Origin of the sequence: Pseudomonas sp. BN607 (assembly GCF_029871175.1) — a bacterium.
In the GTDB taxonomy this organism is placed as follows: domain Bacteria; phylum Pseudomonadota; class Gammaproteobacteria; order Pseudomonadales; family Pseudomonadaceae; genus Aquipseudomonas.
In genome coordinates this window covers 1-57,671 of sequence record NZ_SSOE01000030.1, presented here as the reverse complement: position 1 = coordinate 57,671, position 57,671 = coordinate 1, and the positions used below count along the sequence as shown (strand labels likewise).

General features: G+C 58.4%; 47 protein-coding genes and 1 pseudogene (1 of these 48 running past the window's edge). 25 read left to right on the top strand and 23 right to left on the bottom strand.

Annotation, left to right across the window (positions count from 1 at the left end):
- On the top strand, window positions 1–643 hold the 3' portion of the coding sequence (locus E8E68_RS07905) for a porin (protein WP_280340516.1). The gene continues 497 nt to the left of window position 1, outside the view; only the last 643 of its 1,140 coding nucleotides appear in the window; its start codon lies off the left edge, out of view; its stop codon occupies window positions 641–643.
- Here the strand turns inward: E8E68_RS07905 and E8E68_RS07900 are convergent.
- Window positions 640–1,575 (bottom strand): LysR family transcriptional regulator, encoded by a 936-nt coding sequence (locus tag E8E68_RS07900; RefSeq protein WP_280340682.1) that lies wholly within the window; start codon window positions 1,573–1,575, stop codon window positions 640–642. The genes E8E68_RS07905 and E8E68_RS07900 overlap by 4 nt on opposite strands.
- On the opposite strand from E8E68_RS07900, the gene E8E68_RS07895 reads away from it, so the two are divergent.
- The 3 genes and pseudogenes from E8E68_RS07895 to E8E68_RS26870 form a co-directional block, all read left to right on the top strand.
- Window positions 1,483–2,262 carry a hypothetical protein gene (locus tag E8E68_RS07895; protein ID WP_280340683.1) on the top strand — a complete coding sequence of 260 codons (780 nt, stop codon included), beginning with the start codon at window positions 1,483–1,485 and terminating at the stop codon, window positions 2,260–2,262. The two genes, E8E68_RS07900 and E8E68_RS07895, sit on opposite strands and share 93 nt — an antisense overlap.
- A gap of 209 nt (window positions 2,263–2,471) precedes the next feature.
- The gene (locus tag E8E68_RS07890; protein ID WP_179052429.1) at window positions 2,472–3,806 is read left to right on the top strand and encodes an MFS transporter; all 1,335 of its coding nucleotides are present in this window, start codon (window positions 2,472–2,474) and stop codon (window positions 3,804–3,806) included.
- Window positions 3,807–4,045: 239 nt separating this feature from the next.
- Window positions 4,046–4,879, top strand: a pseudogene (locus E8E68_RS26870) (tetrahydrofolate dehydrogenase/cyclohydrolase catalytic domain-containing protein); the annotation flags it as partial.
- A gap of 232 nt (window positions 4,880–5,111) precedes the next feature.
- Here the strand turns inward: E8E68_RS26870 and E8E68_RS07875 are convergent.
- The 17 genes from E8E68_RS07875 to E8E68_RS07795 form a co-directional block, all read right to left on the bottom strand.
- Window positions 5,112–6,161 carry an aromatic ring-hydroxylating dioxygenase subunit alpha gene (locus E8E68_RS07875; protein WP_280340514.1) on the bottom strand — a complete coding sequence of 350 codons (1,050 nt, stop codon included), beginning with the start codon at window positions 6,159–6,161 and terminating at the stop codon, window positions 5,112–5,114.
- Window positions 6,162–6,206: 45 nt separating this feature from the next.
- Window positions 6,207–7,406 carry a formaldehyde dehydrogenase, glutathione-independent gene (gene fdhA / locus E8E68_RS07870; RefSeq protein WP_108078990.1) on the bottom strand — a complete coding sequence of 400 codons (1,200 nt, stop codon included), beginning with the start codon at window positions 7,404–7,406 and terminating at the stop codon, window positions 6,207–6,209.
- A gap of 151 nt (window positions 7,407–7,557) precedes the next feature.
- A complete protein-coding gene (locus E8E68_RS07865) occupies window positions 7,558–8,361 on the bottom strand; it encodes an N-acyl homoserine lactonase family protein (RefSeq protein WP_280340512.1) in 804 nt (267 codons plus the stop codon).
- 73 nt (window positions 8,362–8,434) lie between these two features.
- Entirely contained in the window at window positions 8,435–8,830 is a 396-nt protein-coding gene (locus tag E8E68_RS07860; protein ID WP_159266392.1) for a carboxymuconolactone decarboxylase family protein, read from the bottom strand.
- Window positions 8,823–9,734: an NAD(P)-dependent oxidoreductase gene (locus tag E8E68_RS07855; RefSeq protein ID WP_280340510.1), complete on the bottom strand. Its 912-nt coding sequence runs from the start codon at window positions 9,732–9,734 to the stop codon at window positions 8,823–8,825. Before E8E68_RS07855 ends, E8E68_RS07860 begins: the two co-directional genes overlap by 8 nt.
- A gap of 81 nt (window positions 9,735–9,815) precedes the next feature.
- On the bottom strand, window positions 9,816–10,472 hold the full coding sequence (locus E8E68_RS07850) for a hypothetical protein (protein ID WP_280340508.1): 657 nt from the start codon (window positions 10,470–10,472) through the stop codon (window positions 9,816–9,818).
- A 9-nt stretch (window positions 10,473–10,481) separates the two neighbouring features.
- On the bottom strand, window positions 10,482–11,438 hold the full coding sequence (locus E8E68_RS07845; protein ID WP_108078985.1) for a VOC family protein: 957 nt from the start codon (window positions 11,436–11,438) through the stop codon (window positions 10,482–10,484).
- A gap of 59 nt (window positions 11,439–11,497) precedes the next feature.
- Window positions 11,498–12,553, bottom strand: a complete 1,056-nt coding sequence (locus E8E68_RS07840) for a maleylacetate reductase (RefSeq protein WP_280340506.1) — start codon at window positions 12,551–12,553, stop codon at window positions 11,498–11,500.
- A gap of 116 nt (window positions 12,554–12,669) precedes the next feature.
- Window positions 12,670–13,485: an alpha/beta hydrolase gene (locus E8E68_RS07835; protein WP_179052437.1), complete on the bottom strand. Its 816-nt coding sequence runs from the start codon at window positions 13,483–13,485 to the stop codon at window positions 12,670–12,672.
- A 255-nt stretch (window positions 13,486–13,740) separates the two neighbouring features.
- Window positions 13,741–14,688, bottom strand: coding sequence for an NAD-dependent epimerase/dehydratase family protein (locus E8E68_RS07830; protein ID WP_280311589.1), 948 nt, complete (start codon window positions 14,686–14,688; stop codon window positions 13,741–13,743).
- Between the two features lie 21 nt (window positions 14,689–14,709).
- Window positions 14,710–15,537 (bottom strand): CmcJ/NvfI family oxidoreductase, encoded by an 828-nt coding sequence (locus E8E68_RS07825; protein ID WP_159266386.1) that lies wholly within the window; start codon window positions 15,535–15,537, stop codon window positions 14,710–14,712.
- Between the two features lie 82 nt (window positions 15,538–15,619).
- Entirely contained in the window at window positions 15,620–16,714 is a 1,095-nt protein-coding gene (locus E8E68_RS07820; RefSeq protein WP_280311588.1) for an aromatic ring-hydroxylating dioxygenase subunit alpha, read from the bottom strand.
- Between the two features lie 10 nt (window positions 16,715–16,724).
- Window positions 16,725–17,579: an SDR family NAD(P)-dependent oxidoreductase gene (locus tag E8E68_RS07815; RefSeq protein WP_159266384.1), complete on the bottom strand. Its 855-nt coding sequence runs from the start codon at window positions 17,577–17,579 to the stop codon at window positions 16,725–16,727.
- 28 nt (window positions 17,580–17,607) lie between these two features.
- On the bottom strand, window positions 17,608–18,861 hold the full coding sequence (locus E8E68_RS07810) for an NAD(P)/FAD-dependent oxidoreductase (RefSeq protein WP_280340504.1): 1,254 nt from the start codon (window positions 18,859–18,861) through the stop codon (window positions 17,608–17,610).
- A 45-nt stretch (window positions 18,862–18,906) separates the two neighbouring features.
- Complete coding sequence (locus E8E68_RS07805) at window positions 18,907–19,872, bottom strand: PDR/VanB family oxidoreductase (RefSeq protein WP_280340503.1); 966 nt, start codon at window positions 19,870–19,872, stop codon at window positions 18,907–18,909.
- Window positions 19,873–20,053: 181 nt separating this feature from the next.
- Window positions 20,054–21,238, bottom strand: a complete 1,185-nt coding sequence (locus E8E68_RS07800) for a cytochrome P450 (protein ID WP_179052443.1) — start codon at window positions 21,236–21,238, stop codon at window positions 20,054–20,056.
- 141 nt (window positions 21,239–21,379) lie between these two features.
- Window positions 21,380–24,133 carry a LuxR C-terminal-related transcriptional regulator gene (locus tag E8E68_RS07795; RefSeq protein ID WP_280340501.1) on the bottom strand — a complete coding sequence of 918 codons (2,754 nt, stop codon included), beginning with the start codon at window positions 24,131–24,133 and terminating at the stop codon, window positions 21,380–21,382.
- Between the two features lie 444 nt (window positions 24,134–24,577).
- On the opposite strand from E8E68_RS07795, the gene E8E68_RS07790 reads away from it, so the two are divergent.
- The 6 genes from E8E68_RS07790 (at window position 24,578) to E8E68_RS07765 (ending at window position 33,259) form a co-directional block, all read left to right on the top strand.
- The gene (locus E8E68_RS07790) at window positions 24,578–25,738 is read left to right on the top strand and encodes a serine hydrolase domain-containing protein (RefSeq protein WP_159266379.1); all 1,161 of its coding nucleotides are present in this window, start codon (window positions 24,578–24,580) and stop codon (window positions 25,736–25,738) included.
- 53 nt (window positions 25,739–25,791) lie between these two features.
- The gene (locus E8E68_RS07785; protein ID WP_179052445.1) at window positions 25,792–27,144 is read left to right on the top strand and encodes a DUF1329 domain-containing protein; all 1,353 of its coding nucleotides are present in this window, start codon (window positions 25,792–25,794) and stop codon (window positions 27,142–27,144) included.
- Window positions 27,145–27,264: 120 nt separating this feature from the next.
- The gene (locus tag E8E68_RS07780; RefSeq protein ID WP_280340499.1) at window positions 27,265–28,893 is read left to right on the top strand and encodes a DUF1302 family protein; all 1,629 of its coding nucleotides are present in this window, start codon (window positions 27,265–27,267) and stop codon (window positions 28,891–28,893) included.
- 121 nt (window positions 28,894–29,014) lie between these two features.
- On the top strand, window positions 29,015–30,082 hold the full coding sequence (locus tag E8E68_RS07775; RefSeq protein ID WP_179052446.1) for a YCF48-related protein: 1,068 nt from the start codon (window positions 29,015–29,017) through the stop codon (window positions 30,080–30,082).
- 5 nt (window positions 30,083–30,087) lie between these two features.
- Window positions 30,088–32,490 (top strand): MMPL family transporter, encoded by a 2,403-nt coding sequence (locus tag E8E68_RS07770; RefSeq protein ID WP_179052447.1) that lies wholly within the window; start codon window positions 30,088–30,090, stop codon window positions 32,488–32,490.
- Between the two features lie 10 nt (window positions 32,491–32,500).
- The gene (locus E8E68_RS07765) at window positions 32,501–33,259 is read left to right on the top strand and encodes an SDR family NAD(P)-dependent oxidoreductase (protein WP_280340498.1); all 759 of its coding nucleotides are present in this window, start codon (window positions 32,501–32,503) and stop codon (window positions 33,257–33,259) included.
- A gap of 622 nt (window positions 33,260–33,881) precedes the next feature.
- Here the strand turns inward: E8E68_RS07765 and E8E68_RS07760 are convergent.
- The 3 genes from E8E68_RS07760 to E8E68_RS07750 form a co-directional block, all read right to left on the bottom strand.
- The gene (locus E8E68_RS07760) at window positions 33,882–34,781 is read right to left on the bottom strand and encodes a dioxygenase (RefSeq protein WP_280340497.1); all 900 of its coding nucleotides are present in this window, start codon (window positions 34,779–34,781) and stop codon (window positions 33,882–33,884) included.
- A 143-nt stretch (window positions 34,782–34,924) separates the two neighbouring features.
- Window positions 34,925–36,268, bottom strand: coding sequence for an aminomethyl transferase family protein (locus E8E68_RS07755; RefSeq protein ID WP_280340496.1), 1,344 nt, complete (start codon window positions 36,266–36,268; stop codon window positions 34,925–34,927).
- A gap of 152 nt (window positions 36,269–36,420) precedes the next feature.
- A complete protein-coding gene (locus E8E68_RS07750) occupies window positions 36,421–37,179 on the bottom strand; it encodes an SDR family oxidoreductase (RefSeq protein WP_280340495.1) in 759 nt (252 codons plus the stop codon).
- A gap of 689 nt (window positions 37,180–37,868) precedes the next feature.
- On the opposite strand from E8E68_RS07750, the gene E8E68_RS07745 reads away from it, so the two are divergent.
- Entirely contained in the window at window positions 37,869–39,035 is a 1,167-nt protein-coding gene (locus E8E68_RS07745) for a hypothetical protein (RefSeq protein WP_280340493.1), read from the top strand.
- Window positions 39,036–39,545: 510 nt separating this feature from the next.
- Here E8E68_RS07745 and E8E68_RS07740 read toward each other — a convergent pair.
- The gene (locus E8E68_RS07740; RefSeq protein ID WP_280340491.1) at window positions 39,546–40,817 is read right to left on the bottom strand and encodes an integrase arm-type DNA-binding domain-containing protein; all 1,272 of its coding nucleotides are present in this window, start codon (window positions 40,815–40,817) and stop codon (window positions 39,546–39,548) included.
- A gap of 151 nt (window positions 40,818–40,968) precedes the next feature.
- Complete coding sequence (locus tag E8E68_RS07735) at window positions 40,969–41,883, bottom strand: LysR family transcriptional regulator (protein ID WP_110744356.1); 915 nt, start codon at window positions 41,881–41,883, stop codon at window positions 40,969–40,971.
- Between the two features lie 206 nt (window positions 41,884–42,089).
- Here E8E68_RS07735 and E8E68_RS07730 point away from each other — a divergent pair, with 206 nt between their 5' ends.
- The 14 genes from E8E68_RS07730 (at window position 42,090) to ureG (ending at window position 57,411) form a co-directional block, all read left to right on the top strand.
- Window positions 42,090–43,112: a zinc-dependent alcohol dehydrogenase family protein gene (locus tag E8E68_RS07730; RefSeq protein ID WP_280340489.1), complete on the top strand. Its 1,023-nt coding sequence runs from the start codon at window positions 42,090–42,092 to the stop codon at window positions 43,110–43,112.
- Between the two features lie 515 nt (window positions 43,113–43,627).
- Window positions 43,628–45,013 carry a hypothetical protein gene (locus tag E8E68_RS07725; RefSeq protein ID WP_280340487.1) on the top strand — a complete coding sequence of 462 codons (1,386 nt, stop codon included), beginning with the start codon at window positions 43,628–43,630 and terminating at the stop codon, window positions 45,011–45,013.
- The gene (locus E8E68_RS07720; RefSeq protein WP_280340486.1) at window positions 45,010–46,362 is read left to right on the top strand and encodes a GntR family transcriptional regulator; all 1,353 of its coding nucleotides are present in this window, start codon (window positions 45,010–45,012) and stop codon (window positions 46,360–46,362) included. The genes E8E68_RS07725 and E8E68_RS07720 overlap by 4 nt, the downstream gene beginning before the upstream one ends.
- A 153-nt stretch (window positions 46,363–46,515) precedes the next feature.
- A complete protein-coding gene (locus tag E8E68_RS07715; protein WP_280340484.1) occupies window positions 46,516–48,165 on the top strand; it encodes a VRR-NUC domain-containing protein in 1,650 nt (549 codons plus the stop codon).
- Complete coding sequence (locus E8E68_RS07710; RefSeq protein ID WP_280340482.1) at window positions 48,162–50,429, top strand: ATP-dependent DNA helicase; 2,268 nt, start codon at window positions 48,162–48,164, stop codon at window positions 50,427–50,429. The genes E8E68_RS07715 and E8E68_RS07710 overlap by 4 nt, the downstream gene beginning before the upstream one ends.
- A gap of 227 nt (window positions 50,430–50,656) precedes the next feature.
- The gene (locus E8E68_RS07705) at window positions 50,657–51,571 is read left to right on the top strand and encodes a tyrosine-type recombinase/integrase (RefSeq protein ID WP_280340480.1); all 915 of its coding nucleotides are present in this window, start codon (window positions 50,657–50,659) and stop codon (window positions 51,569–51,571) included.
- A 270-nt stretch (window positions 51,572–51,841) separates the two neighbouring features.
- Window positions 51,842–52,675 carry an urease accessory protein UreD gene (locus tag E8E68_RS07700; protein WP_266033249.1) on the top strand — a complete coding sequence of 278 codons (834 nt, stop codon included), beginning with the start codon at window positions 51,842–51,844 and terminating at the stop codon, window positions 52,673–52,675.
- Window positions 52,676–52,684: 9 nt separating this feature from the next.
- The gene (locus tag E8E68_RS07695; protein WP_003253929.1) at window positions 52,685–52,987 is read left to right on the top strand and encodes an urease subunit gamma; all 303 of its coding nucleotides are present in this window, start codon (window positions 52,685–52,687) and stop codon (window positions 52,985–52,987) included.
- A gap of 19 nt (window positions 52,988–53,006) precedes the next feature.
- Window positions 53,007–53,324, top strand: coding sequence for an urease subunit beta (locus E8E68_RS07690; protein WP_110744348.1), 318 nt, complete (start codon window positions 53,007–53,009; stop codon window positions 53,322–53,324).
- Window positions 53,321–55,024 carry an urease subunit alpha gene (gene ureC / locus E8E68_RS07685; protein ID WP_110744347.1) on the top strand — a complete coding sequence of 568 codons (1,704 nt, stop codon included), beginning with the start codon at window positions 53,321–53,323 and terminating at the stop codon, window positions 55,022–55,024. The genes E8E68_RS07690 and ureC overlap by 4 nt, the downstream gene beginning before the upstream one ends.
- A gap of 10 nt (window positions 55,025–55,034) precedes the next feature.
- Complete coding sequence (ureE, locus tag E8E68_RS07680) at window positions 55,035–55,538, top strand: urease accessory protein UreE (protein WP_110744346.1); 504 nt, start codon at window positions 55,035–55,037, stop codon at window positions 55,536–55,538.
- An 18-nt stretch (window positions 55,539–55,556) separates the two neighbouring features.
- Entirely contained in the window at window positions 55,557–56,102 is a 546-nt protein-coding gene (locus E8E68_RS07675; RefSeq protein WP_110744345.1) for a HupE/UreJ family protein, read from the top strand.
- Window positions 56,102–56,776 carry an urease accessory UreF family protein gene (locus E8E68_RS07670; RefSeq protein WP_266033254.1) on the top strand — a complete coding sequence of 225 codons (675 nt, stop codon included), beginning with the start codon at window positions 56,102–56,104 and terminating at the stop codon, window positions 56,774–56,776. The genes E8E68_RS07675 and E8E68_RS07670 overlap by 1 nt, the downstream gene beginning before the upstream one ends.
- A gap of 11 nt (window positions 56,777–56,787) precedes the next feature.
- Window positions 56,788–57,411, top strand: coding sequence for an urease accessory protein UreG (gene ureG / locus E8E68_RS07665; protein ID WP_266033257.1), 624 nt, complete (start codon window positions 56,788–56,790; stop codon window positions 57,409–57,411).
- Window positions 57,412–57,671 lie beyond the last annotated feature (260 nt).

Here is a 57,671-nt window from a genome sequence, read left to right as displayed (position 1 = left end):
CCTCACCGCTCCGCCTGCGGGCAAAGGCGCCTACTACCTGGACCTGCGGCCAAAGCACACCCTGGCCTACACGACGCCCAAGTTTGCCGGGTTAAGCCTTGGTAGTGCGGTGAGCTTTGGTTTCGACGATGCCGCCAGCAGCGGCCGCACGGTGCGCGGCAAGGGCGTGAGCGTGCAGTACGCCGATGCCAGTTGGATATTGCTGGCGTCGTACAACGACTACCTGAGCGATCCCAGGAACGACAACGGCAACCAGCGCCAGACCCACAACTACCTCAAGGCGGCCTCGCTGTTTCACGACTTCGGGCCGCTGGCCACAAGCCTCAGCTGGCAGCGCCAGGATGTCGACTATCCCGGCACCCCCAGCATGACAGCGTGGTCGGTAGGCGTGTCGGCGCCTGTCGGCAAGGCCGATGTGGCTCGCTTGTCACTGGTCAAGCGCGAAATAGATGCCGGCGACAAGGATGCGTTCGGCGTCATGCTTGGCTATGACCATTTCCTGCGCCCCAACTGGGCTGTCTATGGCCGTTTGGCGTTCATCCGCAACCGGCCCGACGCGTCAGTCACTTATGCGGGTATTCGCGTTAATGAGCCGGGTGACGACCCTCAGAACGTGTCGATCGGCATGTATTACCACTTCTAGTCCACGCGCTCAGGCTGGGCCTGTATCGCCAATTTGTTCTTGAGGTTCAGAAACAGATCCTTGGCTGGTGAGGTCAGGGCGTACCGGTCAACACAAACCAGGTAAATGGGGTAGTCCGGAACGATCTCATCAAGGTTGACGCAAATCAGGCCCTGCATCGCTCCCATCGTGCTACTCGAAGTGGCGACCTTGCTCAATGTCATGAAGGCATCGGCGCTTTTGATCAAATTCATTGCCAAGAGTATGGCTGTACATTCGGTCACCTTCAGCGGCGCGTGGATGTCGTTGAACTCGAACATCTGGAAAAACTGCGAGGAACGGTCGTCAACTTCATCCAGGCTGATCCAGTGAGAGTGTTGCAGCTGGCGCAGCGACCGCGCATGGCGCAAGGGATTGCTGGAACTGCACACCACCGCGCCCTCTATGCGTTGGACCGCTTCCCAGTCGAGGTTCAAGCGTTGAGTGTTCTGTTGCGAGGTCAAAGCGAAGTCGAGGTTGCCGTCGCGCAGCCGTTGCAGAATCACGCTGGGTCGTTGCTCGATCACCTTGAGCCGTACCCGCGGATTCTTGATACGAAAGTCGTTAAGGCATTGCTCGAAGCCCGGCAGCATAGCCGTCAGCGAAGTCACGCCAATGGCCACCTCGCCCACGGCGACATCATGGATGTTGTCGACCTCGACCTGCAGTCGTCGCATGCTCTCGATCATCATTTGCGCATGGCGGATCACCCGGCGCCCTTCCTCGGTCAGTGACATCCCTTTATAGGAGCGCTGCAGCAAGGTCAGGCCCAATTCATGCTCCAGTTCCTTGATCGAGCGACTCAGAGCAGGTTGGGTCACGTGCAAAACCTGGGAGGCTTCGTTGATGCTACCGCATTGACTGATGGCTACCAGTGCTTTGATTTGATGCAGTTTCAAGGGGGGAGCTCTCATGGAGGATTCAGGTTTTACCCGAAGCAAGATATTGGCCAGAGTGCATCGACGGCGGCCACCAGTAAGTTTCTACTGGTCCTGAGTGAAAGTTCTAGGCGATCAAACGTCTTGCTTGAGTCCTCTCAATTCTGCTTAAGGATTTTTGGTGTCATGCAACGAAATGCCACTGCTTGCAATGCAGTTAACGATGCAGTGCGCCAGGAAGCTCTGCAGCGCGCAACTTATCGACCGCTGACGCCTACGCACTGGTCGGGAGTACCCTGGCTGCCGATAGGCGTGCTCAAGGTGGTGAGGCCGCGGGGCAATGGCAGTTGCGGTTTAGCGGCGCAAACGGTAACAGCCGCCGGCGCAACTGGTAATCCGCTGATACGTCGGATTATCTTTTCTCTCACGCTCCTCACCTTGGTAGGCTGCGATTCAAAGCAGCAACTGGAAAAGCAGGTACGCCATGCGGTTTTGAGTAACCCGAAGGTTCTTCATACCGATACCGTGGAATTGCAAAGCCTCGGCCGCTCACAGGACGGGCGCTACACCTGCGGCCGTATCCGGTATGACACTGAGGGTGGCAGAACTGCTTATAGCCCATTTTTCTTCGACCCCCGACGCAGGGAGTTGATCATCGCTCATGACAGAGCCAGTCTGCACCGCTATCTGCGCCGTTGTGCAACCATTCAGATCGCTCAGTAAGCTGACCTCAAGGTGGGAGGCGCCTGCCCATCAGGCTGCCCGAATCTTCGGTATTGATGGCGGCTGATCGTGCCAGAGCTGACCGCTCATCCAAATTTTTTGGCTGAAAGCTTACCGAAAGCTCGTTGTGGAAACCTGTTGTTACATCCTCGAAGCCTTCCGGGGATGCTGCCCACGTGCAGCCTAATCCAATTACAAGAGTGGCTTCCATGAACAAGCAAACTACCGAGGTCGGGGTTGAACAGTCGACCATGCGCAAGATGGGGATTCGCCTGATTCCCTTCTTAGTCCTGTGTTACTTCATTGCCTACATTGACCGAGTCAACATTGGCTTCGCTGCCCTGACCATGAATCAAGATCTTGGACTCACTGCCAGCGTCTTTGGGTTCGGCGCCACACTGTTTTTTGTCGCCTACGTCCTCTGCGAAATGCCCAGCAACATGGCCATGGAGCGCTTCGGGGCGCGCCGCTGGATCGCCCGGATCATGATCACCTGGGGCATCGTCGGATTTTGTTCGGCTTTTGCCGTCGGACCCATTTCCTATTCGGTATCGCGATTTTTACTCGGGGCTGCAGAGGCAGGCTTCTTCCCTGGCGTGATTCTCTACCTCTCCCAGTGCATCCCTAAAGCGTACATGGCACGTGTAGTGGCAATCTTCATGGTGGCCATTCCGCTTTCCAACTTCATTGGCTCGCCGCTGTCGGCCGTGTTGCTGAAAATGGACGGGATTGCCGACTTCGCGGGTTGGCAATGGCTGTTGATGCTGGAGGCACTGCCGGCAATTCTGTTGGGCTTGCTGGCCTTGAAGGTACTGCCCAATCGTCCCAGCGAAGCGAAATGGTTGACACCGGCCGAGCAAGCGTGGCTCAGCCAGCAACTGACGGCGGAACGTGCTGCGCGAGGCAGCGGCGCTCAAGAACCCGCGCACACGGTGAGTGGTATGCTAAAAGCGGTGTTCACCAACAAGTACATCTGGGTGTTGTCGATCATCTACATGGGCAGTTCTGCAACCAGCAACACGCTGTCGCTGTGGATGCCGCAGATTCTCAAATCGTTCCACCTGTCCAACATGCAGACCGGCCTGCTGAACATGATCCCGTTCGGTATCGCGGCAGCGTTCATGATCTTCTGGGGCATGCAGGCCGACAAAAGCGGCGAACGCATCAAAGCCACGGCCCTCCCACTGGCAATCACAGCGGTGAGCTTCGCCGCTACTTTGTTTACCGACTCCCTGAGCGTCACTTTGGTATTGCTGACCATGGTGTTGATGGGCAACTACGCCATTAAGGGACCGTTCTGGGCCCTGTGCTCTGAAACTCTGCCGCCAGCGGTGCTGGCCACGGGCATTGCGGCAATTAACACCTTTGCTCACCTGGGCACAGGGGCCATGAGCTCGGTCATCGGCGTGCTGCGCGATCAGACCGGTAGCTTCCCTATGGCATTGCTTCCACTGTGCGCCTTGACAGCAACTGGATCATTGTTGGTATTCATCATTGGGAAGAAGAATCGGCGAGTAGCGGCGACCTCTCGTTTTAGCAGTTGAGGGATTACCCTACGTCGCACAGTCAAGTGGTGGCAGGGCTGAACTTGCTTCGCTCGATATACGCCAACCTTCGATAAATCTTGAACTGCGCGTTTCGCGAGCCCATCGTCGATCCCTAGTAAGCTTTCAGCCGCATAAGCGGGGCCCTGCAAGCAATCGCTTGTGCCCTGCTTATGCAGTGCTACGCAAGGGGGCAGGTTCGAAATTTCAGAACTATTTGCTGAAGCTCACCGCCCACCCAAGTACGGCGAGAAGTGGAGGAGGGTGTCGCAGCACTCGTGGCCGCAGGACTCAGTCCTCCTGGGCTCGCCGTTGTGCTGGTGGGCTCAGACCCCGCCAGCCAGGTGTATGTCGAAAGCAAGCTCCGTCAGACCCGCGCCGTGGGGATGCGATCCCAGCGCTTCTCGCTACCGGCTGACACTCAGCAGTCACAACTGTTGGCGTTGATTCAGCGATTGAATGCTGACAAGGCGATCCAGGGCATTCTGGTGCAATTGCCATTGCCGCCGCATTTTGATGTCGCCCGCGTCATTAGCGCGATAGATCCTCTGAAGGATGTGGATGGTTTCCATCCCCTGAACGTCGGACGACTGGCGGCGGGGGTTGGCGGCGGTTTGATTCCATGTACGCCGCTAGGTGTGATGCGACTGATTCGTTCTGTCCACCAGGACCTTGCCGGCATGGGGGCCTTGGTTGTGGGGGCGTCCAATGTGGTTGGACGACCACTGGCACGTTTGCTCTTACAAGCTGACTGCACCGTCTCCATCGCTCACATCAAAACCACCGATCTTGCTCGTCGCTGCCGGGAGGCGGATATCTTGGTGGTAGCTACTGGGGTTCCAGGTCTCATCCGTGGAGACTATCTCAAACCGGGCGTGACAGTGATCGACGTGGGTATCAACCGTGTGCATTTGCCCGATGGCAGACCTAGGCTTATCGAAGATGTCGTGTTTGATGAAGCTACAGCAATCGCCGGAGCCATCACGCCAGTGCCTGGAGGGGTAGGGCCGATGACTATTGCTTACCTGTTGGCCAATACCCTGCAAGCCGCTCGTTGGGCTGCGGGCCACTGACCAGCCGTCGACTGCCCTTAATTCCTGAGAATGTCGAAATTGGGGACTGCGACAGCTGAGGAGTGGGCACTCTGCTTGAAAAATCACTGGCGGGGGATCAAGCTGCGACAAAAAAGGCCGGTTTACACCGACCTTATTCAGGAGGCAGGCAGCTCTTGGGCTGCTAGCGGTGAGACGGCATGCGTGGCTTTTATCAGACCTGGAGAGCCAGCAGCCGTCTACGGTTCGACGCTTAGCCAGAGGCTATGAGATCGCCACAGCGTTCCTTGGTCAGCAGCCGATCCAGGATGCGCCTGGATTGCACACCGCCAGCATCGATGTTGAGCTTGAGCAGGTCACGCTGCGGATAGTCGAGCAGGTTACGTTGTTGGCGTTCGAGCATTTCCAGGTCTTCGCTGAAAATTTTGCCCTGTCCCTCGCGAATGCTCTCAGTCAGGGCCTCATCGTGCGGTTTGAAGTTGCGCGCCATGCCCCAGAAATACCAGATTGACGTTTCCGTCTCAGGGGTAATGAAGTCGACCACGATGCTGGACGCCTTATGTTCAGGGGCAGCGTTATACCCACCCTTGCCGGCATGCGCTACACCGACCTCGATCAGTACATGGCTGGGCGGCGTAAAGCGGCAGATTTGCCAGCGATCGACCGGTACATCGTCCGCCAGGTTGTTGCCACGCAGCGCCATTTGCCAGAACGGCGGCGGCATGATGTTTTCCATGTGGCGCGCCGTGACGACCTCTTCACCGTGGACCGTGGTAACCGGCGGCACTTCGTCGATTTCCTTCTGGCCGATACTGGAGGCATGGACGTAGGTCTCATGCGTCAGATCCATCAGGTTATCGATCATCAACCGATAATCGCAGGCGATGTGGAACAGACCACCGCCGTATGCCCACTCATCACTGACAGCCCATTCGAGGTGATGGATCAACGCTGGGTCAGCCAGGGTCTGGTCGCCAGGCCAAACCCAGATGAAGCCATAGCGCTCCACCACTGCATAAGCTTTGTTGCAGGGAAAGCCACGAACTCGTTGCCCGGGCATCGATACGGCTTTGCCATCGCAGCCCATGACCAAGCCATGATAGCCGCAGACCAAATTGCCATTTTCGACATAGCCCAGCGACAGCGGCGCACCACGGTGGGGGCAGAAATCTTCTACTGCCGTTACCTGCTGTTCATGTCCACGATAGAAAACAATTTTTTCGCCACAGATCTGCCGTCCGAGAGGTTTGTCGGCAATTTCATCCGGCGTACACGCGACATACCACGCGTTCTTGGGGTACATGTTGAATCTCCTGCCGTGTGTTGTGGTACTTGACCGAGGGGGCGATCAAGACCGGCTCACGGTACGGTGCGGATCGATGACAAATTTCTTCGGTACCCCGGCATCAAACTCACCGTAGCCCTGAGGGGCTTCGTCCAGGGTGATCACTTGCACGCCTACCACTTCGGCAATGTTGATGCGGTCCCACATGATGGCTTGCATCAGCTGGCGGTTGTACTTCATGACTGGGGTCTGGCCAGTGTGGAAGCTGTGGGATTTCGCCCAGCCCAGGCCGAAGCGAATGCTCAGGCTACCCATCTTCGCGGCGGCATCGACGGCACCTGGATCTTCGGTCACATATAAACCTGGAATGCCGATTTTGCCAGCCACGCGCACCACCCCCATCAGCGAGTTCAACACTGTGGCCGGTGCTTCTGCCTTGACCCCGGAATGGCCGTGGCCACGGGCCTCAAAGCCGACGGCGTCGACCGCGCAGTCTACCTCAGGCTCTCCCAACAGGGCGGCAATCTGCTCGTGCAGCGGTACATCCTTCGACAGATCCGCGATCTCGAACCCTTGTGCTTTAGCATGGGCCAGACGAACCGGATTGACGTCACCAACAATTACTACAGCAGCGCCCAGCAGCCGGGCAGAGGCTGCAGCGGCCAGCCCCACCGGGCCTGCACCAGCGACATACACGGTGCTACCTGGCCCGACGCCAGCGGTTACCGCTCCGTGATAGCCGGTGGGAAGGATGTCCGAGAGGCAGGTCAGGTCGCGAATTTTCTCCATGGCACGATCACGATCCGGCAATTTCAGCAAATTGAAGTCGGCGTAGGGGACCATCACGTACTCGGCCTGCCCACCAGTCCAGTCGCCCATGTCGACATAGCCATAGGCGCCCCCAGGGCGTGCCGGGTTTACGCTCAGGCAGACACCTGTGTGCATTTCCTTACAGGAACGGCAGCGCCCGCAGGCCACGTTGAAGGGCACCGAAACCAGATCGCCGATTTTCAGGTTTTCGACGTCACTACCTTTTTCGATCACCTCGCCTGTGATCTCGTGGCCAAGCACCAGTCCTACCTGTGCTGTGGTACGTCCACGGACCATGTGCTGGTCTGACCCGCAGATGTTGGTGGTTACCACTTTCAAGATTACGGCGTGCTCGATCTTACGGCCACGCGGGTCCTGCATCTTCGGATAATCAATCGACTGAACTTCAACTTTACCGGCGCCCAGGTAAACTACACCACGATTCTCTAACATGACTTATTGCCTCTATTGTTGTTGTCGACAAATCTCGGATTTTATGGGTTAAACGCGTCTCCAAAAGCAACTTGGAGATTGAGAAATCAACGCACAAGCTGTCTATTTTGCAAGGCTGCTCTGAAGTAATAAGTGCCGACGTTAGCCAATATCAATTGACTAACGGTGGCATATGCAGGGCGACGATATCGGCATCTTCGCCCCCATAAATGGGATACCGCTGTCGCACTAACGGGTCATGGCCTGGAATCACATGGTCCGGGCTGGGTACCAGGCTCAACAGCGTTCGGTAACCGTCCAGCATCTCGCCGACGTTCAAGACGATGGGAAAGGGAGCATCCTGCTGCAGGTTGGCGTAGTAATGGCTTGCATCGGACGCTAGGACAATCCACCCCCGCGCCGTGTGGACGCGCACCACTTGCAGGCCAGCGGTATGCCCCCCTACCTTGACCAACTCAATGCCCGACGACATTTCACTGTTACCGTCATGAAATACGACACGCTGTTGATACACGCCCCTCACAATATTCACGACGTCTTCGACGTTGAAGGAATGACGCAACGGCGAATAAAGCATGTATCGCCCAGTGGCGAAATTGATCTCCGCCGACTGCACGTGAAACCGCGCATTCGGCAAAAGGTCGATATTGCCTGCGTGGTCGTAATGCATGTGCGTGATAATCACGTCCTGCAGCTGTTCGGCGCTCACGCCTAACGGTTCAAGGGCGCCAATAGGGCAGCGCAGCAACTGGCGTTGCCGTTTGTCCGCAGTCACTTGGTTGAATCCGGTATCAACCAGTACGTACTTCCCATTCCCGCGAATCAACCAGACGAAGTAGTCCATCGGCATCGGTCCGTCGTGCGGGTCGGTCGACGAGATAAAGTTTTCATGGCGCTTGCGCGCCACTGTGGCATACCGGATGGCAAATACTTCGTGGCAGGGAAGGGCGCTCATTTGCTTATGTCCTAAACATTCCAGCGCGTCACCTACATGTCGGTGACGCCAAAGGTAGTTAACGGGTGCTCCGTCAGGCTTTCGCTGCAGCAGCGTCGTAGGCAGCAATGGCGTCGCTGGCCACGCGGAATGCGGCAAGTGCTGCCGGCACGCCGCAGTAAATCGCGGCTTGCATCAGAATTGCGCGAATTTCATCCCGACTGACACCGTTGGTGAGGGCACCTTTGACATGCACACCGAGTTCGTGGTGTTGATTGAGAGCCGTCAACATCGCAAGGTTGATGATGCTGCGGGTCTTGAAGGGTAATGTTTCATCGCCCCAAACCGCTCCCCAGCAGTACTCCGTCACCAAGGCTTGCATCGGCTTGTTGAAGTCATCTGCGGCGGCCCAGGACTTTTCAACGTGAGCGCTGCCCAATACTGCTTTGCGATTGTTGAAGCCTTTTTCAAACAGTTGCTGATCAGTCATTTACATTCTTCCTGGTAGGAATTTCGATACCTGCCCATTGCTCGATCAGGCACGCAATACGGGTGAAGTCAGCGTCCGGACCAAACGCTGCGTTTGTCATGTTCAGGACCTGGCGCACTGCACTGCCGACGGGCATTGGCACGCCCATCGCTTCAGCTTCGTCGAGGCACAAACGGGTGTCCTTCAGCGACAGGGCGGTGGTAAAGCCGAAGTCGAAGGTGCGCGGCAGCACGGCGCGGGGCAGCTTGTCGACAGTCGCGCTGTTGCGGCCGCTGCCGGCGTTGAACACTTCCAGCATGACCTGCGGATCCAGGCCGGCTTTGACGCCCATCACCAAGGCTTCGCTCGAAACCGCCAGTGCAGTGACCGAAACGAGGTTGTTGACCAGCTTCATCGTTTGGCCAAGACCCGCGAGCTCACCACAGGAAATGACCTTGCCCAGCGTTTGCAGTAGAGGATGGACCAGTTGCACCGCTTGAATGGGGCCTGCGACCATCAGGGCCAAGGTACCTTTAGCCGCCCCGGCGGCGCCGCCACTGACGGGCGAATCGATGGTGATAATGTCCGCTGCAGACAAGTTTTCACTGACGTGCTTGGCCATCCGCGGGCCAGTGGTCGACAGGTCAACGAAAACTTTGATTTTCTCGCCATGAATGACCCCGTCCTGGCCGAGGGCAACCTTTTCCACCACATTTGGTGTAGGCAAGCTAGCGAACACTACTTCCGCCTTGTTGCTCACATCGAGGGCGCTGTTACATGCTGTAGCGCCGAGCGCAACCAGGCGCTCGACCGCTGCAGCATTGAGATCAAAAACATGCAGGCGTTGGCCTGCTGCCAGCAGACGGGTGGCCATGGGTTCACCCATGGTGCCCAGTCCTACAAAACCAAGAGTCGTTTGCGACACAGCAGTTGCTCCTTGAGGAACCAATTAAGACAACACCATCCTCGCCTCACGAAGCAGCACGTTGGCGAAGCTGGGATACGATCAGGGCGTGGATGCACTGTCCATCAACCGGGCGAGCAGCCCGCGACCGAGCAGCACCTCCTCGTCATTGACCACATGAGTCATCCCCGGAAACGCCCGTAGCGTTAGGTCGGCCTGCATAGTTGCGAACACCAAAGCGGTTTGCAGTGTTCTGGTCAGAGGGACCCACTCATCCTCATCGCTATTTGCCAACACCACGGGTGTACCGTGTAAGCGCTCGGAGGTGGACCAGTCGATGCCAACTGGCCCGATCAAGCCCCCTGTATAGGCGATCAGCCCACCCCAGCGAGCAGGTCGGCGGTACAGGTATTCGCAGGCTAGGCAGGCACCTTGGGAGAAACCGAGAAATGCGATGTTGCACCGCTCCACGCCCAGCTCCACCAATCGCTCGACCTCTTGGTCCAAACGTTGAATGGCCTGGCCCAAAGCCGTGGCGTTGAGCTCTTCTGGATCCATGAACTTTCCGGGATACCAGGATTTTTCATGGGCCTGCAGCGCGACATAAGCCATGTCGGGCAAGTTGATCCGCTCGGCAATCGCCATCATGTCGGAGGGCGACTGGGTACGCCCGTGCAACAGGATGGTGACGGCACTATTGGGCTTTACCGGTGCGCCGAAGGAAAGCGATGGCAAGTCGAGGTGACAGTAGCTATTCATGGCTGTCACTCAGAACTTCAACGGTTCGAGATAAGCCGAGATTTCTTCCGCTTTATCACCCAGCTGGGGAGGAATCTGGATGGTCTGCCCCATCGCTTCATAAGGTTCATCAATCAGAAAACCTTCAGGCTTGGACACCGTGGCTTCAAACAGCGCGCCCCCTGGAGTGCGCACGTAAATCGAATCAAAGTAACCGCGGTCTTTGCGGTCAGACACATCGGTGTAGCCCAGTCCTTCTAGGTGATGCTTTACATTCTTCTGAACGCTGAGATCGCTAACTTCGAAGGCACAATGATGGACGGTGCCTTCGCCGTAGGCCCAAGTCCCCTGTTCGAGTTGCGGTTCGTGCTGGAAGTCGATGATGGTGCCGCTACCGCCTTTACCGACGTGATAACGGGTGAAGGCACCATCGGTATTTTCGAGCTTGCCACTCCAGCCGTAGTGCATGAACTCGGCAGAGTTCTCCATGTCGCGAACGGAAACGGTAATTCCGTGAGTGCCTCGGATGCCGAAGCCTTCTGGGATCACCCCATTGGAGTACGGTTTACGGTCGTCGTCGGCGATACCGACCAGCTCATAATCGATGCCGCACGGGTGCGCAAAGTGCAGTACCTGTTCACCGAAGCGCTCAAGCAGCTCAGGTTTGAACCCATGGTTGGTCAGATGTGTAGCCCAGAAGCCCAGAGACGATACCGGCACCGACAATGCCAACGTCTTGACCTGGCCCGAACCGCGCTTGGCTTTGCGTCCGGATTGGCGCATTGGGAAACACGTCACCAACGTGCTTTCCTCACCCAGATCATTACCGTAGTACAGGTGATAGATTGGTTCGACGCCATCGTACAAGCCAGTCTTCTTCACGCTTTTGAGCCCAAGCACTTTGGTGTGGAAGTCATAGTCTTCCTGAGCACCGCCGACGTTGAGGGTGATGTGGTGATGGCGTTGGATATGCGGATTAAGTTCCATGACGGCCTCTTTCTTATGGTTGTTAAGGTTGCTCAGGTCATTGAATACGGGATGGCCGACTACGGGCGGCGGCCCTCTAGGGCATTGGTGAGCAAGGTGCGAATGCCTTCGGCCTCAATTGGCCGCGGATTCCAATAAGGTGACGCGCAGGCCACTTCTGTTGCCCGATCAATGTCTTCGGCTGTCATGCCCAGCTCTGCGAGGGTCGTCGGAGCACCTGATTTTTGAGCTAGATCGAACAAACCTCGTGCCGCATCGTCGGTTCCCAGTGCCCGGGCGATCAGGGCCATCGCCTCGGGAGCAGCGGCACTGTTGTAGGCGACGGCGTGGGGTAAGATCACCGCGTGTGTAGGGGCATGCGGAAGGTTGAAACTGCCACCCAGGGTGTGGCAGAGCTTGTGGTGAATGGACATCCCTACCGCTCCCAGGCACGTGCCGCACGTCCATGCGCCAAATAGCGCATCCGCGCGGGCTTCGATGTCACTTGGATCGCGGTGGATCGCGGGAAGTGCGCGACTGATCGCTGCAATGCCTTCTTGTGCCAAAAGCGAAATCAGCGGGTTTGCGTCTTTGGAGTAGAGCGCTTCGACTGCGTGCGCAATGGCGTTGAGCCCGCTGGTCACGGTTAAGTCAGCAGGCAGCGACAACGTCAAGTCAACGTCATAGATGATCACTTCCGGAAGGACTTTGAGCGTGCGTTGGGTCGTCTTCAATCCAGCCTCGGTCTGGCCGATGATGGGGGTGGCCTCCGAGCCTGCGTACGTGGTCGGGATCACGATCTGGGGGAGGTCGGTTCGCAACGCCAACGCTTTGCTCAGGCCGATGGTGGAGCCGCCGCCAATTGCAACTAGGCAGTCAGCACGGCTTTGCTCCACAACTCGCAAGGCTTCTTCGGTCACATCTACGGGGGTATGCATGGTGGCATTGTTGAACACGCCAACCGCCAGATCGCCAAGCAGCTGGCACAGGTGTTGACCCTGCTCACTCTGCGGTGCGGTGGTCAGTACCAACGCACGCATGCATCCCAGAGCTCGAACTTCATCGGCCAATTGGGCTAGCGTGCCTTGGCCAAAAATGACCCTTGAGGGCAGGGCGTTGTAGACAAATGTTTGCATGCCGCTTCTCCGCTGAGGCGTTGCCTGTTGTTGTTTTTGGAGCATCTCGCACCCACGGCCGCTGAACATCCTGCCAAAAGATAGTTGTGTGGATCGTGCTGGAAGTAGGGCCTGACTCAGGCCCGATCGTCGCCGAGAAATGCGGCTACCTCATTGCAGGCGGCAGCAGACTCATCCAAAACCAGGTGGCCGGCATCGGGGAACAGTGTCAGGCTGGCACCTGCGATTAGCTGCTGCCAGGCGGCCCCCTGGCCCGGTGGCAACAGGCGATCTTTCTGACCCCAGATCAGCAGGGTAGGGCTGCTGATAGCACCCAGGACTTGAGGCATGCGGGGATGATTCAGTGTCCCGTCGCGCAACAGACCGGCTACTGTTGTGCCTTCCTTATGCCGCATCGCGGCAAACTCGGGATCTTCGCCATCCGGCAAGTACGGCTGGAGCGTGCACAAGTCGTAGACCAGGTAGCTGAGGATCTCATCGGGTGCGAGGATGCTCAGATCAGGCTGCGGGTGCGCGGGCACTTCCAAGCCCGCCGGCGCGACCAGTACTAAGCGGTCGACAATGTCAGGATGGGCGGCTGCGAAATGCGCAGCTATCCAGCCCCCAAGCGAGAAGCCGACTAGGTGGACGCGTGGCAGTTCCAAGGCCTTTATCAACGCAACATAGTGAGCCACATAGTGCTCAACAGTGGTGAATTCAACGCTACTCTGCGATGGGCCGAAGCCTGGATGGTAAGGAATGATCACCTCGAACTGCGAAGTCCAGTCCCGAGCGAAATCAAAGCCGTGCCACGTGGCCGCCCCATGCAGAAACAGCAAGGGCTGACCTTGGCCGGCACGATAGACAACGGTCTCTATTCCGTTGACAGAGAGCGAGGTTTTGCTGAAGCCGGTCAGGTCGACGCGGCGGTCGCCGGTGCAGAGTTGCGTCATCGTGTGCCTCCATATGAAGTCATGTGCTGCTTCCTGGGTGGAGCGGTTCCCCCGCTCAGTCAGGTGCATTCTTTGGAATAAATAGGCGCGGATCACCTATCAGCAGATAGTGGTGGTCAACGGCTACCGCACAGATGGAGATGGGCTGGAAAAGGAGGGGAGGAGGATGCGAAGTGGTGACACAGAGGCGTACTGCGAAAAACCGAAAAAGCTTGCTGCACTCACGCACGAATGAGGCAGCAAGTTCTCCAAGACCTACGCGAGGGTGAGAGCAGGATTAGCGGAGATAACGTTACGGATCAGCATTTGTACAGAATCGTCACCAATGAAGCCCAGCCGTCGAGCACCGTCTGCGGTTAAAGGCGGCTGGCGGAAAATTGCTTCGACTGCACTATTCGTTTGGCAGGTAATCAACTGGCGGACCTCATCGCCATAGCATTCTGCTAAAGCATCGATCAACGCATGCATCTGCAGATACAAAGCGGGTAAGGTCCAGTTGCGCCTGTCTGGCAATTCACCGGTGAGTCGCGCCGCATGGGCCAAGTTTTCGACGCAGGTTTTCACCGACATCACCCAGGTCCCGGCCTCTGCGGCCATCGGCAAAGTGAAGGGCTGATGAGCGCGAGCGGCATAAAAAACATCGCTGAGAAACGCCGACAACATGGTTTGCGAACCGGCAGGGCGAGCGATGATCCCCGGCAGCCGAAGGGACAGGCCATCAAGGAAACCTGCGCGGCTGTAGTCATTAATCAGGTGCTCACCGACTAACTTATGCGTGGCGTAGCTTATGCCTGGATTGGGCAACGTGGCATCGTTGATCTCCGCCGGCCATGGACTGGAAAAGACAGCCGCTGAGCTCGCAAAGACGAACCGCGGGCAGTGACCTTGTCGACGAATGCCCTCCAGCAACTCAATAGTTGCATCCAGATTGGTGGCTTTACCGAGCGCGAAGTTGTCGACCGATTGACGACCGGCGACGGTTGCCAAATGAAAGATCCTGTCGGCAGGGCGACTCAATAGCTGCTCCAGGACCTTTCGCTCAGTCAGGCCGCCCACAACATGCTGCACACGTGGATCAGTTGCTGGCTGAGAGAAACTAAGGTCCGATGCCAGGATGCAGTCGTCAGGACCGGCGTCACAGAGCAAATGCTCAATGAGCGCGCTGCCGACGAATCCGCCCGCGCCAGTGATTAATGTAAGCACAAAGGCCTTCCTTATCGCGGGTCAAGGATTGGGGATGAACGCGATTGTCCGCACTTCCAGGCTCTCGCGAGCCGGCGCGTCGACGGCGCTGGTCGGATCGTCGAACGCACTGTGTCCAGCCCATTGCACGGCTTCGGCATCCGAGTCGACCAGCTTGAACAGGAGCATTTCGTCTGGCTGCATCGCCGGGTAGTAATACCAACGCTGATTTTCGTTATAGGAAATGTTGAAACCAAACGCCGGGCTTACGCCAGACCGGGTGGCCAGCAACTTGCACAGATGTTGGTCGTGACGATCAATGGTCGATCCATCTAGTACGGTCAATGGATGCCGCTGGACCGGCTTGATCGGCCGCCATACGTTTATGATCATCCAGCGCCCGTTGAGAAGGCGTTGGCGGTCATGTTCTGGTACCAGGTGTTCGGCAATGGCATGCGCGGTAGGAGTGTCGTAGTCCACATGGACGTTCATTGCCGGTGTGCGAACTCTGGCAACGCCACCCTCGCTACCGCCGCGCAGCTGCTCGCCGAAGACCACGACGTGCGTCGCGTTGGTCTGTTGCTTGATGACACTCACGACTTCCTCGAAGTAGATCTGGCGCACCGCGTCCAGGTCAGTGAAGTCGTGCACAGCGCTGGTCATTTTAACTAGCGTGAAGGCATTCTTTTCCAGCGAGAACTCGGTGTTGGAAAGGCGCGCATTGTGAATTTCCACGGAGTGCGGGATGAGGCGAATCTTGGCGTTTCCCTTCACTGCATCGTCCATGTAGGCGAGCTTCTGCGAGGGATCTGCGAAATTAAGAACGGTTTCCACCGAATTCAATGAGGTAGTCGCAACGGGGGTGTTCATTGATAACTCCATAACAGTGAGCACATCGACGCGTAGCTCGACGGACCCTCCTTCAAAGAGAGACCGTCGCATAGCCAGTGGGTCAGGACGGCAAGTTGACGAGTGGGACATCCCCGCGAGCGGCAGCGGCCACTTCGGCGTTTTCTTCACGGATCAGTTTGTCGATCATCCAGCGGAACTGGCCTAGGCCGGCGTCGAAGCTGGTGGCGATCATCGGGCGGTCTGGCGTTCTGAGTTTGACCTTGTACTGCGCCTCGATGATTTCCCGGTCCTCATCGAACGCTTGGCGAGCACCTCTCCAGAATTCATCCACCCATTCATCGTCAAAGATGTCCGGCATGAGGATCGAGAAAGAGTAGCGGCTGCGCCCATCTGCCAGCGGTGTCACGGCCTGGCAACTGTATTGGGTGAACAGGCTCGGCGTTTTCGACAGGTCAGGTGGGCCATCGTTGTTGATGTCCGCGGAGCCGGCGAGCAGGGCATGTGAATGCAGCAGCATCACGCCAGGTATCTGGTAGTCGTAACTGCTCCACAGGTCGAGCTTACCGGTGCCCTTGTCGCCGAAAGCGGGGTCCTGATTGCGCACATAGCGTGATACCCGCAGCGCGCGGTCCAGGCGCTCGATTTTCGGGCGGGTATAGGCCCAATCCTCACTCGCACCGAAGGAGGTCGGATGCACGTAGGCCAAGTGCGAGAAGTCCAACAGGTTGTCGTTGACCTCTTGATAGTCCGTATCGTACTCGATGAAGCCAGAGCGGGATTTGAACCCGGGGGTATCGAGCGCCATGGCGCGGGGGATCAGTGCGATATCGGCTTTAGCAGGATCTCCCATCCAGACCCAAATCCAGCTGTGTTTCTCGACAACCGGATAAGACCGCACACAGGTGTTGGCAGGTATCTTGGGTTGTCCAGGGATTTCCACGCAACGTCCGCTGGGATCGAATTTCAAACCGTGGTACATGCAGCGCAGGTCATCGCCCTCACGGCGGGCTTTGGACAGCGGTGCACCGCGGTGGCAGCAGCGATCTTCCAGGGCGGCATAGCCCCCGTCGGCAGTCCGGTAGATCACCATGGGTTCATTCAGAACGGAAGTTTTGAACAGCCCCTCATCCTCAAGCTCATAGTTCCAGGCAACGGTATACCAGCAGTTTTTTATGTACATTTTTTGTTGTTCCATGCTGAATGAATTATTGGGCGGCCGAGGCAAGACTTTGCTGGCGGGCCAAGGCTTGTTCGACAGATTCGGCGATCTGTTGATGGCGCGCATAAATGAAGTCGAACAGTTCGGGATGGGTCAGCACGTAGAGGTCACCGCGCTTGATCGCGTCGATCACCAGATCACCGGTGTAGGCCGGACTTACCCAAGGGATCTGGACGTCACGGAAATGCTCCGTCGATTCAAGGTCCACGTCGGCCAGGTGCCCCTCGCCAAGATCTTTCGGTCGATTGCGACTGCTGTTGCCGATGTTGGTCCGCACCGGGCCGGGACACAGCACACTGACGCCTACCTTGGAGTTCTCGATTTCCAGTTCTTGTGCCAATACTTCTGACAGCGCGACCACGCCGAATTTGGCGACGGCATAGGCGCCCAGGGTAGGGGTGACGGCCATGCCGGACATGGATGACGTGTTGACGATGTGCCCGCCATCAGTGTTCGCCTTGAGCAGGGGCAGGAACGCGTGGATACCATGGATGACGCCCCAAAGATTGACGTCGAGCATCCATTTCCAGTCATTCAGGGTGAGGTCCGAGATGGCCGCCATCGGACCGATACCGGCGTTGTTGCACAAGATGTCCACTTTGCCATGCAGGCTAATGACTTCGTCGGCAAGTGCTTGCACACTTGCACTACTAGTCACATCTGTACGGATGCCAGTCGCTCCGATCTCTCGTGCAGTGGCCTGCAGGCGATCATCGTCGATGTCGGCAATGATCACCTGTGCACCTTGGGCAATCATGCGTTCAGCAATCCCGCGGCCGATCCCTGAAGCGCCTCCGGTGATGACGGCTACCTTACCCTGCATTGTTTCGATACGGCTCATTGCTTGCTCCTTGAGGTCGGTGCGCATTTCAATCGTCGGTGGCGGTAAACAGCGGCATGGCATGTGGTTCACGCGTGTCTTGCTCACCCAAACGATCGCGCCAATCAGCGCTGTAGGGGGTGCTGACTAGGGCGAAGAGGTTCATCAACGCGTTGCGCACGTAGTTCGGGTCGGAGGCCATCTTGCGGAAGCCTTCCTCGTCCTGTGCTCGCCTTTCGGGGTCAGCTTCTTGAACTCGGCGTTTATGTTCGATGGCCAGTGGATTGACGATGTCCAGGAAGATCCTTCTCCGTTCGGCGGCGTAGTAATCAAGTACGTCTTCGTCGTGGCCCTTCAGCACCAGCCCCAAGGCTTCGATGAGGGTGACGGCGTCCTGAATGCCTGCGGTGAACCCAAGTCCACCGATCGGGCTGGTGGCGTGGGCCGCATCGCCCGCCAGCAAAACCCGGCCCGCTCGGTAGGTCGACGCGCAACGCTGGTGGACTCGGTAGGAGCTGGCCCGATCAAGCGTGTAGCTAGCACCCTCAGGCAGGAAATGTTCGTAGCGCTTCGCCACGTTTGCCTGGCGCTCTTCTTCGGTCCAATCAGTACGCTCGCCGTAGGCAACTCGCCAGAGGTTGTCATTACTGATTTTGGAGATCACCGCCCAGTTGACCGGGTCAGCAATCATCGTATTTTCGCAATAGCCGTGGGCCGCGAAATCGAAGTACACATTGGTGGCCATGAAAGTGTCGGGCCAGGTAAACCCTTCAAACTCAATGCCCATTGATTTGCGTACTGCACTGCGTGCGCCATCGGCTGCGACCACCCAGTCGGCCTCCAGGCGTTGCTCCCCAGCCTCGGTAGAAACCTCTACGGCTACTCGCTGAGTATTGTCCACGACCCGGTTGAAACGGGTACCCCAAAGGACGCTGACATTGGGCAGCTTCAGGAGTTGCTCGAGAATCAGCTTGGCGAGCACGTGCTGGCCGAAATGCAGTGTGTAGTAATAGGGGGTATGCACCTGCAGTACACGGTGGTCGAGCTCACCGATGTAACCGCTGGCAAAGCGCATGGTGAAGGCGTGCCCACGCGCGCCAACTTTCTCAGCTTCTTCAAGCAGCCCGAGATCGTCCAACGCTTTCAAGCTAGATGGCAGATAGACCATGGCGCGCGGTGAGTCGTCGAGCATTGCACGCTCCTCGATCACGGTTACGTGCACACCTTGCTTGGCCAGGCCGTAGGCCGTGAGCAGGCCGGTTGGCCCCGCACCAATAACCAATACATGTTTTTTTGTTGTCATCCCACACCTCGTAAGTGTTGCGGCAGCATCCAGCGACGGTCGAGACTACAAGTCCAAAACCAGGCGTTTGGATTTGGCCCTGGAACAGCAAGGGGTAAATTGATCATTGGCCGCTTGTGCCACTTCATCCAAGTAAAGGTCTCGGTGATCGGGGATACCGTCCAGGACTCGCGTGATACAGGTGCCGCACACGCCTTGGCTGCACGAATACATGATTTCGATGCCATGATCTTCCAGGACCTCGACCACGCTGCGCTCTGCTGGAATGGTGTAAACCGCGCCGGTGCTGGCAATCTCGACTTCGAAGGGATCGTCGGCAGAGTGGTCGCTTACGACCCCTGCGAAGTATTCGACGTGCAACTGCTCCGCCGGCCAGTTAGCTGCCTTGCAGGTGCCCAGCACGTAATCGATAAAACCTTTCGGCCCGCACACGTAAACATGGGTCTGGGGGTCGGTGTCGGCAATCAGCGCGCGCATATCGAGCTTCTGCTCGGGCTGGCCGTCATCGAGGTGGAAAGAGGTTCGATGGCTAAACGGCGAATGCATGATGCGCTCGTGGAAGGCCATCCGGTCGAGCCCGCGTGCGCAATAGTGCAGGGCAAAGTCACTACCCAGTTGCTGCAGGCGCTCCGCCATACACAACATGGGGGTGATACCGATACCGCCAGCCATGAGCAGGGTTTTCTGCGCATTGACCAGAGGGAAATGATTCTTGGGCGGGCTGATGGTGAGCAGATCACCCTCGTGAATGCTCTCGTGCATACCCTCCGAACCACCTCGCGATTGCGGATCCTTGAGGACACCAATCAGGTAACGCTGATTTTCGTGCGGAGGGTTGCACAAAGAGTACTGGCGAATCAGGCCTGGACGTACTTGAACGTCAATGTGCGCACCGGCACTGAAAGACGGCAGTGGCTTGCCATCAGGATCGATCAATTCAAAGCTGCAAATGTCGAGCGCTTCGCGCCGCTTGCTTTGAACTTTAACTGCCAAGGTGAGTGCTGAACTCATGGGGATGCTCCGATCTAGCGAGGCCCGGGTACGTTATTGTTGTGCCCCGACGTCATTCAATGCGTTCTTGAGATGGGATGAACCCTATCTGTAGAGAGGAAGTTGATAGCCTGGATAGAGCGCGCTAGCGCATTCCGGGCACGAGTGCCGCGGACCGTCCCTGCATCTCTCAACGTTGACGTCAGGCTGCGTGCAGCTTCAATGGCACACGGATCCAGCCCAGAATGTTGTTGTTGATCAACCTTTCGGGAGTGTCTATGAGCTCCACTTTCTTGACGCGTTCTGCTAGGACGCTGAACAAGCACTCGAACTCCAGGCGCGCAAGAGCCTGGCCGGCACAGCTGTGTACGCCAACGCCAAAACCGAGGTGCGGACCTTTGCGGGTGAGGTCGTATTGATCGGCATTTTCCCAGCGGCGCGGGTCACGCCCAGCAGCGCCAAGGAAGACGCCCAGCACGTCGCCCTTTTGCAGGGGAGCACCCTCCAGTTCGAGATCTTGCGTCACCAGTCGCCCCATCATGCGCGCTGGAGGGTCATAGCGAAGCGTCTCTTCCAGTGCATTTTTGGCGAGCGATGGGTTAGCGTGCAGCTTGCTCCATTCTTCTGGATGTTGGCTGAAGGCATGCAACGTGTTTCCGATCGTCACCATGGTGGTGTCAAAGCCTGCGCCAAGCAGGGTCATCACCAGCAAGTTAGCCTCGGCCTCAGTAAGGATTCCTTCATCGGCAAACCCATAGATGCGGCCGGCCAGCCCGTTGGGAGTAACCGCCTCCCGGTTGCAGTTTCGCTCGATCCATTCGAAGGCCGGCACTGCCTGAACCAGTGAGTCTGCAAGAATTTTGTTGCGGGGCCCCGCACCATTGAAAGCCGCCTCGCCGAACTTGAGTACCCGCTCGCGGTTTTCTTCCGGCAAACCGATGGCATCGGGGAAGATCTTGAGGATGTAGCTGGAGGCCAGATCCTGAACACCATCAATGGTGCCTTGCTGCAGGTAGCGATCCACAACGGCTTCAGCTTGGCGGGTAAATTCTTCCCGCATGGACTTGATGGCCGGGGGCGAAAGCAGTTGCATGAGCGCGTCGCGCGAGCGCGTATGCGCAGGCGGATCTTCGGTAACAAGAATCTGCGGAACGATGGATTGTTCGTCCTGGAAAGGGCGTCCAGTGGAGGAGAATTCGCGCCAACGAGTCAGGACAGATTGGGCAGGGGCGTGTTGGCCAACAAAGAAACATTTGTGCTGATTGAGCCAGACCACCGGACCAAGCTCACGAATACGGCTTTCGGAGGTCTTGGCATTACGGATTTCTTCGACGGCCCACGGGTCAGCATCGGTGGTGGGAATTACATTGCGATAGAGGCCGCTCATCATTATCTCTCACGTTGTTGTTGGATTTCTTGCACGTGAGATGAGCTTAAAGAGCGACTCTGCTGCCTATAACCTATCTGTTGATCAGCGGATCAGCAGGGAGCGAAGTAGCGCTGACCGCGCGCTACTTCGCAAAGCTGACTAAAAGATTACTCCGAACTGTCGCGCACGGCTGACGGCCTGACTACGACGTCGAACGCCGATCTTGTCGAAGATCTGTTGCATGTACCATTTGACACAACCCTCCGTGATGTTTAATCGGCGGCCGATTTCCTTGTTGCGCAGACCGCCGTGAACTAAATGCAAAATCTCGATTTCGCGGCTGTTTAGCACGCCGGATACGGCGTCGGCAGACAGTGTCGGTAGTTCGTTCGACAACGGCAGGGGCGCCGAGGCCGGTTGCGCTTGACGCTCCGGCGCGTTGAACACTTCGGCGCCGCGACAAAGCGTATCCAGCTCTTCGATGAAATCATCGACCTGAACACTGGTAGCGAGCGTCACATGCATGTGATCCATGTTGCCGAGCAACCCGCCAAGCCAAGCTTTTTCATCCACAAAGGTGCGAACCAAGCGCCGTCGCGCGGCCGTCTCGAAGCTTTTCTTCAGGCCGCGCTGCGCGCCTTTATCGTTGCCCGAGAGTAAGAGTAAGTGCGCATGCAAGACTTCCCAGCGTAGGCAGTTGCGAACGGCATCCGCTTGATGCAGAAAGCGCTGCCAAGCGCGGCACAACTCTATTGCATCTGCGAGCCGACCTTGCGCGATAGCCACACGTGCACAACAGAACGCCCGTGCTTCATCGCGAGTAGTAACCCTTGAGGCTGGACGCACATGTTCGAGCTGGCCGATCAACCCATTCATGCGGCCAAGCCGGAGCACTTCCTTTTGGTCGCCCAAGGCCAACAAAAGTCGCATCCGTTCGGCCAGTGCGCAATAACGCAGGCGTTCAAAACCGTGCTGTCTGGCGGCTTGATCAGCTTTGTCCAGGAGGGCGAATGCCTCGGCAAAATTATCGTCATGACAGGCAAGCTTGACCGCTGTCAGCCAACCGGAGATCGTCTGGTCGATGAAGCCTTCGTACTCTACCAAGGGCAAGTACGTGGCCAGCAATTCGCGCGCCTCGCTAAGCTCGTTCCGTTCGTAGTGCACTTCTGCCAACGGGAGGGCAAGGATGGTGGCGTAGGGTGAGCCAACGCCGGTGATGCCTTCCGCGGCTTTGAGCGCATTACGTAAGTCGGTGATTACTTGTTGCGTTTGTCCAGCCATAAAGCGTGCCGGACCAATCAGCGCTGCATGCACGACGATGGAGAGCTTGCTGCCGCCGCGCTTCAATTGCTCTTCGGCCAGATGGCCCAGGTGTTCAATTTCATCCAGTTTGAAGCGTTCCCGGTGCGCGTAGAGCAAAGCGTTGTAAACGCTACCGCGCATGATGGGGTGGGCCTCGCTGTACTTGTCGATCAGGTCCAGCGCTTGGGTTTCCAGAAGGTGGGTGTCGTCAACCATCATCGACAACATGGCTTCACGGTGCAGCAACTCTTGGCGCAGTATGCGCAAGCCGTTTTCACCGTAACGGTGCCGCGCTTCCTCAGTGCCGAGGTACTCGCGGGCGATTCGCAGCAGCTCTTTGGCCGTCTCGAATTTCCACAGGTGCAGCATGGACCAGGCCTGACCCAGCAAGATTCGTGGATAGCGATTGAGCACTTGACGGGGCAAACGCTCGACAAGGCGCCAAGCTTGATCGTCGCTGGTTTCAAAAAACACCACGATATTGTCATCGACGATTTTGGCGGCATGCTCCGCATCATTCGATTGCAGGGCGTGATTGTAGGCCTTGAACAACTGGTTATGGTGCAGGAAGTGCTTACTGGCGCTTAGGTGCAGATTCTTCAGCGTGTGCTGCGAAGATTCGAGTAACTGCTGAGACAGAAACCGGCGAAAGAGTGGATGCAATCGATAACTATTGGGGTGCCGAATGTCCTGGCTGAGGAACAGATCATTCGCTGCGCAGAAGCGGAGTAGGGCGGCGCTGCCTTCAGTCTTGCGTAGCGCATCGCAGGCAGCAAAGTCGATCTGTTCGAGCACCGAACAGCTCAACAGTAGTTCTTGAATCGCCGGTGTTTGCGAATCGAAGACTTCTTCTCTGAAGAAATCCTCATACCAGCTTGCGTCCTCCCAGGGAGCAGGGGGCTTGGGCTCATCCATGGATTGCCAATACTGCATCGCCAGGTTCATTCCCCCTGGCCAGCCTTCGGTCAACCTAAACAGCTCGTTGATGTCTTCACCATCCGTATCGACAGCATATCGCTGCAAGAACGCGGCCTTTTCTGCAGCGGTGAAGGCTAGCTGCTTACTGCCCATTTCCATGAGCTCGCCACGCAACCGGTACTGAGCCAGATTGATCGGCGAGCTTCCCCGACTGGATATGATGAACTGCACCGCCGATGGCGCCGCATCCAACAGTCGTGACAACAGTCGGGCCTGATCGCCTGGCTGCAGCTTGTGGGCGTCGTCTATCAATATCTGGGCGCAGGCAGAGCTGTTCGAGCTGTGCTGAGCTGAATGCCACTGAGCATGGGTGTCAACCGCTTGAAAATGTTCGTAAAGCGCATTGAGCTGATGAACAGCTCGCTCAAGGTTATTGCACCCCACCCAAATAGCCGGGAGGCCTTGCGCTTTTACATGCCAGTAATGCTGCGTCAGTAGCGTAGTCCGGCCATATCCAGCAGGCGTGTGAAGGAGCACGATGCGGGAGGAGTTGCTCTGCAGCTGCTGATGAAGTGGCTCGCGGGGCAGGGTGTCTTTAATTAGGACAGCAGGTTGATCAACAAACAGAGCACCAGGTAACCAGGCATTAAATGATTCTTGTTCAGCAATGGATGCTGTTGTTTTATGATGCATTGCATCACCTCCTATAGGGCGGTAGGTAACCTCTTATTGCATGTCAGCTCTTGCGTCACGGTTCGGTGTTGCGCAGGCGATGCCTGCTAATTAAGCCTGCGGTAATTGGGCAATGCAACGACCACTGCTCGGCTTAGGTTGCGCTACGAACAGGTGCCCGTGCCACAGAGCGCTGAAGGGCTCTTCTTTGCACCATATCTTATTCTCCCGCCCCTCCTGCCTATCCAAAGACAGGTTCGTATCGCCATCTTCGGATACTCGCCTTGTCCGCCAGACCACTGTCCATCAGATAGGTGATGGCGGATGGGTTGCCCGGTATTCCTACTAGCCAGAAAGGACTTGCAGCGAAGTCAAACGTGCGCAATTGCGAATGTTTATTACTTCCTGTGGTAGTGGCGGTACGTCGGTGACGGCCACGTTATCTACGTTGAAGAGGAGTACAACATGACCAAACAGGCGGTAGGGCTCGTTCCAGAGCGTCTGGCACAGATCAAACGCGCCATTGAGGAAGACGTCAGCAACGGTGTGTATTTTGGCGCCGTGATTCGAGTGACTCGTAATGGTGAAGCCGGCCTGGAGGACGCAATCGGCTGGGAGGATGAGACTCGTCAAAAAGCGCTGTCCACCAACTCTGTCTTCAGCATTTTCTCGTTAACAAAGGCGTTCGTTAATGTCTTGACCCTGGCGGCAATCGAACGGGGACAACTCGCGCTGACCACCAAGGTTGCCGACCTCATACCGGAATTCCGCGGCGCCCCACGAGATGGGGTCACGGTGAAGCATTTGCTCACCCATACCACCGGCATGCCGGGCGTTTGGGTACCAAAGCCGGACATGTATCAAGATCGGCTGGATGAAATGCTCCAAGCCATCTGCGAGAACGTTCATGGCGCCGTTCCGCCAGGGGAACGCTGCGACTATGCACCAGCAGTCAACCATATCCTGCTGGGCGAGTTGCTTCGCCTAACTGACCCGCAAGGACGTGATCTGCGCACGCTGATTCACCAAGATCTGTTTGAACCCTTGGGAATGACGGATACGTGGATGGGCGTGCGCCCAGATTTGCGCAAGCGGAAGGTGGTACCGCAGATGCGCGGTGTTATTCCAATCGCATGCCTGGGCCGGACGCAGCCAGGTCGCTACAGCCTGTTTGAAGAAGAAGTCAACGAAGCGGCACATGTCGGCGCCGTATCGACCACTGCAGATCTCTCCAGATTCGCAGAGATGCTGCGCCGCGGCGGCGAGTTGGATGGCACGCGAATCTTGGCGCCGAGAACGATAGAGATTGCCCGTAAAAACTGGACCGGTGATCTGTACAACGAGCTCTATCGAACGGTTGCCTTGCGTGCTGGCTGGACCTCACCACCCAAAGCATGCATCGGCCTCGGATTCAACGTGCGCGGTGCTGACTTGGTTCACCATCAGTTCGGCACGCTCACCAGCGAGCAGACCTTCGGCAACTATGGCGCCGGCACAGGTCTGTTCTGGGTCGATCCCGTGTTGAACATGACATTTACCTTCCTGAGTGCGGGAGTTCTTCCGCAAGCCAAAAACATCGAACGCTTCCAGCGTCTTTCTGACATGGCGGTGGCGGCAGCGATCTGAGAGTTACCGAAAGCTTTACAACAAAAATAATGACCATGAAGCTGGAGAATTGTATGCGCATAAACAAACACAAGACCTCATTCCGCGTGCTCATGGCTGCTGGCGTGCTGCACTCAATCTTCTTCAACGTAAGCTACGCTGACGACGTGCAGAGCTTGGGCACCACTCTGACTCCTCTAGGTGCAATCAAGGCTGGCAACGCAGCCGGTTCCATTCCTGCCTGGACCGGTAACAAGGCCCAGTGCCCGGCCAACCTCCCTGCAGGCAGTCTGGCCTGGGAACCCTTCGCGGACGAAAAACCTGTACTGTCCATCACCGCCCAGAATATGGCGCAATATAAAGATCAACTGTCGCTCAGCGTCCAAACGTTGCTGCAGACCAATCCGGACTATCGAGTCGACGTTTACCCGACCCATCGCACTGCAGTGCAGCCGGATTGGGTTTATCAGTACACCAAGGCCAACGCCACCAGGGCAACTCTGACTGAGGGCGGCAAAGCCGTCAAAGGCGCGTATGGCGGCACACCCTTCCCAATCCCGAAATCGGGTGGGGAGGCAATGTGGAACCACTTCCTCGCGTGGAAAGGCTCGGCGACCGATGCGGTTTCCGATTTGTTTGTCATCGACTCCAACGGGACGCGCTCGCTGTCTGCCCGCATCGATGCCAGCAGGGTCTACCCCTATTACGTCCAGGATGGCGAAAGCAAGTTTGATGGTACCCACTGGATGTTGTCCCGTGCGCAGATCAAAGCACCGGCACGTCGAGTTGGGGAGGCTACCGTTGGTGTCTTCCCTATGGACTACCAGAACCAGCTCTTTGGCTCTTGGCAGTACATGCCAGGGCAGCGCCGAGTGCGCAAGCTGCCCAACGTCCAGTTTGATACACCAAACTTCTTCGTATCGGGCGTGGCAAATTTCGACGAAGCCTATGGATTCTTCGGCTCGCCTGAACAGTATGACTGGAAGTTGGTTGGCCGGAAGGAGATGTACATTCCCTACAACACCAACAAGCTGTTGAAAGCTGGCCCAGACTCGGCGATCGGCGCACACTTCGTGAAACCGGAGTTTGTACGTTGGGAATTGCACCGCGTGTGGCAAGTAGAGGGTAAGCTGAAGAGCGGTGTGCGTAACTCGGTGGCTTCCCGCACACTTTATTTGGATGAAGACACCTGGAACGTTGTTCTCAGCGACTTGTGGGACACCCAGAATAAGCATTGGCGCGGGGGGATCGTGTATTCCAGTATCTCCTGCGACTTGCCAGGTATTGTTCCGCTCCCGTTTGAGAATATCGACTTCCAGCAGAAAGCCTTTGTACTTGGCGAGTGGGGGAGCGAATATCACCCTCGCGAACCTCGCCCGAGAAGCTTCTACAGCCCGGAAGCTCTAGTGCAAGGCGCGCAACGCTGATCTGATTCAATTCTTTTCTTAGTTATTGATCTGTGCCGTTTGCGTCATTGCAAACGGTCCAGGTCCGCTATTCCGATTCTCTCTTTAACGGGTCTGAATGTTTTACTTGAGGCAATAACAATGAAAAAAAATGAAGCCTGCGTTGCCATTGCTCACAGCCGAATTGTGCAAACTCCTACAGTCGTCAACGGGCTGCCACTGAATTATATCTCGTTGGCCCTAGGCCTGGTCTTTGCTGCCGGTGTAGCCCCAATAGCATCCGCAGTCTCGTTGGACCTGCACCCAGAAATTGAGGCAGAGTGGACCAATACGCTGAAGTATTCTTTGGGTGCCCGTACTGGTGATAAGAACAATACCAATCTGGCCAATGTTAATACCGATGACTCTGAGCGAAATTTTGACCGTGGTTCGCTGATGATGAACCGGGTGGACTGGTTGACCGAACTCAATTTCAAGTACCAAAACTACTCACTCAACCTTAGCGGGGCCGGTTGGTACGACCAAGTTTACAATTCGTCCAACCAGAACGACTCTCCCGCGACCGCTAACTCGTTCAGTGTTGCGCATGATCATTATACGTCTGATACCCGAAAGTGGGCCGGCCGCAACTTTGAACTGATGAACGCCTTCGTCGGTGCACAGTACGAGGTCATGGATTACCCAGTCAGCGTGCGGCTGGGGCGGCACACGCTGCTGTGGGGTGAAAGCATGTTCTTCACCGACAACGGTATTGCATCTGCTATGGCACCGGTGGACGTCTACAAAGCGATGAGTGTGCCTAACATCAAGGCACAGGAAGTCTTCTTGCCGGTCAACCAGATCTCCACAAGCGTGCTGCTCAACGACGAGTGGACGGCCGAGGCGTTCTACCAGTTTAAGTGGGAAAAATCGCGACTTCCCCCGGTTGGCACCTTTCTCAGCAGTGCCGACCTGCTGGATGAAGGTGGTGAGCGGATAATCGTTGGACCAGGTACTTACCTTTATCGCGGGAATGATGACGAGGCGAATGCTCCACAGTATGGTGTTTCGCTACGTTGGCGGCCATCTGCCTACAACCTCGATCTTGGGGCTTATGCCATTCGTTACAACTATAAAGAACCGCGGGTCATGACCCAACTTTCAGGCGGTTTTGATCCAGTGACCGGAAGTGTCGGCACTTATCACCTGGAGTATAAGGAAGGCATCGATCTGTACGGCCTCAGTGCTAATACATCCTTCGGTAACCTCAACCTAGGTGGTGAAATTTCCTATCGTCACAATATCCCACTACGTTCGCTCGCCAGTGTGCTGGAGCCGGATGTTCTGGGTGACACGGTCAACGCTCAGGTCTCTGCTATCTATGTCGGTGGCGCCGGAGCGCTGTGGGACAACATCAGCTATGCCGGCGAGCTGGCCGGGCACAAGTTAGCCAAGGTCACTCAGCATGGCGAGCAGCGTGACACATCGCTGAATAGTTTTGCTTACGGAGCGCGTGGGGTCATCACGCTTGACTACTACCAAGTTTCACCGAGCCTCGATTTGTCCGTGCCAATCGGCATCGGTTATATGTTCAAAGGTAAATCGCCGACGTCAGGGGCGTTCGGTAACTACGCCGAGGATCAAGGCGGCGATCTGACCGTCGGGTTAGCAGCGACTTATGAGCAGCACTGGCAGGCCAGCATCAATTACACCAAATTCTTTGGTAATCATGACGACAACTACTATGTCGGCCGAGATTTTGTGATGGCGACACTCAGTCGTTCGTTCTGAGGCGGCGGGAAGGTCCTGAACAGCGGCTTTCCCGACTCATATCACACGGACAGCCGATCGATGACGAAATGAATGTCGTACCTTCGTCAACGTATCTTTAATTCGTTTAAAGGATTTCACCATGCGTGCCATACGATTTTCAGGCCTCGCCGTCGTAGTATTATTTATCTTGAATCTATCAACGCTTGCGCTCGCAAACTCAACTCCCACGGTGCTGAATGAGCACGCCCAGCGCGTTGATCGACCAGAGAAGGCCTATTTGCTGAGCATTGCGAAAGCTGGTAATCGGTTGGTTGCGGTCGGTGAGGCCGGACGGATCATCCTCTCGGACGACAACGGAGCGTCTTGGCGGCAAGCCGAGGCGGTACCGGTGAGTGTGCTATTGACCGATGTGGCGTTTGCCAATGAGCGTATTGGCTGGGCCGTAGGACATTTGGGGGTGGTGCTTCGCACTGAAGATGGCGGCCAAACTTGGCAGAAACAGCTCGACGGCGTGCAGGTTGCCGAACTGATTCTCGCGCAGGCCAAGAGCATGACTGGTGTCAACGACGAGGTACAGGCTGCTGCTGTAGATCAGGCTACGCGCTTGGTTGAGGATGGCCCGGACAAACCCTTTTTAGCTCTGCATGTATCTTCGCCCGATCAGGCATTAGTGATTGGCGCTTACGGTCTTGCGTTGCAGACCAACGACGGAGGTAAACACTGGTCTGCGGCAACACAGATAGCCGACAACCCCGAGGGGCTGCATTACTACGCTGCTGCGCAGGTCGGCGATGTCCAGCTGCTAGTCGGTGAACAAGGGCTGTTGCTGCGGGGCACCGCAGGGGGCGCGTATGAGCGTATTGCTCAACCCTACCCGGGCACTTTGTTTGGATGCATCGGCCAGTTAGGGCAGCCGTTACTGGCTTTTGGGCTGCGCGGTAACGTCGTCAAGTCGCTCGATGCCGGTGCCACCTGGAAGCAGGTGGATAGTCCGCTGAAGGCCTCTATTCAGGCTGCCACATTATTGTCGGACGGTACCATCGTGCTGGCTGCGGAGAATGGCCAGGTTGTGGCGTGGCGGCCCGAGGGTGGTTTCTCAGCCTTGGCCCAAGCAGGTCAGCCAGTTGCAGCATTGATTCAGACGCAACCCCAGACCTTGATTTTGGTCGGGCCTCATGGGGTTGAATCGGTAAGGTTTGGAGCGTAATGGCCATGAACATCAACGTGCAATGCACTTCTTCCGTGTCGACATTCCGGGCGGAGGACGGATCGTTCCTGGAACGGTTGTTATTCGAGAACCGGGTGTGGATCGTCCTCTTTTGTTTGGCGCTGACGGCCTTTTTCAGTTATCAGACTCGCCATTTGGACCTCAATGCAAGCTACAAGGCCGTCATTCCCAATGATCATCCTTATGTGCAGAACTACCTGGCCCATGAACGAGACCTAAAAGGGTTGGGTAACACCCTGCGGATCATTGTGGCTAACCGCGCTGGCGACATTTTCGATCCTGACTACCTGAAGACTTTGCGTGAAATCAATGACGCGGTATTCGCAGTTCCAGGGGTCGAGCGCCCATACATGCAATCACTGTGGACTCGGAGTACTCGCTGGCTGGCCGTTACCGAAGAGGGCATTGATGGCGGTCCTGTAATGCCTGATGCTTACGACGGCACTCCCCAGTACCTAGAGGCGTTAAGGCTCAACATCCTGCGCTCCGGCGAAGTCGGCCGTTTGGTTGCCGCAGACATGCAATCGAGCGCAATCGTCGTGCCACTGCTCGATTACGATGCCCAAGCCGGTCAAGCGCTTGACTACGGCAAGCTTTCGCAGCAATTGGAGGCTATCAGGGCCAAATATCAGAATGACAAAGTAAGTATCCACATCGTTGGCTTTGCCAAAGTGATGGGTGATCTTATCGACGGTCTCTGGCAGATCCTGGCATTCTTCGCAATTGCTGTCGCCATCGCAACAGCCATGGTCTACTGGTTCACCCGCTGTCTGCGCAGTACTGTCCTGGTTGTCCTTTGTTCGCTGGTGGCCGTGCTGTGGCTGCTGGGAATGTTGCCGATGCTTGGCCTGAGGCTGGACCCATACTCGATCCTGGTACCGTTCCTCATTTTCGCCATTGGTATGAGTCATGGCGCTCAGAAAATGAACGGGGTCATGCAAGATGTTGGCCGTGGCCTATCGCGCATCGATGCGGCCCGCAATACCTTCCGCCGCCTTTTCTTGGCGGGTTTCACCGCATTGGTCTGTGATGCCGTAGGCTTTGCGGTGCTGTTCATGGTCAACATTCAAGCCATCCGTGAACTCGCGCTGACAGCGAGCTTGGGCGTGGCAATCCTGATTTTCACCAACCTGATTCTGTTGCCGATTCTCCTGACTTACACCGGCGTTAGCGAGAACGCTGCGCGCCGAGCGTTAGCCAGTGAAAACAAGGCCCTTGCAGGTGGAGCAGGTGGCTGGAATATTCTGGTCTTGTTTACCCGTCGGCCATATGCGTTCGCTGCCATTTGCGCTGCACTGGTACTGACCGTCGGCGGCGCAATCTTGGCAACCCGGTTGCAAGTAGGTGATCTGGACGCGGGAGCGCCCGAGTTACGCGCCGACTCGCGCTACAACGTCGATAATGCGTTCGTGAATGGGCATTACGCCACCAGCAGTGATGTGCTGGCGATCATGGTCACCACTCCGGCCGAGCAATGCGCCGACTATGCAACCCTGGTCAAGGTCCGCGAACTGCAGTCGATCTTGCAACGCTTACCGGGGACTGACGCGACACTGTCCTTTGCTGACCTCGCAAGGCAGATGGGGGCCGCCTTCAATGAGGGTAGCCTCAAGTGGGCAGAGCTGGTTCCTAATCAAACCGTGCTCAACACCATCATGACGCAGGCATCGAGGGGGTTGTTCAATGGCGACTGCAACATGCTCACCCTGTACGTCTACCTGCGTGACCATAAGGCCAGTACGCTGGAACAGACCGTTCAAGCGGTCGAAGCATTTGCCGCGCGTGCTGATACGCAGGATGTGAAGTTCCTGCTGGCGGCAGGCAACGCAGGTATCGAAGCGGCGACCAATCAGGTGGTCAAGCACAACAACTACCTGATGCTGCTGGGCGTTTACTTGGCAGTGATCATTCTTAGTCTGATTACTTTCCGCTCTTGGCGGGCCGTGCTGGTGGCCATCTTGCCGCTGGCGCTGACCAGCCTGCTGGCTGAGGCCTTGATGGTCTTGGTCGGCGTAGGTCTGAAAGTTGCGACTTTACCGGTCACCGCGCTGGGGGTCGGTATCGGGATTGATTATGCCCTGTATATCTTGAGCATCATGTTGGTGTGGCTGCGAACTGGTGCATCGCTCGAACAAGCCTATTCTCGGTCCTTGATGTTCGTGGGGCGGGTTGTGTTACTGACGGGGATGACCTTGGCAGCTGGCGTGGCAACCTGGATGTTCTCGCCGATCAAGTTCCAGGCCGATATGGGTTTGCTGCTTGCGTTCATGTTCCTCGTCAATATGTTCGGCGCGTTGGTACTGCTCCCCAGCATAGCTTGTTTCATGTTGAAGCCAGCTACTCCGCAGCCGGTCACGGCCCCCGTGAAAGTGCTAGAAAACGCGTAGGAGTCTGCTCATGAAGCGACGTTTTGAGGACAAGGTAGTTCTGGTGACGGGGGCCGCAGGTGGCATAGGCCTTGCCACTGCAAGGGCTTTTGCGGCGGAAGGCGCCAAGGTCATGCTTGCAGATCGTGACGGCATCAAACTGCATGCGGCAGAAGAGCTCATACGGGAAGAGGGTGGCGATGCAGCCTCGGTAGTGGTCGATGTCACAGACTACGGCGACTGCCAGAGGATGGTTGAGGCGGTGGTGCAGCGATTCAATGGTCTGCACATCGCTTGCAACAACGCCGGCGTGCCATCACCAATCGCGCCCTTCGAGCAGCAATCACTCGAGCAATGGCGGCGGGTGATGGATGTTAACCTGAATGGCGTCTTCCATTGCATGCAAGCACAAGTGCCGGCCCTGCGAAAAAGTGCCGGCACGGCAATTATCAATACGGCGTCAGTCACCAGCCATCTGGCGGCAGCTGGCATGGCGGGGTATGTGGCGAGCAAGCATGGGGTGGCGGGGTTGACCAAGGCCACCGCGTTAGATCTGATCGGTTATGGTATCCGCGTGAATGCCGTTGCTCCAGGCTTCATCGAAACACCAATGCTGGCTCCCGCGCTTGAAGCCGAAAAAGGCCGTAGCTTCTTCGATGCACGGGCTCCAATCGGTCGTATTGGCAAGGTTGAAGAAGTTGCATCCTGTGTACTATTTCTGGCGTCTGCGGAGGCGAGCTATGTGGTAGGCACCATTTTGAACGTCGATGGTGGCATGGCTCTAACCTAGAGCTTGATGATCGTAGCCCTGTGGGGCCCTTGACGCTGGTAATGCTGCGTCGAGCGGCCCAGTTTCACGCTGACCAGAGGGTCCACGCCGCAGGCCCCCTTAAAACTGCAGAAGAAGTCCAGGAGATAAACAGCTCGGCAGTCAGCCGGCATGCTGTGTGTCACGCCGGTCAGGCCGCCTCATTCAACAGCGATCTGCGCGTACCACTGGGGGCATGGCCTCATCTGTCCTGATCGAAAGATAGGTGTTCTACGGGAGCTTCGGGATGCTTAATCTACGTTCCATAGCGGAGACTCCTACATGAAAACAATAAAAATGTGGATGATTTGCACACTGATCGGCTCGGCTTCATTGGTAGCGGCTGCGCTACCTAGCTGGCAGGTGACTCTTCCAAATAATCGGATGGCAGCGTGTCAGGTAGAGCCCAGATTCTGCCAGTTACCCAGAGATATCCGGCTTTGGCCTTGATGGATCTCTGGGCTACGCGTTGGTGCGATAATCGGCTTACCTGCGAGACCCGAATCTGATTTGCCTTTGAAGGCAAACGGCTCTCAGAAACTGTTCAAGGCATGGCCACTCTGCGTTCCATGCCTTGCCCTGATGCTCGTGCGCGATAGGCGAATCAGTAGTTCAATGAGCTGACGTCTGCACCCACACGACCGCCGGTATCCTCGCCTGCAGCCAAATGGAAGTCATAGGATATGGTTGAGACCTCTGGACTAGGGGGCTCGGCGCTCAGGGTCGGCGTGACGATCAGCTGTTCCGAGGTCACGCCGAATACCGTATCGTCTTTGACGAAGCGATCGCCTGCAATGTAGAGGGCCGTCACGAGTTCTTTGTGGCCAGGCGCGCTGATCAAAAAGTGAATATGAGCAGGTCGATAACCATGACGGCCTTGTGCATTCAGCATACGTCGAACTGGACCGTCATCGGGCAGCGGATAACTCTTGGGCATGACGGTTAATGCGTGATAACGGCCATTCTCGTCGGTAGTGTACACACCCCGCACGTCCATTTCCAAGCCACGCTGGATGTCATAAACCCCTTCCGAATCGGTCTGCCAGATCTGCACAGTTGCCTCAGGAATTGGGTTGCCGCCGCAGTCCAAAACTTGACCTTTCAGTTGCAATTGTGGACCTGTACAGCGGACCGCCATTGACTGACCGTTCTGATAGAGGGGAGCTTGCCCTCGATAGAATGGTCCGAGCAAGCTGCTCTCAGTGGCCTGGAGCAGCCCCATGCCGTCCTGGAGCAAGTTAACGACAGCGCTGAGGCCGAGGGCATCCGAGAGGAGGATGAATTCTTGGCGATGAACACTGCTCATTTGCCCCGTGGCGGTCAGGAATGCGACACCGGCCAGCCATTCTTCAGGGGTCAACCCAGTCTCAATGGCGAATGCATGCAGATGTCGAACTGCGCACTCCATCACTTCGCGCAAACGTGTGGAAGGTGTGCCAGACATCTGTGCGATAACTGCATTGGTGAGCTCAACTAGCCGTTCGTTGTCGGACGTAGCGGTCATATAGTTATGGTCCTTGATGTTTTTTGTGGGACTTGGAAAGGCTCGCGCGTCATTATCGAGGCCCATTTGGCCTCGGACGATGACAATTTGGGCGTGCCGAGACATCGAGGCCGGGGGACGCTTCGGCCTCGATGTTAGTCAGTTCAAGCGACGTGATTCGAAGGCAGGCTTGTGACGTCGACTCGACGGTTGTCCTTCTTATAAGGGCTTGGAGCAACGCGGGCACGGATGTGTTTTTGTCGAGTGCCAGGGTGGCCCCAGACAACAGTGACTTCCGTTCCAGAAGCCATGTAGGCTCTGTCGATTACGCACAACGACAGCATTTCGCGGAACGTATAGCTGTAGCAGCGCGAGCTTGAAACGCCGATTTCTTGGCCGTCCTTCAGCACCTTGTCCATCCAGGTCAAGCCTAATAAGTTACGGGGCATTTCCATGTATATGTAAGGCTCTGCAGCCTTGCTGAGAAGTGAGGCGGAAACGTCGGAGACATCATCTGCGTTCCAGACCAAGGTAACCATTGTCCGGACTGGGTCTTCCGCTTCCCGCTCAAGCGCAGTGCGGCCGATGAACTCGTGGTCGTACTTGACGTTTTTCCCCCAGCCGAGCTCGAAGGGGGTCCGAGCGTAGGTGGTCAAATCCGTGTTCTTGGCGCTGCCCGCGAAAGCTAGCCAGTCCATGAAGTAGGGCATGCTCTGCAGAATTACGTTGAGGAAGTCACGTTGATCGTCGCCGAACATGGCTGGGAGGTAATCCACGGTCGGCGTAGGGAAGCAAGCTTCCACGTGATTCACCATCTTACTTCTACCACCAAGCCGACGTATGCCGTAACGCTCGCCCGCTGTCAGAATTGCGTTGTAAATCGCTACACCATGCTGGCTATCGCCGTGAAGTTCATAGCCAAGCTCGCCGGCCATACCTTGGCGCAGCACCCTGAAGGGCATGTCATTAATACTGGATTGACGAAATCGCATGAAGCCGATGTCGCGCAAATTTTCACCGGTGAGTTCTTCCAGCAACAGCAGCGAATTGGGCCCTTGTACCTGAAAGACAAAATGCTCTTCAGTCACTATTTCAGCCTTGGCGTTGAAATTTCCTTGCATGAACTGATACATCGCCCAGGCAACGCCTGGCCCACTGGTGTACATCACGCTGTCTTCGGCAAGGTACATCAGCACGCCATCGCCCATCACCTTACCGGAAGCATTGCATAATACGGCATGTTTGGCTTGGCCGATATCGAACTGCGCAAAGCTATTGACGGCGATGGAGGAAAAGAAAGAAAGCGCCTCAGGCCCAGTAACTTTCATCTTCATCAGGGGAGACCAATCACCGATGAAGCATGTTTTCTTCCAAGACTCGCATTCGTCGATCCAGTGGGTGTACTCGGTAGGTTCGAGTTCGAAGAAGAAACGGGTGTAAGAAGTGGCGCGAGGATCGTCGGGTACTTGCGCAACATGGTAAAGTGGTTGTGGAGCCGCTTTGCTCATGGTTTTTCCTCAGCTTTTATAATTTTTGTTTGGCTAATGCTCGACGTAAATCATCCAGTTTAGGCGTAACTTAAATAAGCTATTCTTTGAGTCTTGCAGCGCGCGCGGCCACGCCAATGGAAGCGAAACCGCGAGCCGAAGCTGGATTGACGTTATTTGTGCAACTCGCGCCAGTTTTTAGGAAGCGCTCCCACGGTGCTCCCACCATCCACCAAGAATTCCGCCCCAGTGATGTAGCCTGAATCACGATGGGCCAGGAAGGTCACCATGCGGCTGATTTCTTCCGGTTGTGCCGCACGTGCAATCGGCTGAACTGAAAGGACCGCTGACAAGTCATGTGGTGCAGTCATCGGTGTTTGCACCGGGCCGGGCAAAACGGCGTTGACACGGATGTTGTCATGCGCGAGTTCTAGCGCGGCCGCCTTGGTTAAGCCGAGTACTCCCCATTTGCTAGCGCAGTACGCGCTTGCCAAGGGGTAACCGCGTACTGCTGCGGTCGAGGCGATATTGACAATAGCTCCACCGCCCCGTTTTCTCATATCACCGATGACCGCAGCGATGCCTAGATAAGAACCGGTGAGGTTGATGTCCAGCATCTTGCGAAAGAGCCCGCTGTCATCAGCATCAAGTGCTTCAATGCCAATGATCCCTGCATTGTTGATCAGTACTGAGGTAGCGCCAAACGTCACATTGGTCGCGGCGACAGCAGTGCGCCAAGAACCCTCGTCGGCAACATCCAAATGAACATACAGGGCGCGATCACCCAGTTCCGCGGATAATTCTTGTCCAACTCCGCTCGCGATGTCAGCGATGACGACATTCGCCCCCAAAGCGTGGAAGGCACGAACATGTGAGGCGCCCATCCCGCTTGCACCACCGGTAATCAGTACTGTTTCTTCATTGAAGTTCATTGCGCTCTCCTTGTTTATGCTTATGGCTAATTTGATTCAGCTAATACGCTAACGAACATTTGCTTCCGGTCACTCACTGGTCGGCAGAATGTTTCATGAGCGTGCGTCATCCTGCTGTGGCTCGACGGTTTCATGCACGGTTAAAGATGTGCCGACACGGAAGGCAAATCTGGCTGTGGTATCACGTAGATGTGGATCAATGGGGCGGTTAACCCAGAATCGCGCTGGCTGGGTGAGGCGGGGAAATGCAGTCGGTCATTACTGGCATTGGCCGCCATATGGCACAGCATCAAAATGAGGATATTGATGATGCTCTTAATCTGACCGTTGAACCTGGCTCGACGGCCAGGCGGGCACAACGGCAAGGAAGATTTACCAACGGAGCACTCAGTACCTGTTGACGCAATTGTCATGTCCATTTTCCTTATTTTTAGGGACGTCCGAAGCTTCAATCAAAATGCCTGCGCAGCAGTCAGCATCGCTGAAGGTTTGACGGACGTCCCCTATCCAACGGTCAACAATCGAATGGGGAAATTCAGCAGAGGGGAAAGGGACGAGCGCAACGTAAGACTCAACGGAATCATCAGCGCTGTAGGGACCTACCTATCTACTGATAGGCGTATCCAAAGCAGCATGAGATCAAGCTAATCACGTTGGTCAAAAAGCAACTCCACCCCGATGAGGTCGCCATGAAGGCAAACAACGACGCATGCGCTGGTCGCAGTGAACGCAAAGTTTCCAGCCGCGGGCTGGCAGGGACTGCACGCCTCTCTCTAAATAGTATGTTGCTGCCGGGGCTCCTATGTGTTGGTCTCGCCGCCTCAACTGTTACCCAGGCGGGCCCTGGCTGCGCCACCAATTCTGAACCTCAGGTGATATGTGGCGTCGGCGCACCGGAAGATCTAGAGCTGCTCCCCGATAAAAAGTACGTATTGATGAGCTCTACACCTGGTTTAGCCCATGCTCATCGGCAGGGCTTGCGTCTAATGCATGTGGACTCCAAGGTGATCTCTGATCTGCCGATCAAGCTCGCTGCTAAAAAAGGTTGGGGGGACCAAAATTGTCCGGCGCCGACACAGGCCATCGGTTCTCACGGCATACATTTGTCAAAAAAGGCTGACGGCAACCTGCAGTTATTGGTAGTCAACCATGCGGGTAGGGAGGCAATCGAATTTCTCCAACTGTTCAAGACCGAGCAAGGGTGGCGGGCTGTATGGCGTGGTTGTGTGGAGAATAAATTTGGAAGCGTGATGAATGATGTGGTTTCTACAGCGAATGGTGGCTTTGTCGCGACCGCGAGTCTTGAAATAGCGGCTTTCAAAGCGGATCCCCAATTCAATACGCTGCTAGATGGTCGGAATACGGGCTATTTAGTGCAGTGGCGTGATGGGGGAGTACTTACCAAAATTCCAGGAAGCGATGCACCATTCCCTAACGGCATACAGCTCAGCCCGGATGGTCGCGTTGCGTGGTTCGCGCTATGGACAGCAAACGCCATCCGTCTGTTTGACCTCAAGCAGCAACGTACGATTAAAGATATTCCGCTTGGTTTCATGCCCGACAATCTCAGCCTGAGTGAGCATGGTAGCGTGCTGGTCACCGGCATTCTGCACGCTGAAACCTTTCGGGAGTGTTACCTAAACAAAACCGATGCGTGCCAAAGCGCTTTTTCTGTGGCCGAGATCTCTCAGAGCACAAATATGATTAACGTTCTGCATGAGGCACCTGAAGGCTGGATTTCAGGGGCGTCAGTGGCTATACAAGTTGAAAGGGGTGTATACGTAGGCTCGTTTACAGGGGATCGAATGCTATACCTAGCTAATGTGTTTCCTGAGGTAAACGTTATCGATCGTTGAGGCATCTGTCTATAAGAGCACTGCACAGGGTAATTACGAGGGTAGATTAGACCAGTATCGCGTGCATTCTTGCTGACTAGTGATGTGTCGGGAGTCAGCGGTTATGAAAGCGGGCAGGATTTTTGCGGGGCCGATAATGCAGTGAATCGCCCTGGTTTCGTAGACACCTTCAAGCCTCAGTTCAGGAACTCCACTTGAACATACGGCTACAGCCTAGACATCAGGTGTGAGGTTCTGCTTGTCAACCCTCAACCAGATTGTTTGCCTACCGCACTGAATGAGTCGAGAATTAACGCTATTCCCTTTTTGGGAATCTGCGAAAACCCTTTGCTTTCAACGGCTCCCAGGCCCGATGCGAATCTCGTTTCCATACTAAATTCATTTCAACCAGCACCTTGCCTCTGTCAGGCTGTTTTGGACTAACGAAATTGAATTGGCTCTTCCTGATAAGGCAGTTGTTGCGGTCGTGGCAGGAAGGAAGTGCAAGTAGGATCTGTACTTTCCCGACAACTATTCTGCTGTTGTATGTTTGGAATTTTTTCGAAGCCGATCGAGGTAGTCCGCCCAATGCTGCGCCGCTTCTCGTCGCTGCGGCAGCAACTGCGCGCGCGCATACACTGCGCCCAGAGCGCCTGGCATACGGTGAGACAGCGACAACTCCAGCACAATCGGATCGATGCCCAAATGCTCGTGAGCGATAGTGCGGTAGGTGGCGCGGAAACCGTGCGCAGTGATGCGGTATTCCGGCCAGATCCGCTGGTAGGCCTTGGCCAGGGATGTGGCGTCAACTGGATAGCCTGGGTAGACCGGCGAGACAAAGACCCAGCCATTGCCCGCTTCATCCACCACCCGCCGTTCATGTAGTTCACGCAACAGCACAAGGGCTTGCTCCGGCAGTGGCACGATGTGTTTGCTCTTATCCAGATGGCGTGTTTTCCCAACTACATAGCGCCAGTCGGCGCTGACCAGGTCGATGTCTTCCCAACGCATTTTCACCAACTCACCCGGGCGAACCGGCAGCATGACCAGCAAGCGCATCGCGGTGCTCACGCTGCTCGGGCTGAGTTCATCCAGACGAAGCAGAAGGTGACCCAAATCGGCTGGTCGTTCGATCGCTGGATTACTGGTCACCACATGGCGCACCTTGAGCTCTTCGGTGTTGCTCAGGGCCACGTTACGCTCCACCCAGCCACGCCCCTCAGCGAAACCGAGCACGGCACGGATGATGGTACGCACGCGCTTGGCCATGGCCAGTGTGCGTGCTCGGCGCAGGGTAGCGATGATCTCGATGATGTGGTCCAGTTTGATCTCGCTGACGGGAATGTTGCCGATGGTGGGCAGGATGTGATTGTTCAAAGCGCCGCGAAAGCCCGCGAGGGATTTGCTCACGAGGTCGTGCGACTTGAAGGCCAGCCACTGTTCGGCGACGTAACTGAATGTGCGCTCCTCATTAAGTAGCTGATCGGCGATTTTCTTGCGTTTGGCCTTCAGCGGGGCGACGTGATGAGCTACGTTCTGGCGCGCGGCTCGGGCCAAGTCGCGCGCGTCTTTCAAGCCAATGTCGGGATAACGGCCGATCGCGTACACGTTTTCCTTGCCGTTCAGGCGATACCTCATCCGCCAGTATTTTGCGGCAGGCTTGTTCGACTTCTGCGAGGCCTGAACATGCAGGTAAAGACCGGGTACCTCGCCGTCGGCGTACTTGCCGGGTTCAGCAATGGCACGCAAGAAGGCATCGCTGAGTTTACGCCGCAATGCAGGCGTGGGGAGGGGAGTCGTCATGTGCGGGTACTTTTTTTCGAAACAGGAAAAGTACCCAAAAATATACCCGCAGGAGCGTTGGAAACGAGTGGAATACGACGGACGGCCTTGGACGTAAAATAAGATTAAGACACTGATTTTATTGGTATTTTTGGATCTTGATGGAAGTCAGTCACAAGCTATCGGGATCCCCAAAGAACATCTGTATCCGCGACCGCAACCATTTTTCCGCCGGGTCGTTGTCCTGCGCTCCGCGCCAGGCCATGTGGAGCTCGAAACTGCGCACGGGGATTGGCAGGTCTTCCGCCCGCAGGCCACCGGCAGCCGTCAGCGCGTCGGCCGTGTAATCCGGCACCGTTGCAACGATGTCGGTGCCCGCCAGCAAACTCCCCAACCCGTTGAATTGCGGCACCGCCAGCACGACATGGCGCTTGCGGCCAATCTCTTCCAGTGCCTCGTCGATAAAACCCGACAAGTCACCGGCAAAGGACACCAATGCGTGGGGCCGAGCGCAGAAATCGTCGAGGGTGATGCTGCCGGGCACGCTGTCGGCGCGCAGCAGTTTCGGCATGCTGCGGCGCAGCACTTTGCGCTTGGCGTTGGCCGGCAGTTCGCTGGTGTAGCTGACCCCCACCGAGATTTCCCCCGAAGCCAGCAGCGTCGGCATCAGTAGGTAGTTGACTCGGCGCACCACCAACACGATACCGGGGGCCTCGGCGCGAATGCGCTTGAGCAGTTGCGGCAGCAAGGCGAACTCGGCGTCGTCCGAAAGGCCGATGCGGAACACCGCATTGCTGGTGGCCGGGTCGAATTCGGCGGCGCGGCTGACAGCAGTGGAAATCGAGTCCAGCGCTGGCGACAGCAGGGCAAATATCTCGTGAGCTCGCGCCGAGGGCTCCATGCTGCGGCCGGTCCGCACGAACAGTGGGTCGTCGAACAGGTTACGCAGGCGCGACAAGGCCGCGCTGATGGCCGGTTGGCCGAGGAACAGTTTTTCTGCAGCCCGCGTTACGCTGCGCTCGTGCATCAGCGTTTCGAACACGATCAGCAGGTTGAGGTCTACGCGACGCAGGTCGTTTCGATTCATTGGTGCGCTTCGCCTAAAGTGGGGCAGGGGTGAATCTTAAGGCCAAAGGCTGTTACCCTGCACGGGTTTAGGGGGACCAATCGCAGGGAAAGTCAGGTGCCCAATCGATGACAAGCATGTCGACTATTAATGACCACTGATGGTCTAACCGGCAAAGCCCGGATAGAGTCAGGGGTAATTAGAGGTTCACAAAGGCGAGGTATGCGATGTCCCGCATGATCCGTTTCCACAAGTTCGGCGCTGCCGATGTGCTCCGTTGCGAGGAGCAGGCCGAACCGTCACCGGCTGCCGGCGAAGTGCAAGTTCGCGTCGAGGCGGTTGGTGTCAGCTGGTATGACGTGCTCTGGCGCCAGAACCTGGCACCGTCCCAGGCGCGTCTGCCCGCGGGAATCGGCCACGAGATGGCCGGGGTGGTGACTGCGGTCGGTGAAGGGGTTGACGACATTGCCGTAGGCGACCGCGTCGCCAGTTTTCCGGCTACCAGTGCCAACGACCATCCGGTGTATGGCGATGTCATCGTCCTGCCGCGCACGGCTATCACCCGTTACCCGGGTGTGCTCACCCCGATCGAGGCCAGCGTGCACTACACGCCGCTGCTGATCGCCTATTTCGCCTACGTCGACCTGGCGCGGGCCAAGGCTGGGCAGACCGCGTTGGTAACGGATGCAAGCCATTGTGCCGGGCCTGCCTTCGTGCAGTTGGGCAAGGCGCTGGGGCTGAGGGTGTTCGCTGCCACCAAGGAGGAACAGCAGCGTGAGTACCTGTTGGGCCTGGGGGCCGAGAAGGTGATCGTCACCGAAGAACAGGACCTGCTGCTGCAGATTGGCAAGTACACCAACGGTCGCGGCGTGGACATGGTGCTCGATGGCATGGGTGGGCCGCAGATGTCGCTGCTGGGCGATGTGCTGGCACCTCGCGGCAGCCTGGTGCTGTACGGTCTGCAAGGCGGCAACCAGACGCCGTTCCCGGCGTGTGCGGCATTCCAGAAGAACATCCAGTTCTACGTGCATTGCATCGGTAATTTCACCGGCAAGCCGGAGCTTGGCATCAGCCAGGACCAGGTGGCCTTGCAGCGTGCCCTGCGTGATATCAACCAGTTCACCGCTGACCAGTTGCTGACCCCGCAGATCATCAAGGTGTACCCCTTCGAGCAGGTGGTGGAAGCCCACCGCTACATGGATCAATGTCCGTGTGGCGGGCGAGTGGTGCTGGACATGGCGCAACACTGACGGTTGTTTGCGTAATTTGAAACCCGGGCAGAGTCCCGGGTTTTTTTATACGCCGAATAAATGATTGTTGGCATCAAAATAGGACAATTCCTACATTAGAAGACGGCATGGATTACATGCGTGACGAAAACTTCAGGCGATTCGGAAATATTCCGCCAAGCATTCCGACTTGAACTGTTTTCTTGCAGCGTTCAATGTGATCCTGCTTTCGTGCTGAATGGTTTTTTTACCGCGATCTGTATCTTCAATTCGCTTTGCATCCCTCGATAATGGCCCGGTGATGGTTTGCGCAAGGAGCGTGGCATGAGCATGGCGATGCCTGAGTCAAGGCAGTCTAGGGCAGCAGCGGGCGGTCGCAGGGGTGGTTTCCTCTCAATGGCTTGGCGACAGTGATGCTTTACGTGATTACTTTCGCTTGGATGTAGGAAATTTCTTCTGGACAAGTTCGACGCATGTTGAAGTTCAAGTGCTTGGCACGGCTTGCGTTCGCTACATGTAGTAGGTGAGGTGGTTTCGTGACGGCTATTCACGATCAGGCAATGCAATATATCTACCAGCAAGTGCTCGAACGCTTGCTGAGCCATATGTCCCAGGCGCAGCGCGCTTCTTTGCAGTTACTGATACAGCGCCTGCTGATTTCAGCTGGCGGCACCGAGTACATTGGCACTTTCCGTTTGCAGGTATTGCACGGCAGCGATCGTCAGAGTACCCGGCTGTTGGCCATGCTGCGCGCGGCGCAACTGAGCATCGCCCTGCGTGCGCCGGTAACCTTCCAGTTGCAGGTGTTGGTGGTCAGCTTGCCGATGGCGTGTAGCGGAACGCTGCAAGCCCATGAGCGCAGTTTCAGTACCCTGTTCATGCAGGATGACCCGCGGGTGCAATTGCAGATGATCCAGGGGCGCGAAGTGGTGCCTTTCAACTGCCGGCCCCCAGTAGCCCCCGAACGCTGGCTGTTGGCAAGAGACGCCATGCTGGAGTTCGGTCACCTGGTCGATGCCAGGCCCGAAGCCTTGTTGGGTAGCCGCCTGTTTCTGGACCTGGCGGGGGCCATAAGTTTTGCTCTATGGGTACAGGCGCCCGCCGATGCAGTGGTCACCGCCGTTTCCGGGTTGCAGCGGCGCCGTTACCTGGCGTGGGCCCGGCGCAGCCTGCGCATGGCCGGCGAGCGGGGGCCGCATGTGATGCATCAGTGCCTGGCGATGCTGGCCCACGGTCTTGGGCGCTTGCCCGGCGCCGTGGATGTAGCGCCGGGGTGCCTGGCCGGGCCATTGCATGTCGATGCACCACAAGGTGTGCCGGTGCGGCTGTTTGCTATTGATGACCTGCTGCCGCACTTGCTTGATGAGCAGCCACTTGACGCCATGCTCGATTGCAGCTTCGAAGCCGCGCCGGATGCCTGGCCGCTGCCCGCATTTCTCGACCCACTGGTCACCGCGCAACTGCACGAGTTGCGTGCACGCAGCCTAGAGCCACAGGTCAGTCGCCCGGCGTTGCGGCTGGCGGGACAGGCGGGTGGCAGCGGACCGCGTGAGGGCCATCAATCATTGCTCGGCAAAACCTACGGGATCAACCAGACCCAACTGGTGTGCCTGCTTTTCAGCCCCTTCGCCAGGCAGGGGAAGAACCTCGAGCGTTTTCTGCAATGCCGGCACGCTGACATGCTGGTAGCACTGCCCTACCTGCACAGGGCGTTGCAAGGCAAGCCTTGCCCCGATGCGGTGAAAGCCTGGCTGGTCAACACCAGCGGTCTGCCGCTGGGGAAACTGCGAGCAATCTATGGTGGGCAGCTGCCACTGACCACCTGGCGTCTGCTGAACAACCTGGCCCGCCGCGATGTACACCTGCGGTTGCTGCCACGACAGGCGCGGGGGCGGCGACGTGGTTGCGAGGGTCCGCCTTGAAGGAGCGAGCGGGACGCGGCGAGTTCGCTTATCGAAAGGTATATCGTTACCTGGAGGCATTGATTGGCCAGGCATCCTGCGGCGGCCCTTGCCGGTTACCGTCACTGCGTGCACTGTCGCGACGGCTGCGGGTTTCGTTGGCCACGGTGCAAAGTGCCTACAGCCTGCTGGAGGAGGAGGGGCGGGTACACTGCCTGCCGCGGTCGGGGTATTACGTGCTGATCACTGGCAGCCAGCCGGTCCCGTGCTGGCACGCCCCCTTGCCAGCACGACCACTGCTGGAGCGCGCTTTGCTCGGCCACGAACGACGCCTTGGCCGTCAGCGTGAACGCAGCGCTGCGCCCTGGGAGGCGCTGGGCAGTACCCGTTTACGTAACGCCCTGGCTGAGCGATACACCCGTTCGTCCAGCCAGTATTGGCGTGCCGAAGATGTGCAACTGGGCCCTGATGTACTGACGTTGCTCGATACCCTGCTCGCGGCGCTGGCGATGCAAGGTGGCACGGTACTGGTGCACTCTCCCTGTTGCTGGCAGGTGTTGCGTGCATTGGCACGTGCTGGCATGTGTGTGCTGGAGGTGCCGCTGGATGCCCGTGGCAATTTGGACCTGCGCGCCTTGGCCAGGCTATTGGGCAGCGAGCCGGTAAGGATGCTGGTCATGCCGTCGTGCCTGGGTATGCCACAGGGGCGGCTCATTTGCACGCACTACCAGCAGCAACTGGCCCTGATGCTAGAACGGCACCCGGTATGGTTGCTGGAAAACGATCTGGACAGTGAGCTCTGCTTCAACGGGCCGCCCCCTGCACGCCTGCGCGATTGGGTCGACCCGCGCAGGCTGTTGGTAATGGGGGCGCTTGAAGCAGTGGTGGGGGCCGAGGCGCCGTATGCCTATGTCCTTGGCCTTGATGCAGCGCTGCCCGAGGCATTCGCCGAGCGTGGGTTCAGGCTCGCGCCGCTGCGCCTGCAGGCCCTTGCGCACATGTTGGCCAAAGGGGACATCGAGACGCAGTTGGTCGAACTGCGCACGAACCTGCAAGCACGCATGCGAAGCCTGGCCAGTGCGCTGGGGTCACAATTCGCCCAGCGGGCAGTGATGGAAATACCTCAGGGCGGGCAAATGCTATGGGTGCGTTTTGCCCAGCCTTTGGCCTGGGATGTGATCGCCGCCGCATTGGCAGGTTCCGCATTGCATGCGTTGCCGGGCGAGCGGTTCAGCTCGCAGGGGCGGTTCCAGCAATACATGGCACTGGTATGGCTGGGGGATAATCCTGGCGAGCTGCAACAGGCGGTGGAGCGGCTGGCGCAAGCGCTGGAGCAGCGTTGCGGGCGACATGTCCGGATCCCGAGTTGAGCTCTCCCCGACAAGGCCGCCTCACGGCTGTCGCGATCGGGCTGGTAAGCCTCCCAGTGCCGATCACCGCACCCGATGCGACCCACGGCTCTTGTCATGCATGCGGGTCTGTATGTATAACCAGTGCCTGTTCCCGCAATCTGACTCCAACCCGTGATCGCCCATTCTGTCGACGACCCGTTCTACTACCTGCACAATTTCCGGCAGGTGCTGCTTTGGGTCGAACATCGCTACGAAGACCTGCTCGATGAGCATGAGCTGGCCTTCATCCGAACCTTCAGCCAACTGCAAGCACCCGCCCAGGCCTTGTTGGTGCGCATGGTCATGCGCAAAGGCGAGCTGTTTCGCAGCGACCGGCTCGACTATGTCGAAATCGGCGACACTGCGCTGGCGCTGCAACCGCTGCAGGCCCTCGGCTGGGTTCGCGAACCTGAGGAACTGGACCTTGCCCAGCTGTTTGCCCTGCTGCGCAAGGACGAACTGGCGCGCTGCTTTGCCACGCAACTGGTCCGGCCGCGTGCAGCCAAGCATGAGCTGATGGCACAGCTACAACCCTTGGCGCTGGCAGCCCGATCACTGGCTGAATGGTTCCCCGGCTGCGAGGTGCGCATCCTGCAGTGGTGCCTGCAACCGCTGTGCGACCGCATGCGCCTGCTGTTCTTCGGCAACCTGTACCAGGACTGGTCAGACTTCGTCCTGGCCGACCTGGGCCTGCTGCGCTACGAGCAGGTGCCATTCAGTACCGATTCCCGGGCCTTGCATTACCGTGCCGAAGTCGACCTGGCCATGGCCTTGCACCAGTGTGCCGAGCGCCTGGAGCAGGGTGACGACCCCAGGTCGATCCTCACCGTGATGGAGGGTTTGCACAGTGACAACGCCTGGCTGGCCCGGCGTCATGCGCGGTTGCAGTTCGCGCTTGGCCAACAATGCGAGCGGCGGGGGGACTGGGACCTGGCCATGGCGGTATACGCTCAGTGCAACCATGCCCAGGCCCGTATTCGCCAAGTACGTGTGCTGGAGCGCAGCGAACAGTGGCCAGAGGCCCACGCAGTGGCGTTGCAGATGGCTGCGGCACCCGCTAATGCGCTGGAAGTGCAGGCGCTGGAGCGCATGCTGCCGCGCCTGGCGCGCAAGCTTGGTGGCCCGCCACAGCGGCGTCAGCGAGTCGCGCCGCTTGAGCTGATCGAACTGCAGTTGCCTGCCGAGCACGCAACGCTGGGGGTGGAAGAAGCCGTGCGGCAGCACCTGGCACTAGAGGGAGGCCAGGTGCACTACGTGGAGAACACGCTGTTCAACAGCCTGTTCGGCCTGTTGTGCTGGGAGGCTGTATTCGCGCCGGTGCCTGGCGCCTTCTTCAATCCGTTTCAGGCTGGGCCGCAGGATCTGCACGACGGTGATTTCCGGCAGCGCCGCGCTGCACTGTTCGAGCGCTGCCTGGGCCGGCTTGACGATGGCAGCCATCGCCAGGCGATCCTGGACTGTTATGCGGCCAAACAGGGCCTGCAGTCGCCGTTCGTATTCTGGCCCATGCTCAGTGAACAACTGCTGGAACAGGCCCTTGCGTGCCTGCCTCCTGCCCAGCTGAAGCACTGCTTTCAGCGCCTGTTGCAGGACATCCGTAGTAACCGGGCGGGCATGCCCGACCTGATCCAGTTCTGGCCCGAACAGGGCCGTTATCGCATGGTCGAGGTCAAGGGGCCCGGCGATCGCCTGCAAGATAACCAGCTGCGCTGGCTAGCGTTCTGCCGGGAGCACGGCCTGCCCGTCGCGGTGTGCCATGTGCGCTGGAGTGAAACGCCTTGAGCTACAGTGTGGCGGTGCGCGCCTTGTGCGAATTCAGCGCCAAGGTGGGTGACCTGGATCTGCGCTTCACACCTTCACCCACCGCTCAGGAAGGCATTGCAGGCCACCAGCGTGTAGTGGCGCAGCGTGCTGCTGGCTATGAGGCGGAAATCACCCTCGAAGGCCAGTTCGAAACCCTGCGGGTACGCGGCCGAGCCGACGGTTATGACCCTGCCAGCAACCGGCTGGAAGAAATCAAGACCCACCGTGGCGAGCTGGCGCGCCAGCCGCCCAACCATCGCCAGTTGCACTGGGCGCAGGCCAAGGTCTACGGCTGGCTGTTGTGCCAGGCGCGACAGCTGCCGGCTATCGAGGTGGCACTGGTGTACCTGAACGTGGACAGCGATGGCGAGACGTTATTCACCGAGCACTGCACGGCGGCTGAATTGCAGGCCTTCTTTGAAACCCAATGTCAGCGGTTTCTGGGGTGGGCGCGGTTTCAGCAACAACGCCTGGCCGAGCGTGACCAAGGCCTGCAGGCGCTGAACTTCCCCTATCCGGAGTTTCGCCAAGGTCAGCGGCAACTGGCCGAAACCCTCTACAAGGCAGTGAGCACTGGCCGATGCCTGATGGCCCAGGCCAGCACCGGCATCGGCAAGACCCTCGGCACCTTGTTCCCGCTGCTGAAGGCGATGGTACCGCAGCAACTCGACAAGCTGTTCTTTCTCACAGCCAAGACCCCGGGCCGGGCGCTGGCCCTCGATGCCATGCGCCAGATCAGCGCTGCCACGCCACAGCCCGCCTTGCGCACACTGGAACTGATCGCTCGCGACAAAGCCTGTGAACACCCTGACAAGGCCTGCCATGGTGAGGCCTGCCCATTGGCTGCGGGGTTTTACGACCGCTTGCCGGCAGCGCGTGAAGCCGCGGCAGCACGACCCTTGCTCGACCGCGACACCCTGCGCGAAGTGGCGTTGGCGCATCAGGTGTGCCCGTATTACCTGGGCCAGGAAATGGCGCGCTGGGTCGACGTGCTGGTCGCCGACTACAACTATTACTTCGATGCCCACGCCTTACTGTTCGGCCTGACCCAACTCAACCAGTGGCGGGTCGCGGTGCTGGTGGACGAAGCACACAACCTGGTCGAGCGCGGGCGCGGCATGTACAGCGCCAGCCTTGACCAGGGCCAGTTGCAGGCCCTGCGCCAGCGCAAACCGCCAGGGCTGACCGGTGCCCTGGACCGCCTGAACCGCCAGTGGAATGCGCTGTACAAGGCGCAGCGTGCGCCATACCAGACCAGTGATTCGCTGCCCGACGGCCTGTTGCGTGCCCTGCAGCAGTGCATCGGGGTGATCCAGGAACAAATGAACCAGGCGCCCGCGCACATGGACCCGCCGGTGTTGCAGTTCTTTTATCAGGCCCTGCAGTTCAGCCGGGTCGCCGAGCTTTTCGACGAGCACTTCCTGTTCGATATCAGCCAGCGCCAGGGCCCGCGCAAACGCCGGCTGGCGACCCTGTGCCTGCGCAACGTCACCCCGGCGCGGCTGCTGGCGCCGCGCATGCAGGCGGCGCGCAGTGTGACCCTGTTTTCCGCCACGTTGAGCCCGCGGCATTTCTACGGCGACTTGCTGGGCATGCCTGCCGACACCGCCTGGTTGGAGGTGGCCGCGCCGTTTCGCGCCGAACAGCTAGAGGTGCGCATTGCCACCCAGGTGTCTACCCGTTACCAGCAGCGCCAGGCCTCGCTGGCTCCGATCGTCGATCTGATTGCCCGGCAGTATGAGCAGATGCCGGGCAACTACCTGGCGTTCTTCAGCAGTTTTGAATATCTGCAGCAGGTGGCTGGGCTGCTGGCCGAGCGGCATACACAGATTCCACTCTGGATGCAGGAACCGGGCATGGACGAGGCAGCCCGTGAGGCGTTTCTGGATCGCTTCGTTGCCGATGGCCGCGGCGTGGGCTTTGCGGTATTGGGTGGTGCGTTCGGCGAAGGGGTCGATTTGCCGGGCACGCGGTTGATCGGCGCCTTTGTCGCCACCCTCGGGCTGCCTCAGGTGAACCCGGTCAATGAGCAGTTCAAGCAACATTTGGGGCGGCAGTTTGGCGCTGGCTTCGATTATGCCTATCTCTACCCTGGGGTGCGCAAGGTGATCCAGGCGGCGGGCCGGGTGATCCGGGGCGACCAGGACCGCGGCGTGTTGGTGCTGATCGATGAACGTTTTGCAGAACCCCGGGTGCAACAGATGTTCCCGGGGTGGTGGCCAGCGGCCGAAGAATGCCCGTGAGCCTTGCGACGGGTTGCACGGGTATAGGCAGGGCTCAATTCGTTCGATGGCTTCAATTGGGGTAAGATCCCGGGCGGTGCCGATTTTAAAAACGTTGAATATCAAGGTGATGGCACTTTACCGCGGCCTGTTTTGTAGGCATTCAGACTCACCGGTATCTCGTTTTGATTTGCTTCAGGGTTGGCCCGCTGGGTTGCCGGCCAACGCTTCGCTACAGGATTCACGTTTTGACCGACCTCTCGAAAAATCCGCTGCTGCAGTACATGGCCCGCCTGGCCCCATCCAGCCAGCAAACCATGCGCTACATTCTTCAGGACGCCGCCGACCGGCTGGGCTTTGCCGACTGTAATATCGTCGACGTGCCTTGGCATCGGCTCGAGCCCGGCCACGTGATTGCCCTGGTGTCCGCCCTGCGTGCCGACGGGTACGCCCCCAACAGTTCGTCGCTGTACGTGAACGCCATCCGGGGCGTGATGAACGAGGCATGGCGCCAAGGCCTGATCGACCATGAGCAGTTGCTGCGCATTCGCGAGGTCAAGCCGGCCAGTGGTACCCGGCTGCCACCCGGGCGCAACCTGCGGCGCAGCCTGATCCGCGAGTTGATGGATGTGTGCGCAGCCGACCCCCGGCCGCAAGGTGTGCGCGACGCGGCGATCATCGCCTTGTTGTATGGCACCGGTATGCGCAAGTCGGAATCGGTGGATATTGACCTGGACCAGGTCGATTTCGAGGCACGCAGCCTGCAGGTGGTGGGCAAAGGCAACCACCAGCTGGTCAAGTACGCACCGCCATGGGCGTTCGAAAAATTGCAGGCATGGCTCGCACTGCGCCGGCAGGACCTGCCGGCTGGCGTCGAGGACGACCCCTTCCTGTTCAATCGCATTCGCCGGGGCAGCCACATCACCCGTGCGCGCATCACCAAGCATGCGATCTACTACATCGCCCGCCAGCGCGGCGCCCAGGTAGGGGTAAAGATCATGCCGCACGATTTCCGCCGGGCGTTCATTACCCGGGTGATCGAAGAGCACGACCTGTCGATTGCGCAAAAGCTGGCGCATCATGTCAACATCCAGACCACAGCCATCTACGACCGGCGCGACGACAACGAACGTCGGCGTGCGGTGGACCGTTTCGACTACTGACCTTGGGATCCAGGGCTGTTCCGCAGCCCGCATCCGGTTGGCACCGAAACAGGGCCAGGGTGCGCCCCCGCTTTGTGCGCCGTTAGCCCCCATGCTCGATGCCAGAGCGGCGGGGGCAAAAGTTTCATCTGCCTTCACCTGCGGAGTTGGCCCGCAACCTGCTATATCCAGCCTGCGAATTTGATCGAGTGGTCAGGCCGTGCGCGCTAGCAGCCGCCCGTGCCGAGCCCTCTAAACGGCCAGCAGGCCACGGATTTCAGGGGCCGCAGGATGTCGCTCGCGGAGCAGATCGAACAACAACAAGACGATGCAGGCTGGAGCGCCCACCTGCAGTTGCGCTTTGTCAGGCGCGATGATGTGACCCGCCTTGGTGCGTGGAGGCATTTCGGACCTCTTTTGGTGCAGCGGCCGTTCTATCCGGAAGGTGCACCCTGCCACGTCTATGTCTTGCACCCGCCGGGCGGCATCGTCGCTGGCGACCGCCTGGAGCTGGACATCCACCTGGAGCCCGGCAGCCATGCGCTGCTGACCATGCCTGGCGCAAGCAAGTTCTACCGCAGCGTCGGCCCCACCGCGCGGCTGGCTCAGCGCTTCAAGCTGGGCGCGGGAAGCACCCTCGAGTGGCTGCCACAGGACAGCATCTTCTTTTCGGGTGCCCGCGCCAGCCTCGCCAGCCACTTCATCCTTGAGCCAGGCGCACGCCTGCTAGCCTGGGAAACCCTGTGCCTCGGCCGCCCAGTCATGCACGAGCGCTTCGACCACGGTGCCCTCGACAACCTTCTGCACATCGAACTGCCCGACGAGGTTGGCCTCCACGAGCGCCTGCGTATCGAAGGCGGGCAGCTGGATAAGCTCGGCGGCCATCCGCTGCTCGCCACCTTCTGCGCCGCACCGGCCGACCAGGCGGTGCTGGAGCTGGTGCGCCCGTTGCTCGACGAATTGGGTAACCCGGCTGGCGCGACCCTGCTCGGGTCGCTGCTGGTGATCCGCCTGCTCGACCATGACAACCAACACCTGCAACACACCCTGCAACGCCTGTGGCATGTGCTACGGCCGGCCGTCCTCGGCTTGCCAGCCTGCCCGCCGCGTATCTGGGCCACCTGAGAGAGCGCCATGGAGCTGACCCCAAGAGAGAAAGACAAACTGCTGCTGTTCACCGCCGCGTTGCTGGCGGAGCGGCGCCTGGCCCGTGGCCTGAAGCTCAATTACCCGGAAGCCGTGGCGTTGATCAGCGCTGCGGTGCTGGAAGGCGCCCGCGATGGCCGTACTGTCGCCGAGCTGATGAGCCTTGGCCGCGAAGTGCTGACCCGCGAGCAGGTGATGCCCGGCATCGCCGAAATGCTCCACGACGTGCAGGTCGAAGCGACCTTCCCGGACGGCACCAAGCTGGTGACCGTGCATGACCCGATTGTTTGAAACCGCCAAGGAGCGCCGCATGATCCCAGGTGAAATCCAGGTCGCCGCTGGCGACATCGAGCTGAACAGCGGCCGCGCAACGGTCAGCGTCAGCGTGGCCAACCACGGCGACCGACCGGTGCAGGTTGGCTCGCACTACCACTTTTACGAAGTCAACGAGGCGTTGGTGTTCGACCGTGCGCCGACCTTGGGCTTTCGCCTGGACATCCCGGCCGGCACCGCGGTGCGCTTTGAGCCTGGCCAGGCACGTACCGTGCAACTGGTGGCCTACGCCGGCAAGCGTGAGGTGTATGGCTTTCAGGGCAAGGTAATGGGCGCGCTGGAGGGCAGGGCATGAGCCGTATTTCCCGGCAGGCCTATGCCGACATGTTCGGCCCCACCGTGGGTGACCGTGTGCGCCTGGCCGATACCGCGTTATGGGTGGAAGTCGAAAAAGACTTCACGATTTATGGCGAAGAGGTGAAGTTTGGCGGTGGCAAGGTCATCCGCGATGGCATGGGGCAGGGCCAGATGCTGGCTGCCGAAGCCATGGACCTGGTGCTGACCAATGCCTTGATCATCGACCACTGGGGTATCGTCAAGGCTGATATCGGCATCAAGCACGGGCGCATTGCCGTGATCGGCAAGGCCGGCAACCCCGATGTGCAGCCGGGCGTCAACGTGCCGGTCGGGCCAGGTACCGAAGTGATCGCGGCTGAAGGCAAGATCGTCACCGCCGGCGGGGTCGACTCGCATATCCACTTCATCTGCCCGCAACAGGTGGATGAGGCACTGAACAGTGGCGTCACCACCTTCATCGGCGGCGGCACCGGCCCGGCGACTGGCACCAATGCCACCACGTGCACGCCTGGCCCTTGGTATCTGGCGCGCATGCTGCAGGCCGCCGACAGCCTGCCGATCAACATCGGCCTGCTGGGCAAGGGTAATGCCTCGCGCCCTGAAGCGTTGCGCGAGCAGATTGCCGCGGGCGCGGTAGGGCTCAAGCTGCATGAGGACTGGGGCTCGACACCTGCGGCCATCGACTGCTGCCTGGGCGTGGCCGAAGAAATGGACATTCAGGTGGCGATTCATACCGACACCCTCAACGAGTCCGGCTGTATCGAAGACACCCTGGCGGCGATCGGCGACCGCACCATCCACACCTTCCATACCGAAGGTGCCGGTGGTGGCCATGCGCCCGACATCATTCGCGCGGCGGGGCAGGCCAACGTGCTGCCGTCCTCGACCAACCCGACCCTTCCGTACACCGTCAACACCGTGGACGAGCACCTGGACATGCTCATGGTCTGCCACCACCTGGACCCCAGCATCGCCGAAGACGTGGCCTTCGCCGAGTCGCGTATCCGCCGTGAAACCATCGCCGCCGAAGACATCCTTCACGACATGGGCGCCTTCGCCATGACCTCTTCCGACTCGCAAGCCATGGGCCGGGTTGGCGAAGTGGTACTGCGCACCTGGCAGGTGGCGCACCAGATGAAGCTGCGTCGTGGCCCGTTGGCACCGGATACCAGCTACAGCGACAACTTCCGGGTCAAGCGCTACATCGCCAAATACACCATCAACCCGGCGCTCACCCATGGCATCGGCCACGAGGTGGGTTCGGTGGAACCCGGCAAGCTGGCCGACCTGGTGCTGTGGGCGCCAGCGTTCTTTGCGGTCAAGCCGGCTCTGGTGATCAAGGGCGGGATGATCGTTACCGCGCCCATGGGCGATATCAACGGCTCCATCCCCACGCCACAACCAGTGCATTACCGGCCGATGTTCGGCGCATTGGGCGCGGCGCGGCATGCCACGCGCATGACCTTCCTGCCCCAGGCAGCCATGGCCCGTGGCCTGGCCGAGGCCTTGAACCTACGCAGCCTGATTGGTGTGGTCGACGGTTGTCGCCGGGTACGCAAGCCGGACATGGTCCACAACACCTTGCAGCCGCTGATCGAGGTCGATGCGCAGACCTATCAGGTGCGTGCCGATGGCGAGCTGCTGGTTTGCGAGCCGGCCAGCGAACTGCCGCTGGCCCAGCGCTATTTCCTGTTCTGAAGGAGCACCGATGATTGTCTTGAATCGCCGTATCACCGACCCCGGCACGCTCGCCGAAACCGGCACTGTCACCCTCGACGTGGACAGCCGTATCAAGAGCCGTTTGCGGCTGACGCTGGACGATGGCCGCGAGGCCGGGCTGATGCTGGAGCGCGGCCACCTGTTGCGCGGTGGTGAACTGCTGGCCGATGCCGAAGGCAACCAGCTGATCCGTGTGCTGGCAGCGCCGGAGGCAGTGTCCACGGTGCGTTGTGCTGATCCACACCTGCTGGCCCGTGCCGCCTACCACCTGGGTAACCGGCATGTGCCGTTGCAGATCGAGCCTGGCCTGCTGCGCTTCCAGCACGACCATGTACTGGACGACATGCTGCGTGGCCTGGGCCTGACCGTGGAGGCTGAACAGGCCCCGTTCGAGCCTGAAGCCGGCGCCTACCAGAGTGCCCCGCACGGCCATAGCCACAATCATGCCCATGGCCACGATCACCCGTTCGTGCGCCTGCCTGCCCATTCCTGAACTGCCCTGGAGTAACCCATGAAAAAGACTTTCGCCCTGTTTCTGCTGATGCTGGCGCTGCCAGCGTTCGCTCACCCAGGCCATGACAGCAACCCGCTGCACGATGGGTTGCTGCATCCGCTGACCGGGCTCGACCACCTGCTGATGCTGCTGGGTACCGGCGTGCTCGCTGCACTGACCCGGCGTAACCTGACGCTGCCCCTGGCCACCCTGGCAGCCATGTTTGGTGGTGCGGTGTGTGGTCACCTGTTCGGCGACGTGCTGGGCATGGAAACCTTGATCGCCGTATCGCTGTTGGTCGCTGCCGGGGCGGTGCTGCTGCCAAGCCGCCAGCTGCTGCTGGCCATGGCCATGCCAGTGTTTGCCCTGTTCCATGGTTGGGCCCATGGTGTAGAAGCCACGCCAAGCGCGTTCTGGCAGTTCAGCCTCGGCTTTGTCACGGTCAGCGGCCTGCTGCTGGCGGCCGGCTTTGCGGTCGGTTGCCTGCTGCGCCGCCACAGTGGGCTGCAGAAAGCCTTCGGCGGCGGCCTGCTGGCCGGCGCTGCACTGGTGCTGGCCGGTTGATGAACAGCGACCTGGCGTTGCTGCGCCTGCTGCAGCTGGCCAGCCCCGGCTTGCCGGTGGGCGGCTTTACCTACTCACAGGGCCTGGAGTGGGCGGTCGAGGCGGGCTGGGTAAGGGGCGTTGAGGGCTTCGCTGCCTGGCAGCGTGAGCAGCTCAATGACACCCTGGCCTGCCTCGACTGGCCAGTGCTGGCGCGCCTTTACCAGGCTTGCCAGACCGAGAATGCCGAGGCTTTCGGCCACTGGAGCCGCTTTCTGCTGGCCAATCGCGAAACCGCCGAGCTGCGCCTGGAAGAACAGCAGCGTGGCGCGGCCCTGGCGCGGCTGCTCGATGGCTGGCAGTTGGGCCAGGCGCCAGCCTGGCGGGCCAGCCTGGAACTGACCCAGTTGGGCGGCATGGCCTGGCTGGCCGCACATTGGGGCATCCCGCTGCGCCAGTTGGCGTTGGGGCATGGTTTCGCTTGGCTGGAAGGTGCGGTCATGGCCGGGGTCAAGCTGGTGCCGTTCGGTCAGCAGGCGGCCCAGACCGTGCTGCGCGATCTCGGCGCCGACCTGCCTGCGGCCCTCGACGGGGCCCTTGCTCTTGGCGATGGCCAGCTTGGCGGCGGCCTGCCGTTGCTGGCCATTGCCTCATCGCGTCATGAAACCCAATACACCCGTTTGTTCCGTTCCTGAGGACTGCCTGCATGCAAAGCTATCAACAACCCCTGCGCGTCGGTGTCGGCGGCCCCGTCGGCTCTGGCAAGACTGCACTGCTGGAAGCGCTGTGCAAGGCCATGCGCGATCACTACCAGATAGCCGTGGTCACCAACGACATCTACACCAAGGAAGACCAGCGCATCCTCACCGAGGCCGGCGCCCTGGAGCCGGAACGTATCGTTGGCGTCGAAACCGGCGGTTGCCCGCACACGGCGATCCGCGAAGATGCTTCGATGAACCTAGCGGCGGTCGAAGCGCTGGCGCGCAAGTTCGGCAACCTTGAAGTCATTTTCGTGGAAAGCGGTGGAGACAACCTCAGCGCCACCTTCAGCCCGGAGCTGGCCGACCTGACCATCTACGTGATCGATGTGGCTGAGGGCGAGAAAATCCCGCGCAAGGGTGGCCCGGGCATTACCAAATCGGATTTCCTGGTGATCAACAAGACTGACCTGGCACCTTATGTGGGGGCTTCGCTGGAGGTAATGGAGCGCGATACCCAGCGCATGCGCCCCCAGCGGCCTTGGACCTTCAGTAACCTGAAGAAGGGCGAGGGTCTGCAAGCGGTGATCGACTTCATCGTCGAGCGCGGCATGCTGGGTTTGCGGACCTGACAGAACGAGGTCTCTGTGGGAGCGGCTTTAGCCGCGAACACGGGCGAAGCCCGTGCCATGCACCGTGTTGGATGCTTCGCGGGGCAAGCCCGCTCCCACAGGCACCCCCGCAGGCTTGAGGCTGATGCAGTACCTGGGGAAACAACTGGCTTGCTCAATTTCTAGAATCCAGCGCGATCCCTGTGGGAGCGGGTTTGCCCGCGAACACCGGCGGAGCCGGTGCCATGCACCGTGTTGGATTCTTCGCGGGACAAGCCCGC

Excerpts from the sequence above, each read along its gene's own strand:
- E8E68_RS07900 (WP_280340682.1), bottom strand. The coding sequence starts at position 1,575 with ATGAGAGCTCCCCCCTTGAAACTGCATCAAATCAAAGCACTGGTAGCC.
- E8E68_RS07890 (WP_179052429.1), top strand. The coding sequence starts at position 2,472 with ATGAACAAGCAAACTACCGAGGTCGGGGTTGAACAGTCGACCATGCGC.
- E8E68_RS07875 (WP_280340514.1), bottom strand. The coding sequence starts at position 6,161 with ATGTACCCCAAGAACGCGTGGTATGTCGCGTGTACGCCGGATGAAATT.
- fdhA (WP_108078990.1), bottom strand. The coding sequence starts at position 7,406 with ATGTTAGAGAATCGTGGTGTAGTTTACCTGGGCGCCGGTAAAGTTGAA.
- E8E68_RS07865 (WP_280340512.1), bottom strand. The coding sequence starts at position 8,361 with ATGAGCGCCCTTCCCTGCCACGAAGTATTTGCCATCCGGTATGCCACA.
- E8E68_RS07860 (WP_159266392.1), bottom strand. The coding sequence starts at position 8,830 with ATGACTGATCAGCAACTGTTTGAAAAAGGCTTCAACAATCGCAAAGCA.
- E8E68_RS07850 (WP_280340508.1), bottom strand. The coding sequence starts at position 10,472 with ATGAATAGCTACTGTCACCTCGACTTGCCATCGCTTTCCTTCGGCGCA.
- E8E68_RS07845 (WP_108078985.1), bottom strand. The coding sequence starts at position 11,438 with ATGGAACTTAATCCGCATATCCAACGCCATCACCACATCACCCTCAAC.
- E8E68_RS07840 (WP_280340506.1), bottom strand. The coding sequence starts at position 12,553 with ATGCAAACATTTGTCTACAACGCCCTGCCCTCAAGGGTCATTTTTGGC.
- E8E68_RS07835 (WP_179052437.1), bottom strand. The coding sequence starts at position 13,485 with ATGACGCAACTCTGCACCGGCGACCGCCGCGTCGACCTGACCGGCTTC.
- E8E68_RS07825 (WP_159266386.1), bottom strand. The coding sequence starts at position 15,537 with ATGAACACCCCCGTTGCGACTACCTCATTGAATTCGGTGGAAACCGTT.
- E8E68_RS07820 (WP_280311588.1), bottom strand. The coding sequence starts at position 16,714 with ATGGAACAACAAAAAATGTACATAAAAAACTGCTGGTATACCGTTGCC.
- E8E68_RS07815 (WP_159266384.1), bottom strand. The coding sequence starts at position 17,579 with ATGAGCCGTATCGAAACAATGCAGGGTAAGGTAGCCGTCATCACCGGA.
- E8E68_RS07810 (WP_280340504.1), bottom strand. The coding sequence starts at position 18,861 with ATGACAACAAAAAAACATGTATTGGTTATTGGTGCGGGGCCAACCGGC.
- E8E68_RS07805 (WP_280340503.1), bottom strand. The coding sequence starts at position 19,872 with ATGAGTTCAGCACTCACCTTGGCAGTTAAAGTTCAAAGCAAGCGGCGC.
- E8E68_RS07800 (WP_179052443.1), bottom strand. The coding sequence starts at position 21,238 with ATGAGCGGCCTCTATCGCAATGTAATTCCCACCACCGATGCTGACCCG.
- E8E68_RS07795 (WP_280340501.1), bottom strand. The coding sequence starts at position 24,133 with ATGCATCATAAAACAACAGCATCCATTGCTGAACAAGAATCATTTAAT.
- E8E68_RS07790 (WP_159266379.1), top strand. The coding sequence starts at position 24,578 with ATGACCAAACAGGCGGTAGGGCTCGTTCCAGAGCGTCTGGCACAGATC.
- E8E68_RS07785 (WP_179052445.1), top strand. The coding sequence starts at position 25,792 with ATGCGCATAAACAAACACAAGACCTCATTCCGCGTGCTCATGGCTGCT.
- E8E68_RS07780 (WP_280340499.1), top strand. The coding sequence starts at position 27,265 with ATGAAAAAAAATGAAGCCTGCGTTGCCATTGCTCACAGCCGAATTGTG.
- E8E68_RS07775 (WP_179052446.1), top strand. The coding sequence starts at position 29,015 with ATGCGTGCCATACGATTTTCAGGCCTCGCCGTCGTAGTATTATTTATC.
- E8E68_RS07770 (WP_179052447.1), top strand. The coding sequence starts at position 30,088 with ATGAACATCAACGTGCAATGCACTTCTTCCGTGTCGACATTCCGGGCG.
- E8E68_RS07765 (WP_280340498.1), top strand. The coding sequence starts at position 32,501 with ATGAAGCGACGTTTTGAGGACAAGGTAGTTCTGGTGACGGGGGCCGCA.
- E8E68_RS07760 (WP_280340497.1), bottom strand. The coding sequence starts at position 34,781 with ATGACCGCTACGTCCGACAACGAACGGCTAGTTGAGCTCACCAATGCA.
- E8E68_RS07755 (WP_280340496.1), bottom strand. The coding sequence starts at position 36,268 with ATGAGCAAAGCGGCTCCACAACCACTTTACCATGTTGCGCAAGTACCC.
- E8E68_RS07750 (WP_280340495.1), bottom strand. The coding sequence starts at position 37,179 with ATGAACTTCAATGAAGAAACAGTACTGATTACCGGTGGTGCAAGCGGG.
- E8E68_RS07745 (WP_280340493.1), top strand. The coding sequence starts at position 37,869 with ATGAAGGCAAACAACGACGCATGCGCTGGTCGCAGTGAACGCAAAGTT.
- E8E68_RS07740 (WP_280340491.1), bottom strand. The coding sequence starts at position 40,817 with ATGACGACTCCCCTCCCCACGCCTGCATTGCGGCGTAAACTCAGCGAT.
- E8E68_RS07735 (WP_110744356.1), bottom strand. The coding sequence starts at position 41,883 with ATGAATCGAAACGACCTGCGTCGCGTAGACCTCAACCTGCTGATCGTG.
- E8E68_RS07730 (WP_280340489.1), top strand. The coding sequence starts at position 42,090 with ATGTCCCGCATGATCCGTTTCCACAAGTTCGGCGCTGCCGATGTGCTC.
- E8E68_RS07700 (WP_266033249.1), top strand. The coding sequence starts at position 51,842 with ATGTCGCTCGCGGAGCAGATCGAACAACAACAAGACGATGCAGGCTGG.
- E8E68_RS07695 (WP_003253929.1), top strand. The coding sequence starts at position 52,685 with ATGGAGCTGACCCCAAGAGAGAAAGACAAACTGCTGCTGTTCACCGCC.
- E8E68_RS07690 (WP_110744348.1), top strand. The coding sequence starts at position 53,007 with ATGATCCCAGGTGAAATCCAGGTCGCCGCTGGCGACATCGAGCTGAAC.
- ureC (WP_110744347.1), top strand. The coding sequence starts at position 53,321 with ATGAGCCGTATTTCCCGGCAGGCCTATGCCGACATGTTCGGCCCCACC.
- ureE (WP_110744346.1), top strand. The coding sequence starts at position 55,035 with ATGATTGTCTTGAATCGCCGTATCACCGACCCCGGCACGCTCGCCGAA.
- E8E68_RS07675 (WP_110744345.1), top strand. The coding sequence starts at position 55,557 with ATGAAAAAGACTTTCGCCCTGTTTCTGCTGATGCTGGCGCTGCCAGCG.
- E8E68_RS07670 (WP_266033254.1), top strand. The coding sequence starts at position 56,102 with ATGAACAGCGACCTGGCGTTGCTGCGCCTGCTGCAGCTGGCCAGCCCC.
- ureG (WP_266033257.1), top strand. The coding sequence starts at position 56,788 with ATGCAAAGCTATCAACAACCCCTGCGCGTCGGTGTCGGCGGCCCCGTC.